The organism is Curtobacterium sp. MCSS17_007 (genome assembly GCF_003234175.2).
Classification (GTDB): Bacteria; Actinomycetota; Actinomycetes; order Actinomycetales; family Microbacteriaceae; genus Curtobacterium.
Genome location: NZ_CP126257.1, coordinates 449463 through 506964, shown reverse-complemented (window position 1 = coordinate 506964; position 57502 = coordinate 449463). Strand labels below are relative to the sequence as shown.

Sequence of the window (57502 nt, the reverse complement as noted above, 5' to 3'; positions counted from 1 at the left end):
ATGAGACGCTCTTCGCCCTCGTCCGCGCTCCAGAGCCGCAGGCGGTCCTCCCCCGCTGCCGTCGTCAACGCGGCGACGAACCGCTTCGCGTCGAAGCCACCGCTCGAGACCTTCTCGAAGACCGAGCTCGCGGCCGACGCGAAGAAGGCGTCCTGCACGGCGGGGTCCGGGTACCGGGCGTAGACGTCGCTCAGCAGCAGCCGCACCGCGTTGTCCGACGTGAGCGTGTCACCGGTCGGCAGTGACACCGGCCCGGTCGCCTGCAACAGGTAGCCCAGGGTCACCGGGTCCATCGCGAGGACGCCGTCGACTTCGGTACCCGTCTCGCGCTTCCACATCTCGCGGGCCAGTTCGGCGGACACGTCGAAGCGCGGCGTGAGCGTGACGTCCTGCATGTACCGGCCGGTGATGTCGCCGTAGAGGCCCTTGGTGCCGTCGTCGAGTGGCAGGACCGACTCCGGGTACGGGCCGAACGAACCACCTGACCGTTGCTCCTGCAGGGAGATCCCACCGTCCTGCACGTTCAGCAGCGCCACGGCACCGGGGATCCCACCGCCGGCGCGGAGCTCGGCGTTGTTCTGGAACAGCAGCAGGTAGCGGCGGTCGCCGTCCGCTCCGAGCATCGCCGGGGCGAGCTGGACGACACGGTTCGCCACGTCGACCTGTCCCTCGACCGACTGCAGCGCGTTCCGCAGCTGGTTGACCGCCGAGGTCACCGGCGAGAGCGTGCCGCTGACGTCGATCGCGTCGGCGTCCTTCGACGCCTTGTCGATCGTCGTCGCCGCCTGCTGCACCGGCCCCTGCGCCTTGACGAGCGGACCGAGATCGACCTTGCCGTCCTTCGGCGCGAAGGAGTCCGAACCGAGTTCACCGACGACGCCGGAGACCGGCGCGACCGCCCCGGTCGCGACGTCGTCCACGATCGCGGCGACCTGCCGCACGGCACGCAGGTTCGTCCCGAAGAACGGGACGTGCTCGGACGTCGCCCAGACCGGGTCGCCCGTCAGCGACCGGGCTGCCGACGCCTCGTCCTCGAGCTTCGCCGCCGTCGGCTGCGCGCCGGACGTGTCCCCGCTGCCCAACTGCGAGCGAAGGGTACTGACGTCGGAAACCGCTCGCTCGAGGTGGCCCTTGGCCAGAGCGCCGCGGACCCCCACCCACGCGACGGCGAGGATCAGCAGAAGGACGACGGCGAGGACGATCCACAGCACGGTCCGGGCCCTGTTCCCCCGGCGTACAGCAGCGCGTCGCGACTCGGGCTGGTCGGACATGCGGCAATCCTAGGGGTTCCTCATGTCCGACCTCGATCACTGGCGGATCGAGTCGCTGTGCTCGTGGAACCAGTCGATCGTGCTGCGCAACCCGTCCTCGAGCCCGATCTGTGCGCTCCACCCCGCCTCGGCGAGCTTCGACACATCGAGCAGCTTCTGCGGGGTTCCGTCCGGCTTCGACGTGTCCCACACGGTCTCCCCCTCGAATCCGACGACCTTCGCGATGGTCTCCGCGATCTCATGGATGGTCACGTCGGAACCGGTCCCGACGTTGACCTGGCCGGGACCGTCGTAGTGCTCGATGAGGTGGAACACAGCAGCAGCCATGTCGTCGACGTGCAGGAACTCACGCCGAGGCGTCCCCGTTCCCCAGTTCTCGACACGGTCGACGCCGTTCTTCACCGCCTCGTCGTACCGACGGATGCGCGCCGGCAGGACGTGCGAGCCCGTCGGCGAGAATGCGAGTGGATGGTCAGGGCGAGCAGGATGCTGATCGCGCGTAGAACGTCGAGCTGCGGGGGAGCCCTGGTAACCGATACTTCTTGAACGTGGTCATTGCGTGAGCTGGCTCGCGAGGCGAAGTTGCAGCGTGGGCTGGGTCGCGGTGGGCTTCGGCAGGAGCGTGAGCCCGAGAAGCACGGTCAGGAGGAACATCGTCTTCGGTTCCCCGTAAATGGTCGTGTTGTCGGCCATGCCGTGTACGAACACCCAGACGACGCCGCAAAGCGCGTAGACGATCACGCGCCGTTCCTGCAGATCCTCGGTGGCGAAGGTGGAGCGCAATCCTCCAATGACGCAAACGAGGATGACGGCGACGACCGCGGCTGCGCCGAGTATGCCGGTGTTCGACCATCCCGCGATGATGAGGTTGTGCGGCGGGAAGGAGCTGCCCGTATAACGCAGGGCGTACTCCTGGAACCCTTCCCACCCAACGCCGAGAAACGGATGCTCGAGGAACAGCCGCCCGGCCAGGTCCCACAGGCCACCACGTGTCCCGAGGGCGACGTCCCCGCGGGCGGTGAACGACGGGAACAGGGCGGTGACGACCGTTGGTGCGGCGATGGAGGCCGCGGCGACGACAAGCAGGGCGGGGAGGATGAACGATCGGCCGCGGGCGCGCGCGACGTGGATCAATGCCCAGGCGATGAGGGGCATGAGGATCGCGAGGACGATACCGGTTTTGGAGCCGGTCGCGACGACCGCACCGAGGGTGGCGATCGCGAGCAACCCGAGCGCGCGGCTGTGGGTGCGTCGGGCGAGGATCGCTATGAAGAAACAGGCAACGCCGAGGAACATGGATGCGACATTGCCGTTGACAAATAGGCCGCCGGCCTTCGCCGGGTCAAGGACGTTGTTGCGTTCGCCGGCGAAGAGTGCGGGCGCAGCTGGGCCGATGAGAAGTTCCGCGGCTTGAGAGCGCAAGAAGGTGTTTTCGAGCGCAGGCAGCGCGCGGAAGACCACCGTGAGGATGGCTTCAAAGAAAATCCACGGGAGGGTCCATGCCATCGCGATGCTGAGGTGGCGCGGGTTCTGCCGCTCGGCCCAGACGTAGCGGAGCATGCACGCCCAGGTGGCGTAGTAGACGAGGATGTTCGTCGCGCTGCTGGGGTGCGGCGGCACGATCAACGCGACCGCGGTGAGAGCGGCCAGGACGCCGACGGGGATCGTGATGCCGCGGTTCCCGATGCGCAGGTCCCGGTCGAAGAAAGACGCGGCGAGGAGAAACACGGCGTACGCCTGCGCCAGTGGGACCGGGATCCCTGGCACGTAGAACTGAGGGATCGCGAGGAACGCGAGGATGTACAGCCGGCTGTGCCGACGGAGCGTCAGCGTGAAGCCGGCAAGAGTGAGCGCAAGGAGCGCTGCGGCGACGAGCGCGAAATGATCCACCGTGCCCCCTTCAACGTCGTGAGGTTAGCGGACGCTTCCTCATCTCAGCAACGCGGCCCCGCTGACAGTCGGTCGCCGGACCCGGCGCTGAGGCGCTCGCACCAGCCTGTGCAGTCGGAAGTAAGCCGTCCGGCAACGCGGAGTCCGCGAGCGACAGCTTCCGGCACGACCAGTAGGTTTGCCACTCGTCCGCCACTCAGGAATGTCCGCTCGCCCCGTTGGGTGAAGCAGAGCAAGACTAGTGATTTCGGTCGACGGGCACACCCCACCGACCCGCGGCCACTTCACCCCCTGCAGTCCCGAACACGAACGCCACGATCTGGCGCGCAAGAACTGCCATCCCCTCCAGTCCGGCGCTTGCTCCGCGGAAGCGCTCGACCTCCGCCTTCCGCCGACAACCGAACCAGGGTCAGGAGTAGCTGGGCATAAACAGAGGCGCTCGTGAGAACACGTTTTGCGAGGATCGTATCCGAGGCCGCTCCCTGCGACGTCCAAGCGTGTGCGAGGCGCAGGAAAACCGATTATCCACCAGCGCTCATCCTGCGCATTCCACGTGCGGCCAAGACCAAGTAGCACAGCGCGATCAGCGTAGCGACCGACGCAATAACAGCCACGCCGCCAGTGACACCGAAGGTCCTGGACACACCCATGAATACAGGAATACCAGAAAGACTCACTGAAGCCATCACGGCATACGATGTCGCTACCATGCCAGCCGGCACAAGTACCACTTGCTGCAAAAGCTGCCCAAGAAAAAGCATAGCGATCGTAACGCCCACTAGGACACTGGCAGAGAAATCAGGATCGACCTTGCCGCGGTACAGCCCACGAATGAGCTCAGGTCCAATAAGCGCAAAGACGAGACAGCCAATAATGGCAGAGCAACAACCCGTCACGATGACAAGACGAAGTCGATGGAGGAGCGGCGCACCGTTCAGGCGCGACACGAAGCCCACCAGAGCCTGCGGGAACGCGCCAAGACCGTTATTTGCAGCCTTTTGTAGCTGGTCAAGAGCGGTGAAGGCGGACAATGCGGTCGGGTGAGCCAACGCGAAGAGCACGGGCGTGAGGGTGGTAAAAGCGGAGTTTGCAAAACGCGCCGCGGCGCCGGATATCTGCTCGCGCACGGGTTCCCTGGACACCGAGCCTGATGCAGGCCTAAGGGAGCGACCGCCCATGATGGTAAACCAATTCGCCACCAGCATGAGGACTCCGGACGCGACGATTGCAGCCCCGTAAAACCAGAATGGGGCCCCAAGGGAAAGAGCCAGGATGATGAGGAGGTAGTTTCCGCACCGAATCAACGCCTCGTTGCGCACGAGCAGCCACGGGGACCCAGTCCCCGCGAAATACCAGGCCGCCGTGAACCCATTCAGCGAGATCCCCACGGCAACGAGAACCGTGGTCAGCATATACGGACCGCTCGCCGTCAATAGGCCCGCCAAGACCACCACCGGGAGCAGCGCGCAGACAAACACTAGCGCGCGGCTTCGAAGGCTCTGCCAGTAAATGGCTCTGCGATCTCCAGCGTTTGCGCGCGCCACTCGATGAGGTCCGGTGATCGGCCAACTGAGCCCAATGACGACACCTGCATAGGCGCCGATCGCCGTTCCCACAGAGATCGAGGACCAGCCGAGTGGACCAAAGCGGTGAGCGACCAACGGAAGGAGAACGACCGAGGATGCAAGCGAAAGCGCCGGAACCACACCGAACCCGAGGAATCGTCCCCCCGCAGAACGCCATCGCGACGACCTCACCACCGTTCGATCGTCTCTAGCATTTCTCGAGTCCGACCCTCGTAAGTGAATCGTGCTGCGACGCGGACCCGATCACCGAACGAGGCACCTTCTCCTTCGAGAGTTCGTTTGATTGCAGAAACAAAATCGTCAACAGTTCGAGCCACCATGAGCACCTCTGAAAATTGCCGGAGCGCCGGAAGATCTGACGCGACGACGGGCACCCCGGCGGCCAGGTACTCGAAGAATTTCATGGGGAACATGGACTCTGTGTAGCGATTGAGAGGAGCCGGGATCATCGCGACATCAAAATTGGCCATGACCGAAGGCACCTCCTCGAGTGCCACCGACCCCCGCAAATGAACATTGACGGGCAAAGCGAATGACGAGCTGGAAACTCCGGATTCTCCTTCGCCGACCGGACCGTACAACTCGAAAGTGGCATCGGGCAGAGCTAATGCCGCCTCGATGACCCATGATAGATTAAATTTATAGAGACTGATCGCCCCCAGGAAACCGACAGTGCGACCTCGCGGTCGAGCCGCGACGGCCGCCCTAGCCGTCTCGAACCGTGGAAAATCGACAACGTTCGTCTGCTCAAGAACGTTCAGCGCCCCCAGCGCCCGCACGCGCCTGGTGAGTTCTGGAGCAGTGGTGGCGACTCCTCTTGCGATCTCGACCAGCCGCCGCTCCCAGCCATCGATCAGATCTGCCGGCATGTCGGGCTGCGCAGCGATGTCGTCAACGCAATGGTAGATTACCTTGGTTCGGCCATGAGAATCGAGTGCACCCAGCGCGCCGAGAAGTAGCACGCCTGGCGGTGAGTACACCAGCACAAGCTCGGATCGGCCGACTCGAAGTCTCCAGGCCCATGCCTGAATAGCAAGCGCAACCTTATTCACCCGACGGACCCAACGGCGTCGCCAGTCTGGTAGAACCAAGGGAGACGCCACTAGGATATTCGGCTGTACTCGTCGTAGACCCTTGAGGGCGCCGATAAGACGCTTCAGCACGCGGGATCGGTCGCCGTCCACACGAGCAGTGATCGGCCGCAAGGCCAATGATTCTATGTAAAGAACCTGCCAGCCCATCGCTGCAAGAGTCCGCGCCACGTGCTGCTTGTTAGTTTGAATTGGATGATCCCAGTCCGCCGTGGAGATCACCGTCACGCGCGAGGTCTTGCTCATGCTCCTCGCGCCTTGTCGTACACGTTTTCCACAAGGGCCGCTTGTCGACGAACGTCGAATTGCTCTTCCACTTTCCGCCGTCCCCGCTCTGCAAGCTCGCCGATGCCGTCTCCATCGAGCGCATGCACCAGCGCTTCCGCAAGGGCACCGGCCGATCGTTCTGGAACCAGAAGACCGTCTTTTCCATTCGAAATTACCTCTGGTATGCCGCCGGTCTCGGAGGCGACCACTAAGCGACCAAGAGCCATCGCCTCAAGCGAGACCTGCCCGAGTCCCTCGGTACCTCCGTCTTCCACGCTGCGGGAAGGTAAACAAAGCACGCGTGCCCTCTCAATGAAGCCGATCGTTTGGGCATGCGGAAGCGCGCCATGAAATGTCACGACGTGCTGAAGACCGAGAGCTCGGGAGTGCGCCTCAAGGTGGCCTCGGAGTGGCCCGTCACCAACAATGTCCAGTGTCACGCTCGGCAATCGCTTCCGCACGAGGTCGAATGCAGACAACAGGTCCTCCGTGCCCTTGAAGTCCACGAGACGCGCAACGTGGACAATTCTGGGCTCCTCAGGTAAGGCAGTCGGTTTCAGCACCGAAGTGTCGATGCCCGTGGGAATTACCTGCACTCGCGCGGGATCGAGCCCGTGCTCTGCAGCACGCGACGCAAGAAACTTCGATACCGCGATGAATTGCACATCACCGTCGGCGAAGAGTTCCCGACGCCAAATGGAGTAGGCCAGCAAGGCCGGTTTGCCGGACCTGCGTAGTGCGCTATCGCTGAGAAGCACGTCGTAGCCGTGGAGAGTAACTACTAGCGGCAGCCGCCGTGCATGAGCTGCTTTACGCACGAAAGCACCTTCGACACCAAAGTGAGCGTGCAAAACGTCCACCTGTGCGTCCGCGAGGAAACCTCCGACCGCGCCGCGCAAGCCTGCACGGTACGCCAGAGACACGATAGGGTACGACGATCTGAAAGTCCGAATCTGCGACCGCTCCGATTGTACGTCGTCGCGAGACAACAGAACAGGGCGGTACCGCTGGAAGGCAAGCGCCTGTCCCTCGATGAACTGCTCGGAAAGTCGACCGTGCGTATGACGGAATACGCCGACAGAAAGATCGCTCATCAGCGCACCTCCACAACTGCCGCCATCGAATCTAGATACCTGCGAGCCGTATGTTCAATCGTGAATCGCGCCGGCAGGTGGGCGCTTTGAGGTGCTACGTCATGAACTGCACTGCGGAGCGCATCGCTACCACCCGAAAAACTGACCACCCCCTCCGGAAGGTCGGCCCCAAATGACTGTGCAACCGACTCGGACACCGCACACCGCACACCAAGACTTAGTGCTTCGAGGACGACTAATGGCAATCCCTCAATCCGCCTTGACGGCACTACAAGAACATCCAACTGGGCCAATCGGGAAAGTACCTCATCATGCGGGACCTTCCCGACGAAATGCACGTTAGGCCCCGCCAGGCGCCGGAGGTTCGCCTCCTCCGGACCATTCCCCAAAACCTGCAACTTCCAGTTTTGACCCTCCGCTGCCAGGAGCAGTCGATCGAGCCCCTTCTCGTGGTGGAGCCGACCAACGTAGCCGACTCGCAGGGACTGACCAGGAGAGCGAGCCGGGCGTTGTTGGGCCAAACCCCCTGCTACACCGTTCTCGATTACTTCAACACTTTGAACCCGAAGGGCCGTCGGCATGTTATTCATCGAACGAGCCACACGTTCACTCACAGCAATCGAGTGCGCGTACCGGCGATAATTTTGAGCGTCACTCATAAGTCCCAAGAGGTTCTTCGACGCCTTCAACCAGCTGAACGGCCTGCGAGAACGCAGCTTAGTCCGGAACTCATCAAAGGAGGTTCCGTGAGCCTGCAGTACCACGGGCGTAACCGATTGTCTTACGAGACGTCCGTGCGCTGCCCCGCTGACGCTGAGGATGATATCTGGCTCTAGCGCCCCTATAGCCCCGACCAACGATCGCCGCCATCGTCGCGAGTACCGGGCGGACGGGCCACATGTTTCTATCACTCGATAGGGCGCAGGCAAGGATCCGCCGGGTGTTGTCAGGCATACAACCTCATGTCCAGCCTTACTCCACCACACGGAAAGATCATGTGTGAGCTGCTCCATGCCGCCGGACCGGCGGTGCGCCACCGTCGATCGACAGACGACAACGATCCTCAACTTGCGCGGTCCCGGTCCAGCGAAGCCCCTGGGGACGATGGAAAATATGACAAAAGCTTCTCCACGAAGGCCGTTTCGTTGAACTTTCCAGCATGCGCTTTGATAGCGCCCCTGTCCCACTGTTTGGGGAAGTTTCTGATACTGGCAATCATCGTTGGAGCATCGATGCTTGCGAAGAACAAACCGGAGACGCCCTCGTCGAGGGAATCTACGAACCCCCCGCTCCTGACCAGCAGAGCTGGCGTACCGAAAGCGTTCGCTTCCAAAGGGCTCAATCCGAAGTCTTCACGGGCGATGCTCACGAGTGCCTGTGCATGGGCGTACAACCACCTGAGTCCAGCATCGGAAACGTCTCGGACTACTCGAACGTTCCCCGGCAGCGCAGCTGGCATCTCGCCGACAATGACAAGGTTTTGTTCCGGCATTCCCGCAAAGGCCTGGGCAATCTTCTCGATACCCTTATAACCGCGCCTCCTACCGACGGCTAGGAAATAGTTTGTCGGCAAGTCGGGTGCGGGGATCTCCTGAGGTCCCTCCGCATCGATCATCACCGGCGGGAACACTACATCAGCGTGTCGGCCGTAAGCCTCTTCGATACGTTTCTGCACCGATGTTGAATTGGCGAGGTAGGTATCGACGCCTCGGGCAGCATGCTGATCCCATAGGCGAAGAAGCGGTGCGACCGTTGCGAGTACCCAGCGGATCGGCAGCTTTCTGCCCAACAGATAGTCCTCGGTCTGATACAGCCATCGCGGGGGATTGTGACAGTAAACGACCTTCTTGGTCCCTCGCGCCACTCGGATCCCATGGGCCCACCCCGAGGAACTGATCAACACTCCTTCTGAGCGGACTTCGCGCCGAAGCATCCATGCGAACGGCAATGCGACAAGGGCGGCCTGAGGGTTCTTCCGAAAGATTGGTAGCCGGTTGAGGAAGGAGCTCCGCACATCCGCGCCGGCGAAATCAGGGAATGTCCCGTTTATGTTGAACAGGGCTGTGACGATGGGTGATTCCGGCATTGCCCGATGGAGTGCGAGCACAACACGCTCCGCTCCACCGCGTTGCGTTATGTAATCATGAGCGAGGGTGATAACCGACCTGTTCAATATGCTCCTCCACCACCTACGACAGCTCGTAGCGTCTTCCACAAGATGACGAGATCCGCCACAAGGGACCAATTTTCGACATAGAACAGATCCAAGCGAACTGAGTCCTCCCACGACAAATTGGAGCGCCCACTCACCTGCCATAGTCCGGTCATTCCCGGCTTCACCAGGAACCGACGGTGCACATGCTGGTCGTACCGCTCGACCTCGCGCGCGAGCGGCGGACGCGGCCCAACGAGGGACATGGTGCCGAGCAGCACGTTGAACAGCTGCGGCACCTCGTCCAGGCTGTACCGCCGCATGAACGCGCCGATGCGGGTGACGCGGGGGTCGTCCTTCATCTTGAACAGGACGGTGTTGCCCTCGGCCCGGTCGAGTGTGCTGAGCTCCTGCAGACGGGCCTCAGCATCGACGACCATGGAGCGGAACTTGATCATGTGGAAGGTCGAGCCGTTCAGGCCCACACGTTCCTGGCGGAAGAAGACCGGCCCGGTCGAGCCGGCCTTCACCAGGATCGCGAGCAGGATCAGCAGCGGCGACAGCACGACGATCAGCAGCGCCGATCCGACCAGGTCGAAGGCGCGCTTCGTGTAGAGCTTCCGACCGGAGTAGGTCGGCGTCTCAACGTGGATGAGTGGCAGGCCCTGAACCGGTCTGGTGTGGATGCGCGGGCCACCGATGTCGGTCAGGCTCGGCGCGACGACCAGGTGCTGCCGACCCGGTTCGAGCGACCAGCTCAGCTGTCGAACGCGCTCGGGCGGCAGGTCGTCCGAGCTGGTGATGACGACCGTGTCGGCCCCCGTGGTGCGCAGGGCGTCCGCGACGTCGTCGATGCCGCCGTAGCTCTCGATGGTCGAGCCGGGCAGCACGCCCCTCGTACCGCCCGACACCGCCGCGCCGACCACCCGGTACCCGGCTTCCGGCGACCGTGCCAGCTCGCGGCCGATGTGCAGCACGCTCGCGGTCGAACCCACGAGCAGCACCCGTGCGGAGTACCCGCCGTGCCTGCGCTCCGCGACGAGCCACTGGCGCCACATCCAGCGGGACAGCAGCAGGACGAGGATCCCGACCGGGAACGCGATGAGGACGTACCCGCGGGCCAGGTCGACCCGGAGCAGGTAGGCCGCGATGGCGATGAGCCCGAAGACGCGGACGCTGGAGTCCGCGACCAGCCGGTACTCCGTGCTGCCGACACCGATGACGCGCGGGCCCCGGGTGTCGTACACGGCCAGACCGATCATCCACACGGCGATGACGACCACGGAGATCGCGAAGTAGCTCAACCGCAGGTCGGCGGTGTTGGTCGCCAGGTCGGAACTGAAACCGAGCCAGGCGATCTGCACGCCGAAGACGACCCAGATCAACGCGAGCAGGTCGGTGAGCAGCACACGGCGCGAGTACCGGCGGCTCCACTCCAGCGTGCTCGCCGGAGTGGTCGCGGCGCGCTCGCCCTGCACGGTCACCAGGGCCTCCGGCTCACCACGTCTTGCCGCCGTCCGTGGAGACCACGACCGCGTCGCCCGCCCACATCCACACGGCCTGGCCGGCGCGGTCGATCGCGATCTGCCCCTCGGCCTGCACGTCGCTGCACCCGAGCGGCGTGGTCGGCGTCGCCGGCGTCACGTCGATCGCCGTCATGGTCTCGAACTGCACGCCCTCGCACTCCGGGCTCCCGACGCGGGCGAGCGTGTACGAGCTGCCGTCGACCGCGACACCGCGGACACCGCCGAGCGGCACGTCCACCCACGACCCCGTCCCGGTCCGCCACTCCACCTGGCCGTCACAGACGACGACGGCGGTGCTGCTCCCCTGGAACGCGTCGAGCGGCTGCGGGCACGGGTTCGCGACGGTGGTGCTGCCGAGGCGCACGCCGTCCGGCGTGATGCCGGCACCGGACGCGCCGGCGGCAGCGGCCTTCCACGTCGCTCCGTCATCGGTGGTCGTGCGCTCCGTCGGCTCGCAGGCGTCCCCGACGGCCTCGAGCAGCGACAGTCCGTCCGTGGTCGCGCGCATGCCCCACAGTGCCCGCACGTCGTCACCCAGGGTGACGGGCGTCCACGTCGCTCCCCCGTCGACGGTGTGTTCCAGCACCACCTGCGCGGCGGAACAGGCCGCACTGGAGGCGCGCCACGCCTCCAGACCGCTCACTGCGGACAGCAGGCGGCGGCTCTCCCCGTCTGCCTCGCCCTGTGCAGTGGCGCTCGGCGAGGGGGTTGCGGTCGCCGGCGGCGTCCCTTCGGGAGACGCCCCGAAGGTGGGGACCGGACGGGGTGTGCCGACGGCTTCCGGCGCGGTGCGGGCGAGCGCCATCGCGACGAGCACGACGTCGACGGCGACGAGGAGCACCACCACGACGGCGACGCCGACCAGGGTGTTCCGTTTCACGTTGTTGCCGAGGCCTCGGGCCCCCCGCCCTGCACGCATGTCGTCCCCCGGTCTCAGCGGTCGGCTCGGCGCAGCGTGCCGAGCTTGCCCCGCGCCTTCTTCGGCGCCTTGGTGGTCGGCTGGGTCGGCTCTGCCTCGTCCAGGCCGTACCCGTAGCCGTACCCGTAGCGGCCGTAGCCGTACGCGCCCGGGCCCTTGACCGGCATCATCGTGATGACGAAACCGGCGATCGGGGCGCCGACGTTCTCGAGCGACGCGACGGCGGCGGCGAGCTGGCCCTTGTGGGTCTTGCCCGACGCGACGGCGAGGATGGCGCCGGACGCCTTCTTCGACAGGATCGCGGCGTCGGTGACGGGCAGCAGCGGCGGGGCGTCGAACAGGACGTAGTCGAACTGCTGCTCGAGTGCGGTGATCAGGTCCTGCATGGCCTTCGAACCGAGGAGCTCCGACGGGTTCGGCGGGATCTGGCCGGCGGGCAGGACCACCAGGTTGCCGCGGCCCCAGGGCTGTGCGACGTCCTCGAGCGTGGCGCGGCCGATGAGCACGTCGGTCAGGCCGGCAGCGCTGTCGACCTCCATGTACTCGCCGACACGGGGGCGGCGGAGGTCGGCGTCGATGAGGATGACCTTGAATCCGGCGCTGTCGAGCGCGATGGCCAGGTTGGCGACGGTGGTGCTCTTGCCCTCGGACTGCATCGACGACGTCATCACGAAGGTGCGCGAGCCGGTGCCGAGGTCGAGGAACTGCAGGTTCGTCCGGAGGGTGCGGAACGACTCGGCGCGCGGGCTGCGCGGGTCGGCCTGCACGATGAGCGGCCGCTCCGAGGCCTTGCTGTCGAAGGCGATGCCGCCGACGACCGGCTTCTCACTGATCTTCTCGACGTCCTGCTCGGTCCGGACGCGGTTGTCGAGCGTCTCGCGCAGGACCGCGATGCCGACGCCGAGCGCCAGACCGACGAGCAGGCCGAGGGCGATGTTCACGGGGACGTTGGGGCTGACCGGCTTCAGCGGCACGTCGGCCTGCTTCACGCGGGTGAGCTTGACGGTGCTCGTGCCGTTCGCGTCGGTCGCCTCGATGTCCTGCACCACGTTCGTCAGGCTCTGCGAGGTGGCGTTGGCGATCTCGGTGGCCTGCACCGGGTCCGTGCCCTGCACGGTGATCGAGATGAGCGTGGTGCTCGTCGGTGCCGTCGCCGAGACCATCGTCGCGAGCTGGTCGGCGTTCATGTCGAGCCCGAGCGACGAGATGACCGGCAGGAGCACGATCGGCGTCTGCACCAGGTTCGAGTACGTCAGCACCCGCTGCTGCGTGAAGGTGTTGCCCTGCGCCAGGTCGCTCGCGCTGCCCGACGTCTCGGTCGAGACGAACACCTGTGCCGAGGCGGAGTAGACCGGCTTCTTCAGCAGGGAGAACCCTGCAGCCGCCGCGACGCCGACCAGGGCGAGCACGACGATGAGGACCCACCCCTTCCGCAGCACTGTGATGTAGTCGCGCAGTTCCACGCGGCCCGCCTTCCCCGATCCTGGCCGTTCCTGTGGTCCCGACACAGGTTCCGCAGGGGTTGTCCCAGCAGACGGCATTCAAATAGTGCCACACGGATGAGTCCTGCTCGGCTGTTTCCCCGATCCGCGCACCGGTTCCTCTACGCTCGGCCCATGACCTCCGAGCCGGAAGCGGCCCCCACCGAGCCCTCGACCGCCCGGCAACGCGACCTCGTCGCCCTGCTGATCGCCCTCGTCGTGGCGGTGGTGCTGGCTCGGATCGTGAGCACGCTGACGCTGCGCGGAGCCGTCCCCGGGCCGGTGCTGCAGGTGCTCGTCGGCAACGTCGCGGTGTGGGTGCCGCTCGTGTTCGGGATCACCTGGGTCGTCCGCCGCACGGGTCGTGACCTGTTCGGCCGGTTCCGCATCGAGCTCGGCGACCTGGTGTTCGCGCTCGGGATCGTCATCCTGACCCGGGTGTTCGACGCCGTGCTGGCGCTGTCGTTCACGGGGACGAGCGGCCTGCAGCCCGCACCGTCGCTCGGCGCCCCGGACGTCGGGCTGCTGCTCGTCTCGGCGGTCGGCATCGTGCTCGTCAGCCCCGTGCTCGAGGAGCTGTTCTTCCGCGGCCTGTTCCAGCGCCTGCTCGCCGCCGAGCTCACGCCGCGAACCCGTTGGCTCGCGGTGCTCGTGACCGCGTTCCTGTTCGCCCTGTCGCACCTGTTCCTGGGCTCGGCGACGACCTCGCTCGGAGGCGTGCAGGTGTTCCTGACGACGTTCGTGCTCGGGCTGCTGACCGGCACGCTGGTCGCTATGACGAACCGCATCGGGGGCGCGATCGTGGCGCACGTGCTGTTCAACGCGGTGGCGGTCGTCGCGACCTGGCCGCGCTGACCCGGGTCAGGTGATCGCCGGGCGGCCACGCCTCGATACGCGTAGGGCCACCGCGCCGACGACGCCGATGACGGCGGCGACGAGCAGCGGCACCAGGGTCGCGCCAGCCGGACCCATCGCCATCACGAAGACCGTCGCCCCGGCCGACACCATCTCCAGCGGGTACGGCAGGTACACGCGCGATCCCAGCGCGTACGACACCGCCGTGACGAGTGCCGCACCCGACCAGAGCACCGCGAGCGCGACCACCGCGGCGACGCACTGACCGATCGTGCGGAGCCCGGTCCACGCGATCGCCGCTCCGACCGCCACGGCCGGCAGCCAGCGCAGGACCGCGAGGACCGCGCCCGCGGCGTCACCGGCGGAGGAGACCGGCGGGACGACGAGCGCATCCGCCCAACCGCCGAGGGCGACGGCGCCGACGGCGAGCGCCGCGAGTGCGCCGGCGGGCGCGGCACGGGCGACGACCGCGGCCAGCACTGCTGCTGCCCCGACGCAGACGAGCGACCCGACGGTGAGCGCGACGACGTACAGCTGCGCGGCGCTGACGTCCGCTCCGGTGCCAGGGGTCCCGTCCATCCGCATGCCGGCACCCGTGACGACCGCGGTCTCCACGACCGCCAGGACCTGGAGCCCGATCAGCGCGCCGAGGGCGGCGAGCGATCCACTGCGGCCGATCACCGCTCGGGCCCGGAGCACCCGGACGACGATGCCGGCGACGACTCCCCCGACGAGCAGCAGTGACGCGATGCTCGTCACGGCGTACTGGCTGAAGGGCAGCAGCGCGATCGGCATGTCCGACGGGTCCGTGGTCGGGGTCGCCCACAGGTTCTGCAGCGGGAGGCGCATCCCGGTCACGATCCACGGGAGCAGGCCGACGACGGCGGCACCGACCCCCACCGCGAGTCCGACGGTGACCTGCTGAGCGCTGTGTCGTTCTCCCTGGTGCACCACGGCACCGTACCGATCGCGGAGCGCCGCACTCGCGCTCGTCGTCGCCAGTGGGTCCAGGGACACATCGATGGCCGAGACTCGGGACGCGCCGGGGTGCGGCGACGGTCTCGCGCCCGGCCGTGGTGAGGTGAACCCATGACCAGCGACCTCGTGCCGTGGTTGGTCGCCGGGGGGCTCGCGGTCGCCGTGGTCGTCCTGGTGATCGTCCTGCGGCGGACCCAGTCCTCCAGCCGTGCCGCCCTCTCCGACGCCGAGGTCCGGCTCGACCATCGCATCGGCACCCTCGAGCGGGAACACCGCGAGCAGACCGCAGCTGCCGAGGCCGAGCACGGCCGTCAGCTCGAAGGCGCTGAAGACGCCCGTCAGCAGGCCCTCGCCGAGGCCGAGGCCGGTCGCGCCCTCGCCCGGACGGGCATGCGGTGGGAGGAGGCCTCGCAACGCACGATCCTCGAGGTCTGCAAGGCTGCCGGCATCAACGGCGCGCTGCTGACCAACGTCGTGTTCGTGCCGGTGGCCCAGGGCGAGCGGGACCGTGACCGCAGCTACGCCGCCCAGCTCGACCACGTGCTCGTGTTCGAGTCCGGGCACGTGCTGGTCATCGAGAACAAGCGCTGGAACGGCATCGTCTTCGACGGCCGCAAGCCGAGCGCGGTGCACCACGCGTTCCGCAACCTGCTCGACGAGTCGTCGCTGACCGGGTCCTTCGCGATCCAGGTGCGCAGCCGCCGCGTGCTCGACTCCGCCGACGACGTCGAGCACTGGTGGCAGGTCCGTGTGCAGTCCGGCGGGAACGCCCCGACGCGGCAGGTCCGGCAGCAGGCCCGTCGCCTGCAGCGGTTCCTGGCGGACGAGGACGGCAACGGCCCGCAGTGGGTCGACTCGTGCGTGTTCTACTCCGGCGATGCCGCCGCGTACGTCAACGCCGAGGACCGCAGCACGAGCACGACCCCGACCGGGCGTTCGGCGACGACCGCCGTCGTGACGAACGACAACGAGCTGCGCGGTCTCGTCACGGACCTCGCACGCAAGCACGCCGTGCCGAACCGGGCCCGCACCGACGCCGTCGTGCGGCGGCTGGCCGGTCAGGGCGCGCACACGATCACCGTCGGGACCTACCGCCTGCCGGAGGCCTGAACCACCAGCGACTGCAGGCAGACGCGAGACGACGCCGCGACCACCCGTCAGGTGGCCGCGGCGTCGTCGTCCGGGCTCAGCGCAGTGTGCGCAGGGCGTCCGGGCTCAGCGCAGTGCGCGCAGGGCGTCCGCGATCGGCGTGAGGGCCGCAGCGATCTCGTCCGCGACCCGGACGTGCGTGTCCTCGGACCGGCGGTAGGGGTCGTCCACGTCGTCATCGGCCGGGTCGGCGGGCGGCGGCACGGTCCCCCGCAGTCGTGCGACCCGGTCGACCAGGTCCTGCGCGGTCTCGATGCCAGCCAGGTCACCGGGCTCGAGCCCGTCGAGCACCCGCGCGAACTGCTTGATCGTGAACGCCCGCTTGGCCGCCCGCGGTGCGAGCGACACCACGGCCGCACGGTGCGAGCGTTCCGCGGTGAGCACGAGGTCGGCCGACGCGGCGATCTGCTCGGTCAGGTAGCGAGAGCGGTGGGTCGAGGGCTCCCCGCCCAGGCGGGACGACTGCGCGGCAGCCGTCCCGTCCATCAGGGCGCCGTCGTCGGCGATGGTGCCGGCCGACTCGACCGTGAACGCCGGGGCGTCCGGGCCGAGCCGGGCTTCGAGCACCTGAGCGCCGAGGGGCGAGCGGCAGATGTTGCCGCTGCAGACGAACAGGATCCGCATCGTCAGGACGCCGCGCCGAGCAGGTCGTGGCGGACGACGATCGCGTCACGGCCCGGGCCGACACCGATCGCCGAGATCCGTGCACCGGACATCGCCTCGATCGCGAGCACGTAGTCCTGCGCGGTCTTCGGCAGGTCCTCGAACGAGCGGGCGCCGGTGATGTCCTCGGTCCAGCCGGGGAACTCCTCGTAGATCGGCTTCGCGTGGTGGAAGTCCGACTGGTTCACGGGGACCTCGTCCACACGCTCACCGTCGACCTCGTACGCCACGCAGACCGGGATGGTCTCGAGGCCGGTCAGCACGTCGAGCTTCGTCAGCACGAAGTCGGTCACGCCGTTGATGCGCGCCGTGTAGCGGGCGATCGGGGCGTCGTACCAGCCGCAACGACGCGGGCGGCCGGTCGTGGTGCCGAACTCGAAGCCGTTCGCACGGAGGAACTCCCCCGACTCGTCGAACAGCTCGGTCGGGAACGGGCCAGCACCGACGCGGGTCGTGTACGCCTTGACGATGCCGATGATGCGCTCGAGCTTGCCCGGGCCGATGCCCGAACCGGTCGCGGCGCCACCGGCGGTCGCCGACGACGAGGTCACGAACGGGTAGGTGCCGTGGTCGACGTCGAGCATGGTGGCCTGGCCGGCCTCGAACAGGACCGTGTCGCCACGCTCGAGTGCCCGGTGGATCTCGAGCGCGGTGTCGGCGACCATCGGGCGCAGGCGCTCGGCGAAGGACAGCAGCGACTCGACGACCTCGTCCGCGTCGATCGCGCGGCGGTTGAAGACCTTGACGAGCAGGTGGTTCTTCTGGTCGAGGGCGGCTTCGACCTTCTGCCGCAGGATGTTCTCGTCGAAGATGTCCTGGATGCGGATGCCGACGCGGTTGATCTTGTCGGCGTAGGTCGGGCCGATGCCGCGACCGGTGGTGCCGATCTGGCGCTTGCCGAGGAACCGCTCGGTCACCTTGTCGATGGTGCGGTGGTAGTGCGTGATGACGTGCGCGTTCGCGGACACCAGGAGCTTCGAGACGTCGACACCGCGGGCGCGGAGCGCGTCGAGCTCCTGGAACAGGACCTCGAGGTCGACGACGACGCCGTTGCCGATGATCGGGGTGACGCCGGGCGTGAGGATGCCGGACGGCAGCAGGTGCAGCGCGTACTTCTCGCCGCCGACGACGACGGTGTGACCGGCGTTGTTGCCGCCGTTGAACTTCACGACGTAGTCGATGCGGGACCCGAGGAGGTCGGTTGCCTTCCCCTTGCCCTCGTCACCCCACTGGGCACCGATGATGACTGCTGCGGGCATGGAGGTTCTCCTCACGTTGGCGGAGGACCGCACCGGCGGGCTGGGCCGGTGGTCCACCCGAGTCTATCGAGTGGACACCTCCACGCCACCTCCCTGTGGACGAGAGCGACCGGAACGGCGGACCTGGGAGCGCGTCCGGCACGGTCGGCGCACCGTCGTCGGTGTCAGATCCGACGAGCAAGGGAGCACCACATGAGTGACCTCGGTGACAAGGCCAAGGACTTCGCGGACAGCGACAAGGGCGAGCAGGCGACCGACGCCGGGCTCGGCAAGGCCGCGGATGCGGCCGACAAGGCGACCGGCGGTGGCCACGGCGACCAGGTCGACAAGGCCGAGCAGGCCGCCGACGACAAGATCGGGCAGTAGCCCGGACCACGAACGCGACGGGAGGCGCGGTGCCAGCCGGCACCGCGCCTCCCGTCCGTCTGTCGGTGACGTTCCGCGCTCAGGCGCGGAAGAAGTCCTGGTACGACGGGTCGCCGACCGGCTGGGCGTGACCCGGCTGCGCGAGTCGTTCCTCGACCATGGCCTGGAGTGCGTCGGGCGGGGTCAGCCCACGGCGCCGCCACTCCATCGGGTTGGCCCGGAGCTGCATCAGGGAGGTGTGGGATCGCATGCGACAACTCTTGCACCGATTGCCTAGTTCGCCTAACTACATGTCCTTTTGCCGCACTCGGCGCCGTACTGTCCACGGCCAGGGACGACGAACGCCCCGCCACGATCGGTGGCGGGGCGTTCGTGCGCGAGCTGCTAGCGGCGGGGTGCCACCTTCGCGGTCTCGGCGGAGGTCGCCGTCCCGTCCTGGTAGCCCGTCGCCTTCGCCGTCACCCGGACGGAGAAGCGGTGCCCCGCGTCCGTCGTCCCGAGCGTGTAGCGCTGGTCGGTCGCACCCTGCACCGCGACGCCGTCACGGAGCCACTGGTACGAGTACGACACCTTCTTGCCGTCCCACGAGCCGGGCTTCGCCTTGAGGGTCTTCCCGACCTTCGGAGTGCCCGAGATCGTGACGGCGCTGCCCTCGCGGAGGGTGAGCGTCGGCGCGGTCTGGGCCGCCTGGAGCACGTCCGCCTGGTCGCCCACCGCGTTGCCGAGGTAGAGCAGCAGGACACGGGGGTTGGTGGCGTCAGGCTGCCGCGTGACCTGCAGCGAGCCCTCGTCCGCGAAGAGCACACCGGTGGTGGTGCCCTGCGCGAAGGCGAGCGCCGGCTTCGCCGGGTCGTACGTGGCCGATTCGGTCTCGTCCACGACGTACGAGCCGCTGGTGGCGAGGGCCGGGGCGTACGCCGACTCGGTCAGGACCGAGTAGTCGAACGGACCGGTCGCACCGATGGTCGACGCCGACACCGTCAGCACCTTGACGGCGCTGTCGAACGTGTTGACGTCCTGCCCCGCGGTGCCGCCGTTGAGCGGCTGCGTGTCGACCGTCTCGCCCGTCGCCAGGTCCACCGTGGTGGCGAGCGTCGCGTCGATCGTGGCCGACTTGGCGTCGTAGACCAGGTAGTCCGGCTCACCGTCGTGGTTCGTGTCGATGAGGACCTCGACGTTGGTCACTGCGCCGGGGTTCGCGTCGGCACCGGCGGTCTGGACGCCGAAGGCGAGCGTGTCCGAGGCCGTGTCGTAGTTCGCGCCGTAGGCCCGGACGTCGGCTGCCTGCAGGGACTGCTGCGCCGAACCGGCGGGCAGGGGCTCCTGCGGGTCGGTCCCGCCGAGCACGAACGGTGCGACGACCGAGTGGTACCCGGTGACCGCGTCGCCCTGGTCGACCGAGCGGCCGGTGAGCGCGAGCTCCGCGGTCGTGGTCGAGCCCGAGAACGCGATGTCCTTGCCGTGCACGGCGCTGACCGGCTTCGGCGCGACGTACGCGCCGAGGCGCATCGGGTTCAGCTGCTTGTCGGTCGGCGTGAAGGACACGACGCCCGACTCGGCGGCGACGAACTCGCGCTGGTAGCCGGACTGCACCGACTCCTGCGTGGGGTCGATGACGCGACGCAGCTGCGTCGGGTCGGCGATCGTGAACGTCAGCTTGACGGTCGCGGTGCCGTGCGCCGGAGCGGTGACCCGCTTCGTGCTCAGCGAGAACGCGACGCCCGGCTGGTCCACCTGGGCCTGGTACGCCACGTCGTACGTGTGCGGGCGGCCGTCGGTGTTCTGGATCTGCAGGGTGCGCGACTCGCTGGTCTTGCCGCTGACCTCGACGACACCGTACGAGGCGGTGACGAGCTGGTCGTTCTCGATGCTGCGCACCGTGGTGCCGGCGGTGACCGCCTGCAGCGCGTCGACGCGGCCGGTGCCCTGGCGGAGCAGCGTGGCGTCCCGGTCACCCTGACGCACGTCGTGCGTCGCGGTGTTCATCACGGCGGCCTTCACCTGCGGGGCCGTCCACGACGGGTGCGACTGGAAGGTCAGCGCGACGATGCCGGCCACGTGCGGGGTCGCCATCGAGGTGCCGCTCATCGACATGCGGCCGTCACCGGTGCCGTTGGCCGCGGAGATCACGTTGACCCCGGGGCCGGCGACGTCCGGCTTGACGATGTCGTCGAACGAGCCGTGCACGCCACGGCTGGTGAACGGCGCGAGCGTGTTCACGTTCGCCTGGTCGGTCGCCAGCTGGAAGCCCTTGAGCTCCTGTGCGAACTGCACGTGCAGCGTCCCGGCCTGCGCGGCGGCCTGGAGGCTCGTCACACTGTCCGAGGTCAGCTCGGCACCCGGGATGGTCGCGTTCCCCCCGATGCCGGAGTCGAAGCTCGTCACGGTGCCGGCGAGCAGGACGCCGACACCGCCGGCGGCCTGGACGTTGGTGAAGCGCACGCCGGAGCCGCACTCGAGCGCCCCGTCCGTCCACTTCAGCCAGACGACCTTGCCCTTCACCTTGGCGGCCTCGTCGGCACTGAACGCCTGGCAGCCGTCGATGTTCGTGGTCGGCACGACGACGTCGCCCTCGACCGGCAGCGTGCCCTGGTAGTTCTGCGAGTACTGGGCGCGGTAGGTGCCCGCGACGTCGGACGGCGCGGTGGCCTTGACGCCGTCGAACAGCGACTGGCCGGTGGCGCTCGCGGCGACGGTCAGGGCGCCTTCGGCGTTGCCCGGCGAGCCACCGATGTCGGTGAAGTCGTCGGCGTTGCCCGAGGCGATGACGGGCAGGACACCGCGGGCGGTGAGTGCGTCGATCTTCGCGTTGTCGGGGTCGTCCGGTGCGCCGTAGTCGGAGCCGAGCGACAGGTTGAGGACGTTGATGTCCTTGCCCTCGGTCAGCGCCTGGCCGACCCAGTCGAGCGCGGCACCGGTCAGGTCGGTCGACCCGCCGCCGTCACCGAACACCTTGAGGGCGTAGAGGCCGGCCTCGGGCGCGGTGCCGGGGCCGATCCACATGTCCTGGACGGACTGGTTGGTGAGCTTCGTGTAGTCGCCGCGGAACGTCTGCTTGTCCGCGGTCAGGCCGTAGCCCGCGGCGGTGCCGGCGACGTGCGTGCCGTGGTCGCCGCCCTTGCCGTCGATCGGGTTCGCGTCCGGCTTCGGGGTCGGGTCGTAGCCCGCGCTCGAGGAGTCCGCGTTGTAGGTGGGGCCGGCGAAGTCGTAGCCACCGAGGTACTTCTTCGCGTCGAACCAGCTGGGGTCCGGCGCGCTCGTGCTCGCCAGGGCCTGCTGGTAGGCCGCGGTGGTGCCCGGACCGCCGAAGTCGGCCTGCGTGTAGTCGAGGCCGGTGTCGAGGACGGCGACGTTCACACCCTTGCCCGTGCGCCCGGTCTGCTGCCACGCGTCGAGCGAGCGCGTGTAGATGTCGCTCGCCGCGTTCTTGGGGCTGACGCCGTCCGCGCCCGGCTGCACCAGGTCGGGGTCGACGCCGCTCGGGGCCTTCGACGCGTCGCCCGGGGTCGGGTCGACGATCTTCTTCGGGGTGAGCGGGATGATGCTCTCGACGTCCGAACGGCTCGCGATGTCGCGCAGCGCGTCGACGTCGGCGACGACCGCGACACCGGGCACGGTGTACTCGGTCGAGTACAGCTCCGTGGCCTTCGCGTCGGAGCGCTTGACGGCGGAGCGGACGGCGTCGACGGTCGAGGTGATCGCCTGCACGCGCTCCTTGGCGGCGGACGACGGGGTCTTCGACTTCGTCAGGTCGCCGCCCTTCGCCTTCGCGTCGACCTCGAGTGCGCCCTGGCCGGTCGTGCGCACGAACGCGGCGACCGTCTTCTGGGGCTTGGCGTCGCGGAGCGGTGCCGCGAGCTTGAGGTCGGCGGCGGAGAGGCCGCTCGGTGCAGCGTTCGCTGCCCCACCCACGGCGAGACCGCCGCACGACAGGGCGACGGCCGCGATGCCCGCGGTCAGGATGCGCGCGACGCGTGACCGCGTGGTGCGTTCCGGGATGGGTGGTTGCTCGGGTACTGCACGGTTCGGTGTTGCACGTGTCACAGGGCGCACTCCTCGGGCTCTGTCCGTGGTGGGAATTCTTGTGAAGTTATGCGTTCGTTCACAGGTGGAACAGTCCGCACTTCGGGGGACTGGCCCTCGTCCGGGGGTACGGCACCTATTAAGTTGCACAGGGGTGTGCACGTTATTACGATGGGCACCGTGACCAGCACCGACCAGCCCGGACGCGCACCCCGGCGGGACGCGACGGAGAACCGCGCTGCCCTGATCGAGGCGGCCCGGAGCGTCCTGCAGCAGGACCCCGACGCCTCGCTCGAGACCATCGCGTCCGCCGCAGGCCTGTCCCGCCGTGCGGTCTACGGACACTTCCCCTCCCGCGACGACCTGGTGCGCGAGGTCGTGACCGGCGGCGCCGCCCGCATCGCCGGCGCGATGCCGTCGTCGTCCGAGCTCGCCGACCTGCCCCCGGCCGCACGGCTCGCGGCGATCGCGGTGACGCTCTGGTCCGAGGTCTCGCACGTGCGCTCGATGGCCCGGGTCGCCCTGCGCAGCCCGTTCGCCGAGTCCGTGGCCGAGGTCTTCGCGCCGCTGCGGGCCCAGGTCCGGACCGCGTGCGCGCTCGGCATCGACGAGGGCTCCATGCGCGACGACGTCGGCGCCGACACACTCGCCCGCCTGGTCGAGGCAGCGTGCATCGCCGTCCTCGACGAGGCGACCCGTTCCGGGACGAGCGACGAGGCCGGACGGCGCATGGTGGTGCTGTCGGCCCTCGGCACCGCCGGCATCGACTGGCGCACCGCGCTGCTGTCCGAACCCGCCGCACCCACCCCGCAGACCGAGCAGGAGACCCGCGCATGACGCTCGAACTCGACCACGTCGGCATCGGCGACGAGCCCGGCGCCGCGCTGCCCGTCGTCTCCGCGGTCGCCGCTCCCGGTCACCCCGGGGTCGTCGCCGTCGAGACCGAGCAGGCGCCGGTGCTCGCGTCCCTCGTCGCCGGCGGACGGATGCGGCCCGAGACCGGACGAGTGCTGCTCGACGGGCACGAGGACGCCGACGCCGTGCGCCGCACCTTCGCGCTCGTGGACACCCCCGGGGTCGCCGAGCCGTTCCCCGTCATGACGCTCCGGAAGATCGTGCGCGAGGAGCTCGCGTTCGCCGGGCAGCGGCCCTCGCGCGACCACGTCGACACCGTGCTCGACGAGCTCGGGATGCGGGACTACGCCGACACGCACGTGCAGCGGGTCCCGACCGACGTGCGGGTGCGGCTGCTCGTGGAACTCGCGCTGCTGCGGGACGGCGTCACGGGCATCGTGCTCACCACGCCCGAGCGACACGGGGGCGCCGTGGCCGACTGGTTCGCGGTGGTGCGCGACGTCGCCCGCCGCGGCGTGACCGTCGTCCTCGTGACCTCGAAGGCGGCCGCGACCACCGTCGAGCAGCTGCTCGACACCATCCACACCGAGGGTCCCGACGACGCGACCCGGACCGGACGAGGCGACCAGGTCCTCCCGTCCGACCCCGAATCTCCCGCAACCGTCCCGACGGAGGCACCCGCGTGACCATCCCCTCGCTCATCCGCGCCGAACTGGCGCGCCTCACCGCCACGCCGCTCGCCCGGCTGGCGTTCGTCGCCCTCATGGTGGTGCCGCTGCTCTACGGTGGCGCGTACCTCTGGGCGAACCGCGACCCCTACGCCAAGCTCGACCAGATCCCGGCCGCGATCGTCGACCAGGACGCCGGCGCGACGCTCGACGGCGACCGGGTCGACTACGGCAAGGACGTCACGAAGGAGGCGATCGACGGCGCCGACTTCAAGTGGACCGAGACGACCGCGGCCGACGCGCGCTCCGGCGTGCGGAACGGCACGTACGACTTCGTCGTGACCATCCCGCACGACTTCTCCGAGTCCCTGGTGTCGGCGCAGGGGGACGACCCGAAGCGGGCCGAGCTCGTGATGACCACGGCGGACACCAACTCGTACCTGGCCTCCACCATCGCGGAGCAGGCGGGCAAGACCATGCGCACGGCCGTCGCCGAGCGGGTCGGCAAGCAGGCCGCGAAGACGCTGCTCGTCGGGCTCGCCGACGTGCGGGACAGCCTCGGCGACGCCGTCGACGGTGCCGGGCAGCTCGCGTCGGGGGCGACCCAGGCAGCCGACGGGGCGTCCTCGCTCGCCTCCGGCACCTCGGAACTGTCGGCCGGCGCCTCGCAGCTCGCGTCCGGCACCGCCGCGCTGCCGTCGCAGACCGCGCAGCTCGACAGCGGCGCGCAGCAGGTCGCGTCCGGGGCCTCGACCCTGGCGTCGGGGCTGCAGTCCGCACAGCAGCAGACCGCGTCGCTGCCGGCCCAGACCGCGCAGCTGAACGACGGCGCGCAGCAGGTGGCGGCGGGGAACGCCGCGCTCGCCGACGAGGTCGACTCGTACAGCGACGACGTCGACGCGGTCCAGCCGATCGACGCCGCCACGGTGCTCGCCCAGATCACCGCGAACCTGCCCGAGGGCGCGACGCTCACGCAGGAGCAGCGGGACGCCATCACGAAGGCCGTCGGCGACGTGAACGGTGCCGGCGCCTCGGCCAAGCAGACCTACGCGGCGACGAAGTCGGCCGTCGACCAGCTCCGTGACGGCTCCGCGCAGGTCGCTGCCGGGACCTCCGCGCTCGCCTCGGCGTCCCCGCAGCTGGCCGACGGCATCGCGTCGGCGTCGAGCGGTGCGTCGCAGCTGGCGTCGGGCTCGTCGCAGGTCGCCGCGGGCACGTCGAAGCTCGCTGCTGCCGCACCCACCCTGTCGTCCGGCGCGGCGTCGCTCGCGGACGGTGCGGCGTCGGCGGCGTCGGGTGCCGCGCAGCTCTCGTCCGGGGTGGACCAGCTCGAGGACGGCTCGAAGGAGCTCGCCGCGAAGCTCGACCAGGGCCGCACGAAGATCCCGGCCTCCACGGCGGCACAGCGGAACGACCAGGCGTCGGTCATCTCCGACCCGGTGAAGGTCGGCGACGACAACGTGGCCGCGGCGTCGAACTACGGCGCCGGACTCGCACCGTTCTTCATCTCGCTCGCGGCGTGGATCGGCATGTACGCGCTGTTCCTCATCCTCAAGCCGATCTCGAAGCGGGCCATCACCGCGGTGCGGAAGCCGCTGTCGGTGGTGCTCGGCGGCTGGCTGACGCCGGCGCTGCTCGGGGTCGTGCAGATGGCGGCGCTGTTCCTGATCGTGCGGTTCGCGCTCGACCTCGACGTCGTGCACGCCGGAGCGACGGTCGGTGTCATGGTCCTCGCGTCGGCCACCTTCGCGGCGATCATCATGGCGCTCAACGTGCTGCTCGGGTCCGTCGGGCAGTTCCTCGGCCTGGTGCTCATGCTCGTGCAGCTCGTCACCGCCGGCGGGACCTTCCCGTGGCAGACGCTGCCGGGGCCGTTGGCCGCGCTGCACTTCGCGCTGCCGATGACGTACTCGGTCGACGCGCTGCGGCAGACGATGTACGGCGGCTCGTTCGGGGCGGTGTGGTCGGACGCGGGGGTGCTCGCGTGCTGGCTGCTCGGCGCGCTGCTCGTGTCGACCGTCGTCACCGCGCGGCAGACCCGCTCGCGGACGCTGCGCGACCTGCGGCCGAGCCTGATCGGGTAGCCCGCGCGACGCTCGGCGCCGGCGTGGGCGCGCGGCGTGCGGCGTGGGCGTGGGCGTGGGCGTGGGCGTCACGAGGCGTTCATGGAGCAGAAGACGTCGGGTCGCGAGCACGCAACCGACGTCTTCTGCTCCATCGATGCGCCCCGGACGAGAGCGCAGGCGCGTCAGGCCGACCGCTGGCCGAGCGGGGCGTCGGCGAGCGCACCCCCGAGGAAGCGCATGTCCTCGTCGGGCAGCGCCGATCGTTCGTCCTCGTCGAGTACGGTCGCGGCATCGTCGACCGGCACGAAGCCGATGGCCTCCCCGGCACCCAGGTCGGCGGGGCTCCCCTGGTTGCACGACAGCGCCCAGACGACGTGGTGTCCGGGCTCGCGCAACCCCACCGTCACCTCGACCAGGCGTGCGAGGTCGTCGCCGGACGTCCACATCAGCAGTGCCCGACGGCTCGTCGGCCGCTCGCCGAACGCCCCGATCCGAGCGGACACGATCGACATGCCGAAGCGGTCGGCGAACAGGCTCCCGAGCAGCTCCATCGCGGCCTTCGTCACGCCGTAGTAGGTGTCTGGGCGGGGCAGGAGATCCCCCGGGATGCTCCCCGGCGCCTGCTCCGGTTCCGTCACACGGCCGACGGCGTGGATCGAGCTCGCCTGCAGCACGCGCAGCACGCCGGCGGCGGCCGCACGCTCCAGCACGTTCTTCGTCCCGGTCAGGTTCGCCGCTACCAGGGCGTCCCAGTCGTCCTCAGTCGGGATGCCCGCGAGGTGCACCACCGTGTCCACGCCGTCCAGGGCGTCGTCGAGCGCACGGCTGTCGGCCACGGAGCCGATGACGAGCCGCTCGCCCGCAGCGACGGGGTCCGCGGGTTCCCGTTCGTCGATCAGCACCAGTTCGTGTCCGGCCGCACGGAGTCTCGGCCGCAGCGCGGTCCCGATCCGGCCAGCAGCACCCGTCAGCAGCAGCGTCGCCATGCGGCGGACGCTACGCCCGGCGTCGCAGCAACCCTGCCAGCTCCTCGAGCGCTGCCGCCCGCTGGGTCGTCACGTCGCTCCGGCTCCATCGCAGCACCACCCAGCCGAGTCGCGCGAAGGCACGGTAGCGCCGCAGGTCGGACTCCCACTGAGCGGGGTCGGTCCGGTGGTGGTCGCCCTCGTACTCGATGATGACGCGCTCGCGTCGGTACGCGAAGTCCGCACGACCGACGAACCGCCCCTGTTCGTCTCGGATCTCGACCTGCAGCTCGGGCTCGGCGATCCCGGCACGGACGATGCCCAAGCGAGCCCGGGTCTCCTGCGGCGATCCGCTCCCCCGCCGGACCAGTCCGAGCGCGACCCGGAGGTTCCGCGCGCCAGGGCAGCGCCCCCGGAGGGCGAGCGCGGACGCGAGCGCGGCGACCGTCGTCGCACACGCCCGGCTCGAGAGCATCGCATCGCCCAGGACGACGAGGTCATCGAGACCGAGCAGCGACCCGCACTCCACCCAGGTGGTCGCCGGCGCACTCGTCCGTATCCCCCATCGGGTCAGGACCACGGCACGGTCCTCCGTCGTCCGGTGCCCGACGACCCCCTCGCGCCGCATCTGCGCGGACGGCCGGACGCTCGTCACGTGGACCGGATCGTCGCCAGGGTGGTCGCGTGGCAGCGGGAGGCCCCACAGCACCGCCGCGGAGACATGGCTGATGAACTGCCTGGGACCGAGCACGGGCCGGAAGGCACGGATGCGATCGATCCCGGTCGGCAGACGATCCCGGTGCCAGCGGATCGACCGCGTGGGTCGGACCAGGTCGGACCGACGGAGACGCTCGCGGTGCACGGCTTGACGGTCTGCAGCGCGGACGTCGAAGCTCCGGGCGGACAAGCTCTTCGGCAGTGGTCGTGGTCGCATGCTCCGAGGATTCGTGAGTCGCGCTGGTCCGGCGAAGCAGCGGCCCGATCCTGTGCGCAACACCGCGTTCGAGCTCCCCTGTGCAGGACTCGTGCCGCCTTCCATGGAGCAGGAAACGTCGAGTGAGGCCGTCGTACTCGATTTCTGCTCCATCGACGGAAAGCGCAACGCGAGCGCCCGGCACCACACGCCGCCTCTCCGCCCCCACCCCACCATGTCCTGACAACCACGCGCGACGCGCCCGCTACGATCGAGGGACACCACGACCGGTCGAGGGAGATCATGGGAGACGGCAGGTCCGCCACCGCAGACGGCAAACCGGCGACCATCTACGACGTCGCCGCGCGCGCAGGCGTCTCGAAGTCCCTCGTCTCGCTCGTGCTCCAGCGGTCGCCGAAGGTCAGCGAGCAGCGCCGCGAGGCCGTCCTGCAGGCCATCCAGGAACTCGACTACCGCCCGTCCACCGCGGCCGTCTCGCTCGCCGGCACCCGGAGCCGCACGATCGGCGTCGTGCTCGACGACTTCCGGAACCAGTGGTTCGTCGACCTGCTCACCGGCCTGCGCGAGGCGCTGCAGGACCAGGGCCACCGCCTCGTCGTCGCGGACCGGTTCCTCAACACCGGCCTCGACGTCTCCCCCGTCGAGGGATTCCTGTCCATGCGCGTCGAGGGCATCGTCATCGCCGGCGAGCCGGACACCGACCTCGCGATCCCGGCGAGCATGCCCGTCGTGGTCGCCGGCGGACGCGCGGCGCTGCCCCGTGCCGACACCGTCGCGAACGACGACCGCGCCGGTGGCCGGATGGCGGCCGAGCACCTGCTGGCCCTCGGCCACACGCGCATCGGCTTCGTCGGCGGTCGGTCGGCCGCCTCTGCGGAACGCCTCGCCGGCCTGGAGGCACGGGTCGCCTCCGCCCCGTCACCCGCCTCGCTCGTCTCCCACGTCATGCCCGTGGAGCCCACCGAGGAGGCCGGCGCCGAGGCCGTCGGGCACCTGCTCGACGCCCACCCGGACGTCACGGCGGTGTTCGCGGCGAACGACGTCATGGCGCTCGGCGCGATGTCCGGACTGGCCGCCCGGGGCCTGCGCGTCCCCGAGGACGTGTCGGTCATGGGCTACGACGACACCCCGCTCGCGGCGACGGCGTACGTCGGGCTGACGAGCATCGACGACCGCAGCGTGGAGATCGGCCGCGGCGCCGGCGAGCGCCTGCTGGCCCGCATCGCCGATCCGACCGCACCCGCGCAGGAGACCCTGGTCGAGCCGCGGCTCGTCGCCCGCCGCACGACCGCCGCCCGCTGACGCCCCGCCGGACGCCCGCGGGTCAGTCGGTGGGCAGCTCCGCGTGCTGGACGACCCATGCGTGCATGACGATCGCGGCGGCGGCGGAGGCGTTGATGCTCCGCGTCGACCCGAACTGCGTGATCTCGAGGTGGGCGTCGGCGCCCGTGACGGCCTCGTCGGTGAGCCCGGGCCCCTCCTGCCCGAACAGGAACACGCAGCGCTCCGGGATCGCCGCCGTCTCGATGCGCTCGGCACCGGGGGTGTTGTCGATCGCGACGACCGGGCGGCCCTCCTCCCGCATCGCGGCGAGGAACGCGGCGACGTCCGGGTGGTACCGCACGTGCTGGTAGCGGTCGGTCACCATCGCGCCGCGCTTGTTCCACCGGCGCCGACCGATGATGTGCACGGTGCCGGCGAGGAACGCGTTCGCGCTCCGGACGATGGACCCGATGTTCAGGTCGTGCTGCCAGTTCTCGATCGCCACGTCGAAGGCGTGCCGGCGGGTGTCGAGCTCGGCCACGATCGCGTCCATCGACCAGTACCGGAACCGGTCGACCACGTTGCGGGTGTCCCCCGCCGCGAGGAGCTCCGGGTCGAGCCGCGGGTCGTCCGGCCAGGGCTCGGGGTGGGGTCCGACGCCGTTCGTGGTGGCCTCGTGCGTCGGCGGCAGCTCGGCGGCCGGGCCACCGGGCCGGGCCGGGCCCGTCGACGGGACCACGGGGTCGGACGGGAGGCGCTCGGTCACGTGACCAGCGTAGGGTGCGTGCCCCGTGCCTCCCGTCCGGCGATCACCGACGGCCGACGACCGGGTGGGGTCAGTACGACGTCGGGTACGTGACCGACGGCTCGGACATCGCGACCGCGACGAGCGCGATGAAGAGCACGGCGTAGAAGACCGTGATGACCCCGCCGACGATGACCGCGGCGAGCGCCAGACCGCGCCCACCCTCGCCACGCTTCTTCGTCTGGGACATCGCGACGAAGCCGAGGACGAACCCGACGATCGGCGCGACGAACGCCGCCACGAGCGCGATGATCGCGAGGGTGTTCGTGCGCTGCGGGGCGGCCGGTGCCGCTGCGTACGGCTGGTACTGGTCCTGCGGGGGCTGAGCGTTCTGTTCTGACACGGCTGACGAGCCTAGGACCGCTCCGTTTTCGTGGAGAAGTGCCAAACTTCGTCCGGTCTCAGGTCGTGCCGGGGCGCAGGTAGTCCTCCGGCTCGTCACCCCTGCCGGTGGTCGTGAAGATGCGCTTCCGGTCGTCGGGGCGGGCCGGGTCGTAGAGCACGGTGACCGTCCCGCCGAGCACCGGTGCGGTGCCGTGGGTGAAGCCCTCGGTGCGCTCCACCCAGCGCCGGACACCGTGCAGGTCCACGAAGGAGCACGTCCAGCGCAGCAGGGTGCGCGAGGCGTCCGGGGTGGTGCCGCCGCTGACCGCGGTGACCTCGCCCGTCGTGCGTCGGCCGTTCGCCATGACGTCCGCGAGCCGGGCGCGACGGTTCCCGCGGCCGACCCGCGTCGCACCGCCGGCCACGAGCGTGAGGGCGGTCACGACGGTGAGGAGCCCCGGCAGCCACCACACGGAGGTGTACCAGATCCAGGTGCCGATCCCCCACGTCTCGTCGTGCCCGAACGTCGGGTCGACGGCCACGCCGACGCGGTCCGGGGCGGGCCACTGCGTGGTCGTGGCCCACCAGGTGCACGCGGTGGCGCCGACGAACCAGAGCGGCAGCGGCCCGAGTCCGACCAGGTCGGTGGTGCGCCCGGACCAGCGGTGGTTCCACGTCGTGTACACACCGACGGCCACCAGGGTGCCGACGACCGCACCGGGGACCGCCCACCAGTGCGTCTCCGGGTCGGGGCTGTCCGAGAACACGCTGTTGACCATCATCATCCGGAAGCGCAGGACGAACTCCGACACCGCGAGTCCACCGACGGCCCCCGCGGCGACGACGAGCAGCGCGCCGACGACGGTCATCGTCAGTGCGGAGGTCGAGCCGCGGTACCGGGCCTCGCGTTCGCGGCGCGCCTGCTGCGGGTCGACCGTGCTCACGACGTCGCGGTGCCGTGCGTGCGGACGCGGGCCTCGATGCCGGCGGTGATGATGTCGAGACCGAGGGTGAAGCGGTCGTCGTACGAGTGCTCGCCGAGGATCTCGCCGACCACGCGGTGCCGCTCCGGGCGCCCGGCCTCGGAGTCGCCGCGGCCGACCTGCACGCCCGCGTGCCCGACGACGAAGTCGTAGACCACGAAGAACGCGTACATGGCCTCGCGCTGCGGCAGCCCGGCCTGCTGCAGGGCACCGACGACCTTCGCCACGACGGCGTCCGACTCGGTCGAGGCGAGCGGGGCGCGCTGGCTGTGGGACTCGAGCACCAGGGGGTGGGTGCGCATGAGGTCGCGGAAGGTGCAGGCGAACACCCGGACGATCGACCGCCAGTCGTCCGGCCAGACGAAGGTCGCGGTGAACTCGTCGACCGTGCGGCGGACGAGTTCGGCGTGCAGGTCGTCGAGGCCGCCGATCGTGCGGTGGACGGTCATCGGCGCGACGCCGAGGCGGGCGCCGAGGGCGCGGAAGGACAGGCGGTCGAGGCCCTCCTCGTTCGCGATGGTCGTCGCGGCGTCGACCACCTGCTCGCGACTGAGCACGTTGGGGCGGCCCCGGCGGCGGGGCGCCGTGGCGGGCGTCGGTGCCGACTCGGCGCCGGTCTGCGACCGCGTGTCCGGGGTGGGGTCGGCGGTGGTCCGCGGCTGGGCGTGCGGGGAGCCGGGGTCGACGAGCACGGGGGGCCTCCTTGATCCGGTACGTGTCCCGAAAATCGTAGCCCAAAGCCGAACGGCGTTCGGTGTCCGGTCGGCCACAATCCGGTGTCCGGTCGGCCACCCGGTTCGCCGGACGCGCACCCCAGTACGCTGTGGGCCATGGCGACCCGCGACGAAGTCGAGTGCTGGCTGACCGACATGGACGGCGTGCTCGTCCACGAGAACCAGGCGCTGCCGGGAGCTCCCGAGCTCATCCAGCAGTGGCTCGACGAGGGCACGGAGTTCCTCGTCCTGACCAACAACTCGATCTTCACGCCGCGTGACCTGAGCGCCCGGCTCCGCTGGTCCGGCCTCGAGGTCCCCGAGGAGCGCATCTGGACGAGCGCGCTCGCGACCGCGGACTTCTGCCGGTCGCAGATGCCCGGCGGCTCCGCGTTCGTCATCGGCGAGGCCGGCATGACGACGGCCCTGCACGAGGCCGGCTTCATCATGACGGAGACCGCACCCGACTACGTCGTCGTCGGCGAGACGCGGAACTACTCGTTCGAGGCCATCACGAAGGCGGTCCGGCTGATCCGCGACGGTGCCCGGTTCATCGTCACGAACCCCGACGCGACCGGTCCGTCGGCCGAGGGGGTCCTGCCCGCGACCGGGGCGATCGCCGCGATGATCGAGAAGGCGACGGGCAAGCAGCCCTACGTCGTCGGCAAGCCGAACCCGATGATGTTCCGGTCGGCGATGAACCGCATCGGCGCGCACTCCGAGAACACCGGCATGATCGGCGACCGCATGGACACCGACGTGCAGGCCGGCATCGAGGCCGGGCTCCACACCGTCCTCGTGATGACCGGCATCAGCGACCAGGCCGAGATCGACCGGTACCCGTTCCGTCCGAGCGAGGTCATCGCGGGCGTGCACGAGCTCGTCCGCGCCGAGCCGATCGAGGTCGAGCTCTAGCGACGGGCGCGGCTGGGCTCGGGGCGGGTCCGACCGGAGCTCGGGCCGGGTCCGCCCCGAGCGCGCGCTCAGGCCGGGTTCGACCGGAGCAACCGCGTCGTCGCGATCATCGCACCGCCGACGACCGCCGGGACCCCGCCACCGGGGTGCACCGACGCGCCCACCCGCCACAGCCAGGGCCGCCAGCGGTCGTTGTACGAGGGCCGGTGGAACGGCCCGCTCTGCCACGGCGGACGCGCGGCACCGTAGAGCGCCCCGTGCGGCTCGCCGCCGGTGCCGTAGTACGCCGGGTCGAGGACCACGTGGTCCTCGAGCAGGTCGGTGATCGGACCGTCGAGGCCCAGTGCTGCCGAGACGCGGTCGACCTCGCGCCGCACGAAGGGGTGGTCGATCGTGTAGTGCCCGCCGTCCGCCGGTGCGGTGAGCAGGACGCCCACGGTGCCGTGCGGGTTCGGGGAGAGCTCCCCGGCGCGGTAGTGGTTGACGAACACCATCGTGTCCGCCGGCTCGTCCCCCGCCTCGAGGCTCCGGTGGAGCGCGTCGGGCTTCGTCGGCAGCACCACGCTGTGCGTCGCGAGACCGTCCGGCAGCTCCTCACGCAGCACGCCGTACAGCGCGACGGCGGAGCAGGACAGGGCGCGGGGCCGTGCGCGCGGTCGCGGCAGCGTCGGGGTCCGGGACGGTCCGGTCAGCGCGGCGAGCCGGTCGGCGTCGAGGGCGCTGACGACGAGGTCGGCGGGGTGGTGCGCCGTCTCGGTGGTGACCCCGCCGCGCGCGATGCGGGTGACGGCCTCGCCGGTCCGGACGTCGACGCCGGCCGCCTCGGCCAGTCGCTGCAGCGCGAGCACGACCTCGTACACGCCACCTCGGGGCACCCACGCGCCGGTCTCCGCCATGATCGCCGGCATGCTCGCGTAGAGCGCCGGGGTGCGCGCCGGCGAGACCCCCGCGTTGAGGGTGTGGATCGCGATGATCTCGCGCAGCCCGTCCGGTAGCCACGGCAGGCCGTCGAGGTACGCACGCGTGGTGAGCCGCGAGCCGTAGACCGACAGCAGCCGACGCACCGCGGGGAGCGCTGCGCGGTCGAGGGGGTCGGCGAGCAGGAGGTCGGTGACGTCGTCGGCGAGCGGCGCGTGCAGGTCGGCGAACCGACGCCACGCCGGGTACCAGGGGTGGTCGGGCGCGACCGGCAGCGCGGTTTCCTCGCCCTGGTGGAAGTACCGCCCGACCTCGGGCATGCGCACCAGGTCGAGCTGCCCGTCCTCGCCGACGCGGTCGCCGAGTCGCCGCAGCAGCTCGTCCCACACCGCCGGGAAGGTGACGAGCGACGGCCCGGTGTCGATGCGGTCCGCCCCGAGCTGGATGCGGAGGCTCTTGCCGCCGAGCCGGTCCGAGGCCTCGAGCAGGGTCACCCGGTGCCCGGCGTGGGCGAGCAGCGCAGCGGCGGTGAGCCCACCGATCCCTCCGCCGACGACGACGATGCGGCTCACGCGTGACCTCCCAGGACGATCGCGACCAGGAGCAGCACCCCGGCGAAGGACCCCGCGATGTACGGGAAGGCGACCGACAGGCGGTACAGGCGGTGCCCGGTCTCCGGCGTCGGGTCGCGCAGCAGGCTGACCACCAGGACGCCGGCGATCAGGAGGTTGACGGCGGCGACGGGGATGCTCACCACGGCGAACAGCACCGTCGACACCGTCCACCAGGCGCCGCTCCACAGCGCCGCCCCCCGGGCTCCGAGCCGGACCGCCGTGGTCGTGATGCCCGCGTCCCGGTCCTCGACGATGTCCTGCACGGCGTCGAAGGCGTGCTTGGCGACGCTCCAGGCCATGAGCCCGACCGCAGCCGGCCACACGGGCTCCTCCTCGAGGGCGAACGGCACGATGACCAGCGGCAGCGCGTACGCCGCGTTGCTCAGCGAGTCGAGGTACGGCCGCGCCTTGAACCGCAGCGGCGGGGCGGAGTAGCAGACGAAGACGGCGGCGTAGAGCAGGACCGCGGCGTTCGCGAGCGGCGGCAGTGTCAGCAGGAACGCGACGAGGAACGGCACGTTGACCACGGCGACGGCCCAGACGATGAGCCGCACCTCGGACTGGCGGATCCTGGCGCCCTCGATGGACCCCTTGCGGGGGTTGGTCGCGTCGGTGTCCTGGTCGAAGACGTCGTTGACGCCGTAGATGAGCAGGTTGAACGGCAGGGTCAGCCAGACGAGGATCGGCAGCGCCCGCAGGTCGAACAGCGCGCCGGTGAGCCACACGGCGACGAGCCCCGAGCCGATCGTGTTGATCCAGAGCACCGGCCGCGAGATGTGCACCAGTCGGCGCACGGTCGCAGCGACCCCGGACGGCACGAGGCGGGGCATCCGTTCGGTCCCGTCGGTCACCGGCCCGAGCGTACCCGGCGGCCCCGACCGCGGGCCGGGGTGGGCACGGGCACCGGCACGGGGCCGCGGCCGCGGCGCAAGCTCGACACCGGGCCGCAGCACCGCACCCGCACCGGCACCGGCACCGGCACCGGGTCCGGCGCTACTCGACCGTGACGAGCGTCCCGAGCGGGAGGGCGTCCAGCGCCGCGACGCCCTCGGCGGAGAGCCGGACGCACCCGTGCGACACCGCGCCCGAGGCTGCCGCGTTCCAGTGCAGCCCGATGAGCCCGCCGTCCGACCCGCCGTACGGCTCGTCCGCGGCGCTCGAGTGCAGCGACGTCAGCTGGATCGGGTGGTCGCCGGTGCCCTGCGCGGGGTCGACGTACCGCTGCTCCAGGTACCCCGTCACCCCGGTCGGCGTCGGGGTGTCGGACGTGCCGACCCCCGCTGCGAAGCGCTGGGCGACCCGTCCGGACGACGACACGATCGACACGGTCTGGTCGGCCGTGGAGATGACCACGTGCGACGTCGGCGTCGGCTGCTGCACCAGGGACCCCGCCGGCACCCACGCGGCGGTCTGGGCAGCGGCGTGCCCGTCGGCCCGTGACGGGAGCTCCTGTCGGGCCGGGGTGAGGACGAGCTCCCACCCGCCCTCGTGGCGCAGCCCGACGACGGTGCTCGGCTGCCCGAGGAAGTCGGTGGCGGCGAAGCGCGCGACGGGGCGCTGCCGGTCGGTCCCGAACAGCGGTGCGTCGGCCCGGAGGTGGAACACCTCGGCGGACGACACCGGCCGGTCGACGGGCACCAGACCGTCGATGACCGCCGAGTAGCGCGCCTCCGGGAGCGCGGCGAGCGCCGCTGCGTCGACGTCGGGCACGTCCGGCGCCGTGCTCGCGGTGGCCGACGGGCTGCGGGTCGCAGCAGCGGGCGCGGCGTCGCCGCTGGTCGCGCCGGTCAGCACGGGGACGGCGATCGCGGCGGCGACCACGACGGCGGCGATGCCGACGGTGGTCCAGGTCTTGGCGTGCTGCACGGGAGCCTCCGGTGGTGCGAGCGGTCGGGTGACGGACGGGAGGCGCGGGGTGGGCCGGTGACGCGCCTCCCGTCCGACGGGTGTGGGACGGGAGGCGCGGTGCGGGCCGGTGACACGCCTCCCGTCCGGCGAGGGGACGGGATCAGCCGCTGACGACCGGCAGGTGCACGCCGGCGGGGACGGTGGCCGTCCCGCCGGTGCCGGTACCGGACCCACCGGTCGAGGGCGCTGCGGTCACGGTGATCGCGAGCGGCGACACGAGCGCCGAGGCACCCGACGCGTCGACCAGGTCGAGCGTGTGCGCACCCACGACGGTGCCCGCGGGGATGGTCACGGAGCCGGTGGCGGTGCCGTCGGCACCGACCGTGAGCGTGCCGACCACGACCGGGTCGGAGTGCAGCACGACCTGCAGCGTGGCGCCGGCGGGCAGTCCGGTGCCGGCGAGGGCGATGGTCCCACCGGCCTGGACGGAGGTGCCGTCGGGGGCGGTCAGCACGCCGGAGACGACGCGGGCCCGACCACCGGTCGAGAGGACCTTCGCGGTGCCGTCCGCGGCGACGGCGACGGTCGCACTCGTGGCCGCCGCGAGGTCGAGGCGCTCCCACGAGCCGTTCGCGGTGCCGGACTGGTCGAGCGGGTAGCCCGAGGCGATCTCGGTCTGCGCGAGCACCTGCGTGCGCTGCGCGTCGGTCAGGGTCGGGAAGGTCGACAGGAGCAGGTTCGACGCACCGGTCGGGACGGACGGGGCGAGCCCGGCGGTGCCGGTCTTCGCGAAGCCGTAGGTCATGCGCTCGCGGTAGACCTGCACGGCCGAGGCGCGGTCGGTGACGACCTGCGCCGTGCCGCCGGGCATCGCCTGGCCGCCGTAGGGGTCGTCGGTGTAGGGCTGCTCCGCCGCGATGCAGTCCGCGAGGGTGCCGCCGCACTTCGCCTCGAGGTACTTCGTCAGCTCGGCGCGGGCCGGCTCGAGGACCTCGGTGCGGTACTGCGTGTCGGACCAGCGGGCGGCCAGGGCGGCCTCGCCGTCGATGCGGCCACCCATGATGTCGAGCGGGTAGTGGACGCCGAGGACGATGCGGTCGTTGCCGGCCTCGGACGCGCGGGCGAGGATCTCCGGCGCGAGCTCCGGCACGAGCGTGGCGAGGGTGATGCCCGCCTGGTACGCCGTGGTGGTGTGCCCGGACGGGTACGATCCGCCGGTGCAGATGCCCTTCTGGCCGTAGCCGGCGTCGAGCACGACGTCGTTCGGCGAGAACTCGTGGGTGGTGTCCGTCGTGGCCGGGACGCGGGTGATCGTGAGGTTGCCCTTCGCGTCCGCCCAGGCCTTGCCGGTGCGGGTCCCGGCGAGCGACGACGCGTTCACCGTCGCCGGGTCGCAGCTGGCCGTGTCGTCGCCGGCGGGCAGCGTCGCCGCGCTGTCGGTCGGCAGGTAGGGCCGCGGGTAGCTGTAGTGCGCCTTCGCCGCACCGGTGCCGACGTAGGCGCCGCTCGTGCCGTTCGACGAGTTGATGAGGGCGTCCACGAGCGGCAGGTCACCGTCGTTGCGCCCCTGCACGAACAGCTTGCCCAGCACGTCACCGAGGCCCTGCGACACCGTGAAGGACTGGTCGTAGGCGGTACCGGACGCGTTGTCGTACTCGGCGTCCTGCAGCGCCCGGAACTGCTGGGCCTTCGTGGCGTGCTGGTTGATCCACGACGTCAGCTGGTCGTTCTTCGCCAGGGTCGTCGGATCGTTGACGGTGCCGTGCAGGTCGTTCTTCCCGGTCGACGTCCAGTACTGGTCGTAGCCGTTCAGCAGCGACACGAGGTCGGGCTTCGTGGAGTCGCTCGGGTACGTCGCGGCCTGTGCGGCGAGCGGCGACCCGATCACGAGTGCGGTCGCGACGGTGGCGACGGTCACTCCGCGGAGGGCGGATCTGCGCATGTGGTGGTGGTCGCCCGGGGGCGACGCCCCTTCCTGTAGTACCGGTGTGGAAACACGGTGAACCTAGGGAGGGGTGGTTGCCAGTGCGCGAACGATCCCCCACACGGGGGTGAACCGGGCCGTTGGCTGTGCGCATTCGCAGCGGGCGCGGGCGCGGCGGCGGGCGCGGGCGCGGGCGCGGCGGCGGGCGCGGGCGCGGGCGAGTTGTCCGCGAAAGCGACAGAACGCGCGCAACTGTTCGCGGCAGCCTGTCGCCCTCGCGGAAGACACCGGCCCGCGGGCGGCTGCCGGGTCAGACGGGGGACGGGAGGCGCGGCTCGTCCACCTGCACCGCGAGCGCCACCATGGGCGGTACCGTCCGCCACCGGCGCCGCAGGCGGTGGGCCCGGTCGTCCCGCCACGCCACCACGCCGCCGGCGACCACCCCGAGGGCGAGCACCGCGAAGGCGAACAGCCCGATGAGCCCGGCCGGCACCATCCGCGCCAGGTCCCCGGTCGGCACGGTCGCCGACACCGCGATCGACCCGAAGTCCCAGAACGCGTGCAGCAGCACCGGGGCGAGCAGGTTCCCGGTGAGCCGCCGGGTCAGGTACAGCGTCGACCCGAACGACGCCGCGAAGACGACCTGCACGACGGTGGCCCCGACGCCCGCTCCCGCCAGGACGTTGAGGAAGTGCAGCAACCCGAACAGCACGCACGACGCGATCCACACGCCGAGCTCGGGCAGCCGACGCCGGAGCCCGACGAGCAGCACCCCGCGGGTGAGCAGCTCCTCGAACACCCCCACGAAGAGCACCCCGACCGCGAGCAGCAGGAAGTACCGGAGCGGCTGCGCTCCCCACTCGACGAGCGGCAGCCGGGCGGCGCACACGAGCGCGATGAGGGCCGGGGCCGTGAGCGTCCAGCGCAGTGTCGCCCGACGGCGGTCGACGGTCGCGATCGGCCACCAGCCCAGTGCGGTGACGTAGGCGCAGAGCACGAGCACCGCGATGCCCTCGGGGAGCACGAGCGCACCGACCACGCTCTCGACCGTCTGCCCGAGGGTGCCGTAGTCGTCGCTCGGCCGCGAACGCCAGGCACTCACGGCGGCGAAGGCGACGAGCGGCGCCAGGCCGAGCAGGAGCGACGGGGGCACCGGCCAGCGGCTGCGCCGGACGGATGCGGTGGAGGTCACCCGCCGTTTGTACCATTGACGCATGCGCCTGCCCTCCCTGTCCGTGATGGCCCGGAGTGGACACTGCACTACGGCGGTGCTGTGATGCGCCTGCCCTCCCTGTCCGTGATGGCAGAGGACTACGTGAAGCTCGTGTGGAAGTCGACCGAGCGCGGCGGCGAGGGGCTCGCGACGCGGGACATCGCATCGGCCCTCGGGGTCTCGGCGTCGACGGTGTCGGGCAACCTCCGGAAGCTCGACCGCGACGGTCTCATCGAGCACACCCCGTACTACGGCGTCGTGCTCACCCCGCTCGGGCAGCAGGTGGCGGTGGCGATGGTCCGGCGACACCGGCTCATCGAGACGTTCCTGGTGCAGCGCCTCGGGTACTCGTGGGACGAGGTCCACACCGAGGCCGAGGCGCTCGAGCACGCGGTGTCAGAGACGTTCCTCGACCGGGTCGACGCCGACCTGGGCCACCCGACGCACGATCCCCACGGCGACCCGATCCCGGCGGCCGACGGCACGGTGCCCGCGTCCCCGGGGACCCTGCTCGGGACGATCGAGCCCGGCGCGTGCGGCGTCGTCGACCGCGTGTCCGACGACGACCCGGCACTGCTGCGCTACTTCGACGAGCTCGGTGTCGGGCTCGGCACGCACCTCCGTGTGGAACGGGTCCGCGACTACGCCGGGGTGATCGCCGTGGCCCGCCGCTCCGCCGACGGCGAGGAGTCCCTCGTCGACCTCCCGGCCGCCGCGGCCTCGTCGATCTGGCTCGCCCCCGACGCCGACTGACCCCGAGCCCAGCCCCGGTACCGCCCCCGCCGTCCCCCGCGCTCGTCCGGTCGGGGTCGCACGACTTGCCGCTCACCTCCGACGCCGACGGCACGTCCTGCGACCAGAACGACCGCCGACGGCACGTCCTGCGACCGGAACCCCCAGCGCCGCCCGCGCATCCACCGGACGGGAGGCCCGGTGCCGACCCGCCCCGTGCCTCCAGACCCGGGTCCTCGTCGCACGACATGCCGCTCACTTCCGCCACCGGCGGCATGTCCTGCGATCAGAACCGACCGCCGGCGGCAGGTCGCGCGATCAGAACCGGCCGCCGCGGCAGCCGCGGCAGCCGCGGCAGCCGCAGCTAGCCGCGCTGGGCGGGCGGAGTGCCAGCCCCGCCGCCCCGCCGGAACGGTGCCCGCAGGGTCGGCACGATGTCCTTCCGGTTGATCCACAGCACCACGAGCGCCGCGGCCACGTGCGCCCCGCTCAGCACCCACCGTCCGCTCGTGTCCGTCACGACGAACTGCACCGCGAACAGCGCGACGAGCGCGATCGCCGACCACCGGTGGAAGCGCAGCGCGATGATGATCGCCACGCCCAGCACGGTCTGCGACGCCGTGAGCACGAACTCCTCGACCTGCCGACCGTCGAGCGGCAGCCCGCCCGAGGTCCCGCCGCCGAGCACGTGTGCGATCGGCAGCGACCCGACGAGCAGCGACCACTGGTTGACCTTCGAGGCGATGAGCGTGCCGATCGCCGCACCGCCCATGCCCCGCAGTGCGAAGAGCGCGGCGACGATGAACTCGGGCGCCTCGGTGGCGAGCGGCGCGAGCCACTGCACGAGGAAGTAGCTGTCGATGCCGAGCGCGCTGCCGGAGGCGACGAGCGCCTCGGCGAACGACTCCGCCGACGACAGGATGACCGCGGCGGCCACGACGAACAGCGCGAGGATCGTCCACCGACGCGCCCGCTGCGGCATCGAGGCGATGTTCCCCGCCATGCCGACCATCTCCTCGTCGTCGCCGTCGTCCGGCACCTGCGACGCACGCCACAGGTACGCCACGAAGGCGGCGAGCAGCACGAACCCGAACCACAGCGGGATCGACCCCATCAGCGGGATGAGGAAGGCGACGACCGCCAGGAGCGCCAGGAACCCGATGTCGAGCCGCGAGGACTGCTCGAGCCGCAGCACCTTCGTCGCCGATGCCGGCAGGACCCCGACCCGGGCGTACCGGCGGGCGACGAGCAGTGAGACGATCACGACGAGCGGCCAACCGAAGCCGAGGAGCAGCCGGTTCGAGCCGGTCATGTTCGCGGCGGCGAACTGCTCGTACGAGGGGTCGTACCCGGACCGGAACGCGTAGTACAGGTCGACGGCGTACTCGGGCAGGACGGCGATGAGCGCCAGGATCGCGATCGCGAGGGCGCCGGAGATGTCCTTCTGCGCGGCCTCGGCGGCCCATGCGAGCAGGAACGAGGCGGCGACGACCGCACCGCCGAAGACGAGCAGGTCGACGACGGGGTTCGGCGCGAACCCGCCGATCCGGAAGACGACGGCGGGCAGGGCGATCACGATGCAGATCGCGATGCGCCCCCAGGCGCTGCGGCCCATCGTCGAGGTGTGCGCGTCGCCGGCGAGGACGCGCGTGGGCGCGGTGTCGATCACGGGGTGGTCCCTTGGTCGGGGCCGCGCCGATCGCGCAGGGGGGAGCGCTTCGGCACGGCAGAACGGCCGAAGGTCTCGCTCGCCCGCCGGGTGGGGCCGGCAGGTGGTGCACCGGGCCGATCGTCGTGATGGCCAGTGTGTCGATGCACGCGCTGGGAGCTACTCCCCTTCGTCGACCATGCTGCCGTGCTCCGATCCGCACGTGCAAGCCGATCGCGCCTGTTCGTCGGCCCGAATCCCGGTCTTCCGCAGCCCGCCCCGGAACCCCGGGGACCGCGGACGAGCGTCCCTCGTTCGTCGGTGGAGCAGACGACGTCGGGTCACGTGCCCGCACCCGACGGTTCCTGCTCCACCGATCGTCGGACGAGGACGAGCGGAGGCGATCGCGAGCCGGACGGGAGGCCCGTGGCGGCGCCGCCACGGGCCTCCCGACCGTCAGGTGGTCAGCCGGAGGCGCGCTTGCCGCGGCCCAGCGCCATCTCGCGTCGGGCGCGTTCGAGCGCGAGCGCGGACCCGGCGTCCGGGTCGCGCAGGATCCGCTCGGTCTCGGCGACGTGCTCGCGGACCGCCTCGCCACGTCGCTCGGCGGCGTCCTCGAGCACGGGGACGACGACCTCCTCGCCGAGTGTCGCGAGCGCGCGGCTCAGTGCGAGCCGGGTCTCCCGGTCCCCCTGCCCGAGCTCGCGGGCGAGCCGCCGTGCGAGGGCCGGTGTCTCGTCCGCCGGAGCGAGCAGGACGGCCGCACGCCAGGCCGTCCGACGCACGCCGGGGTCGTCGTCGCCGAGCCGCTCGGCGACCTCGGGGTACACGGACCCGTCACGGATCTTCGACAGGGTGTGGAGCGCCTGCGAGCGTGCCTGGGCCTCCGGTCGGTGCAGCTCCTCGACCAGGCGCGGGACGACGGTCTCCGCCGGCAGTCGGACGAGCGACCAGGTCAGCGCCTCGCGCACCTGCAGGTCCGGCTCGACGGCGCAGCGTTCGACGAGGACCTCGAGGTCCTCGACCCGCGCCTCGGTGCCGGCGGCCATGACCGCTCGGAGTCGGACGGACGAGCGGGGGTCGGTGACGTCATCGGCGAGCGTGGTCATCCCCTCATGCAACACCGGGTACCCGCTGGTCACGTGCACGAAACCGAGGCATAGCGTGGACGAGATCCGTACCGCACCGAAAGGAATCGCCATGCCCCGCATCGGAACCAGTGACCTGCACGTGTTCCCCCTCGCCCTCGGCGGCAACGTCTTCGGCTGGACCGCCGACGAGCAGACCTCGCACCGGGTGCTCGACGCCTACACGGCGGCCGGCGGCGACTTCGTCGACACCGCGGACGTGTACTCGGCATGGGCGCCGGGCAACGAGGGCGGCGAGTCCGAGCAGGTCATCGGATCGTGGCTCCGCGCGTCGGGGAAGCGCGACGACGTCGTGATCGCGACGAAGGTCTCGCAGCACCCGCGGTACAGCGGCCTGTCGGCGTCCACCGTCGCCGCGGCCGCGCGCGCCAGCCTCGAGCGCCTCGGCACCGACCGGATCGACCTGTACTACGCGCACTTCGACGACCAGGACACACCGCTCGAGGAGACCGTCCGCGCGTTCGACCAGCTCGTGCAGGAGGGGCTCGTCCGGTACACCGCGATCTCGAACTACTCCCGCTCGCGCGCCGAGGAATGGATCCGCATCGCGAAGGAGAACGGCCTGGCGCTGCCGGTCGCGATCCAGCCGCACTACAACCTGGTGACCCGCGAGCCGTACGAGTCGGACATCGCCCCGCTCGCGGCAGCCGAGGGGCTCGGCGTGGTGCCGTACTTCGCGCTGGCCGCCGGGTTCCTGACCGGCAAGTACCGGACGAAGGACGACTTCGCCGGCAAGGACCGCGAGGGACAGGTGTCCGGGTACTTCTCGGACGAGGGGCTGGCGGTCGTCGGTGCCCTCGACGAGATCGCGCAGGGGCACGGGGTCGACATCGCCTCGGTCGCCCTGGCCTGGCTGCAGGCGCAGCCCGACGTGGTCGCACCGATCGCGAGCGCGCGGAACACCGAGCAGCTGCCGGCGCTCCTGGCGTCCGCGGACCTCGAGCTCAGCGCCGAGGAGCTCCGCACCCTGGACGAGGCGTCCGCGAAGGTCCCCGCCGCGTCCTGACCCGCCTCACCCCGCCCCTTCCGCGGACCGCGGTGGGGGCGGGTGTCAGGCGCCGTCCGGGGCGAGCGAGCCGGTCAGGGGCTGACCCGAGGATCGTGTGGCGAAGCACGAGATGAAGGTGTTGCCGCGGTCCCAGGTCTCCTGGTCGGGTGCGTACGACCCCTGCACCTGCACGTCGCCGTAGGACGCGGCAGCTGCGGTGTCGATCGCTTGCGAGGTCTGGCACACCTCGGCGGCCTGCGCCCGGAGGTCGTCCGGCCCGGGCCACGCCCCCGCCTCGACCTGCACGCGAGCCGTGAGCTGCGCGGCGTGCGGTGCGGAGCAGGCGACGACCGTGAAGGTCTGGGCCCACGCGTCGTCGAACGGCGAGAGGCACTCTCCGCCGGCCAGGTCCGTCCACGCGTGCTGCCCGGGAGCCGCCGGGGTCGTGGCGAACTGCAGCGGCTGCGCCGGCGCCGCCGGGGCGGCCGCCTCGGTCGACGGTGCCGTGGAGGGCGACGCGTCGCCGGACGCTGCCGAGGTCGCGCTCGCACTCGAGGCCGGTGCGGTCTCCTCGCTGATGGAGCCGCCGAGGATCCAGCGGGTCAGGCCGAAGACCGCCAGGAGCAGCACGACGATGAGCACGACGGCGCCGACGACGAGCAGCTGCTTCCCCCGCTTGCCCTCGCCTGCGAGCCGTCCGAAGCCCTCGTTGATGAAGTTGTCGCGTTCGGAGTCCTTGCCCGCGACGTCGCCGGCGACGCCCCGGGCGCCGTCCGGACCGGGTGCGGCGGCAGCACGTGCCGGTGCGCCGGCCGAGTCCGTCGGGGCGGTCGAGCCAGGTGCGCCGGTTGCGCCGACCGCGGGCATCATCCGGGTACCGGAGTCGTCCGGGTCGTACCCGCTGTCGCCGAGCTGCCCCACGGCTGCCGTGCCGAACAGGTCCTTGATGACACCGGTGTCGCTCGTCTCGCGGCCGTCCCACTCGGACTGGTCGAGGTCCTCCGGCGCGGCGGCGGGCAGGCGCTCGGCGGGGCGGGCGTCGTCCGCGTCCTGCGCCCCGGGTCCGCCGGGCTGCTCGCGCTCGTCGTGTCCGCGGCGTGCTGCGGCGAGACCGCCGAGGTCCTGCCCGACCGACGGCGGCAGGTGTGCCGGGTAGGCGGTGGTGTCGGTCTGCGGGTCCGGCTCGACCAGCGGCGGGGCCGCCGTCGGGGGTACGGTCGCGACGGGCTCGGCCCACCAGGGCGTGGCTGCGGCGGCGCCGGGCGCGGAGGTCTCCGTGCCCGGCGCGTCCTCGTCGTCGTGGCCGGCGGTCGGGTCCTCGACCCCCGAGCCGTCGTGCGCCACCGCGGGCAGGGCCGTCGTCGGGGCGTCCTGCGCCGTCGGCGCGTCCTGCTCCCTCGGGGCGTCCTGCGCCGTCGGCGCGTCCTGCTCCGTCGCGGCGGGCGGGGCCGTCGTCGGGGCGTCCTGCGCGGTCCCGGGAGCAGCGGCGGGTGCCGGAACCGGTGCGGGCGCAGCGAGCAGCCCTGCCGGCAGGCCGCCGGCAGGGGTGTCGACCTCGCCCGTCACGACGTCGTCGTCGGCCTCGTCGGCGAGGGACCACGACCCCGCGCCGAGCGCGGTGGTGTCGAACCGGTCGGTGGTCAGGGTCGTGGGGACCTCGCCGGTCTCGTCGTCGCGGATCGCCCAGTCGAACGGCCGCTCCGTCGCGCCCGTCCTCGTGGCGTCCTCGGCGCCCTGCAAGCGCAGCAGCTCGGTGAAGCTCGGCGGCTCGTCGGTCGACACCGCGGGCGTCGGCGGCAGGACGTTCCCCACCCCGATCGGCTGCGCGACCGGCCCCGTGGGCGTCGGCTCCGGCGCCGGGGTGCCCGTCGCGCGGCCGAGCCAGTCGACGTCGCTGCGCCCCTGTCCGAACGGGTCGAGCCGACGGCGCTCGTCGTCGACCGCACGGTTCTCGGCGGCACGCTGCTCGCGGTGCTGCATCGCGGTGGGCAGCGAGATCGAGGACGGGTGCGAGACCGTGCTCGTCGGCGGCACCGGCGCGGCCGGCGGGATCCGCTCCCCCAGCGTCTCGCGCTCGTGCTCGACCACGGCCCGCGGGTTCTCCGACGGCTCGCGGAGCTCGTCGTCCATCCGGATGGCCTGCGTGGCCCCGGCGTCGTCGGGGTCCGGAGCGGTCGGCGCCGGGAACGCGGGCGACGAGCCGGCCGCTGGCGCGTCCGTAGGACCCGCACCGGCGCTGTCCGGCTCGAACGGCTCGGGCAGGGGCGCACCCGTCTCACGGGCCGCCCGCTCCGCTTCGCGCCGCTCACGGCGCGAAGGCCACTCGTCGGCCGCACGCGGGGCACCGAAGATGTCGGCGGCGCTCCGGAGTCCCCGGAACGGAGCGTCCGGGGCGGACGCGCGCTGGGCCTCCGGTCCGTCCGTCCCGTCTGCCGGGCCGGCCGTCCCCTCGGGCTCGCGCGCGTCGTCCGGACGCTCCCCGGTCACGCGCTCAGCCCCAGGTCGGCCAGTCCGATCGCGGCGAAGTAGGGGTAGCCGGCCGCCTCGATGCGCTCCTTGGCGCCGGTGTCGCGGTCCACGACGACGGCGACGGCCGCGATGATCGCACCCTCGCGCTCGAGCGCCTCGGCGGCCTGCAGCGGCGAGCCGCCCGTGGTCGAGGTGTCCTCGAGCACGACGACGCGCTTGCCGCGGACGTCCGGACCCTCGACCTGACGGCCGCGGCCGTGGTCCTTCGGCTCCTTGCGGACGACGAACGCGTCGTACGCCAGCCCACGCGCGGCCGCCTGGTGCAGCACCGCGCTCGCGATCGGGTCGGCACCCATCGTCAGGCCGCCCACCGCGTCGACGTCCGGCACCTGCTGCAGCAGGTCGGTCATGACCTGTCCGATCAGCGGTGCGACGCGGTGGTCGAGGCTCACCTTGCGCAGGTCGATGTAGTACGACGCCTGCTTGCCGCTGGTCAGCGTGAAGTCGCCGTGGAACACCGCATCGTCGGAGATGTGCTTGATCAGCTGGTCGCGCGTGTCGGTCACAGCCCACAAGGGTAGTCGTTCGCCCCCGGAACGCGCCCGTCGGCCGCCGCCCGCCGCCCGCAGGCGACGTCACGGCCCCCTCGGTACGCTCCGGTCATGCCCCCTGTCGCGCCCGGCCCGGGCGACCGCTCCGCGGTCGTCCTCGCGGGGACGGGTCGTCCCGTCCGCCGCCGGTGGGGCGCGGTCGGCCGGGAGGCACTGGGTGCCGCCGTCGCGCTCGCCCTGTCCGTCATCGCCCTCGGTCACGTCATGGCGACCGAGCGGGTCGCCCTGCTCTGGTACGACGGCGACTCGGTGCTGCTGCCGCTCGTCGAGCGGTCGATCCGGCTCGGGCAGCCGTTCGAGTGGGCGATGTCGCCGGCGCTGTTCTTCTTCCCCGAGCTCCCCGTCTACCTGCTCTGCTCGCTCGTCACGGCGACACCGCAGCAGGCCCTCGCGCTGAACGGCGTGCTCGTCCTGCTCGCCGTCTACGCGCTGGTGCGGGCAGCGGCGAACGAGCTGATGCCGGCCGCACGCCGGTCGGCCAGGATCACGGTGTCCGCCACCGCGCTCGGCTTCGTGACCGCGATCGTGCTGACGGAGTACACCGCGACCGCGACCTCGCTCGAGCTCGGCTCACTGCTGCTGACGACGACCTACTACTACGGCGCGCTGCTCGCGATGCTCGGGACAGCGGTGCTGGTGCTCCGGGCGGTCCGGACCGGTCGCGCCTCGGCCACCGTCCTCGTCGTGACCGGTCTCGTCGCTGCGTGCACCACGGCGTCGAACCCGTTGTACGTGCCCTGGTCGGCCGCGCCGGTCGTCGTGACCCTCGTGCTGCTCACCCTCGCCCGTCGGGTCCCGTGGCGCCCGACGGCGTGGATGTCGGGCGCCCTCGTCGCGGGCTCCGTTGCCGGCTACCTGCTCCGGATCCCGCTCGCCCCGTTCGTGTCGCTCGACCCGTCGACGTACGTCCACCCCGAGCAGGCGGGTCGGACGCTCGCCTTCTTCGCCGCCCTGACCGACGACCGTGCCGGGTCGGCCCGGGGTGACGCCGAGCTGTTGCTGCTCTTCGCCGGCGTGGCGCTCGCGGTCGGCGGCACCGTCTGGGCGTGGCGGGTCCGGACGGCGCGGACCGTGCTCGTCGCGACCGTGCTGCCGCTCGTGACGGTCGTGGCCGTGTCCGTCGGGGTGGTCGTCGCCGGGTCGCAGACGCCGCGGTACCTCGAGCCGATCGTGACCGCGCCGCTCCTGGCGCTGGTCGCCGTCGCCGAACTCGTGCGCTCCGCCGTCCGCCGGACCCGGGTGCACCGTCCGCGGCGCGGGGTGCGGCTCGCCGTGGCCGTCGCGACCGCGGTGGTCCTGGTCGCCGGTGTCGTCACGGCACCGGGGACGGTCGGTGCCGTCGCCACGGCCCGGTACGCGCCGGCCGCGTGCCTGGACCGCTGGGCGGACGGACGACGGGTCACGGGCGTCGGGCAGTTCTGGACCGTCCGCCCCCTGGCGGCGTACGCGTCCGACGACGTCGAGCTCCTGCAGGTCCGGGACACCTTCGAGACCTACCCGTGGCTCGTCGACCTCGGCGCCTACCGCGACGCCGAGCCGACCTTCGTGGTGATCGGCGCGAACGACCTCTGGACCACCGCGGTCGAGGACTCGCTCGGGGCCCCCGCGACGATCACGCACTGCACGGGCTTCGACGTCTACGACTACGCGGGCACGGCAGGCGCGGCGATCCTGCAGCGCGACGTCGTGGACAGCGCGGACCGGATCCGCCGCGACCGCGGCTTCTGACCGGAGCGGGAGTTGTCCACAGTCGGCGCGGCGGCGTGCCGTACCGCCTGAACGGATGTATAGGCTCATCCCCGTGACTCGTCCCACAAGCCACCGCGTCCCGCGTCCCACCGTCCGACTGCGCCTCCTCGCCACCGGTCTGGCCCTCGCGGGTCTGCTCGCGACGGTGCTCGTCGACGCGCCGAGCGCGAGCGCCGCGAAGTACCCCTCGTGGGACGAGGTCCTGGCGGCCCGGGGCCAGGAGTCCGCCAAGCAGGAGCAGATCACGCAGATCCGCGGCATCATCTCCGGGCTGTCGGACCAGGTGCAGGCGGCCGAGGCCGAGGCGAAGCGCCTCGGTGACGAGTTCTTCGCAGCGCAGGGCAAGGCGCAGGACGCAGCGGAGACCGAGCAGAAGCTCCGCGCCGAGGCCGACGAGCACGCCGAGATCGCCGAGCGCAGCGCGTCGCAGGCGGGGCAGTTCGCTGCACAGATGGCGCGTCACGGCGGCGCCGACGTCACGGCGTCGGTCCTGTCCGAGGGCGAGGACGCCCGCGACCTGCTGTACGACCTCGGGGCCCTGAGCAAGCTGTCGGAGCAGGCCGAGCGGGTCGAGGCTGCCGCGAGCACCGACGCGGCGGTCGCCCGCTCGCTCACGGCGCAGGCCGACCGGGCCTCGAAGGCACTCGACGAGCTCGCCGCCGCGGCAGAGCAGAAGATGCAGGCGGCCCAGACCGCCGCCGACAAGGTCCAGGCGGCGTACGACGAGCAGCAGGAGAACAAGGCCCGGCTCGACGCCCAGCTCGCGACGCTGACCTCCGGTCGTGTCCGGACCGAGGCGGAGTTCGCCGAGGGCGAGAAGGTGCGCAAGGCAGCGGAGGAGAAGGCTCGGCAGGAGGCCGAGGCTGCACGGCAGCGCGAGATCCAGCGCCAGGCTGCGGCCGCAGCTGCCAACAGCGGCGGCGGGGGCGGTGCGCCCGCTCCGGCTGCCGGTGGCGGTGGCGGTGGCGGCGGGGTCGGTTCCGGCTCCGGCACCGGTTGGGTCCGCCCGGGTGGCGGTTACGTGATCAGCCCGTACGGCTACCGCGTCCACCCGATCACCGGTCGCGTCACGAAGCACGACGGACTCGACCTGACGAGCGGCTGCTCGACGGCGATCGTCGCAGCGTCGGCGGGCACGGTCGAGTACGTCGGCTGGTACGGCGGGTACGGCAACTACGTCCGGATCAACCACGGTGGCGGCGTCGCGACCGCGTACGGCCACATCGTGAACGGCGGCTTCCGGGTCTCCCCGGGCCAGCGGGTCTCCGCCGGGCAGCTCATCGCCCTGGTCGGCTCGACGGGCAACTCGACCGGGTGCCACCTGCACTACGAGGTGCACATCAACGGCGCCACGACCGATCCGGCGCCGTTCATGGCGGCGCGGGGCGTCCGCTTCTAGTCCGGGCGGCTCCGAGCGGCCGCTCGCCGGACCCGCGCGACGCCTGGTGTCGTCCGGACGAGCGAGCGGCATGCCAGCGGTCACCGGTAGGTTCGATCCCATGCGCGTGGCGACCTGGAACGTGAACTCCGTCCGCACCCGAGTGGGTCGGATCGTCGACTGGCTGGTGCGCGAGGACGTCGACGTCCTCGGCATGCAGGAGATCAAGTGCAAGCCCGAGCAGTTCCCGGTCGAGGCGTTCGAGGCCGCCGGGTACCAGGTCGAAGCGCACGGCCTGAACCAGTGGAACGGCGTCGCCTTCGCAAGCCGGCTGCCGATGGAGGACGTCACCCGTGACTTCCCCGGGCAGCCCGGGTTCCTCAAGGGCCAGGAGGGCCCGGACCTGCCGGTCGAGGCCCGCGCGATCGGCGTCACCGTCGACGGCGTCCGGCTCTGGAGCCTCTACGTGCCGAACGGCCGCGAGCTCGGCGACCCGCACTACACGTACAAGCTCGACTGGCTCGCCCAGCTGGCCGACCGCACCAGCGAGTGGCTCGACGCGGAGCCGGACACACCGCTGGCGCTCATGGGCGACTGGAACGTCGCGCCGCTCGACCAGGACGTCTGGGACGTCCGGGTGTTCGAGGGTTCCACGCACGTCAGCGAGCCGGAGCGCGCCGCCTTCCGTGAGTTCGAGGAGCGCGGGCTGCAGGACGTCGTCCGGCCGCTCGTGCCCGAGGGCTACACGTACTGGGACTACAAGCAGCTGCGGTTCCCCCGCAACGAGGGCATGCGGATCGACTTCGTGCTCGGCTCGCAGGCCTTCGCGGACGTCACGGTCGGCGCGACCATCCACCGCGACGAGCGGAAGGGCGACGCCCCGAGCGACCACGTCCCCGTGTCGGTCGACCTCGACCTCGAGACCTCGCTCGACGACGACCGCCCGATGATCTTCTAGGGCCCCGACCGCGCGGCCCCGCTACGGGTGCAGGAGCGCGGCGACCACGACCAGGACCGGCACGGAGCCGATGGTCGAGAGGAGCACCACGTCCCGCGCCACCGGGACGGCTGCCCGGTACCGCTGCGCGTAGTTGAAGACGTTCTGCGCGGCCGGCAGGGCGCCGAGGGTGGTCAGCACGAACACGTCCTGGTCGCCGAGCCCGAACACGAACCGGGCGACGACGAACGCGACCACGGGCATGAGGAAGAGCTTGAGCGCGGTCGCGACGAGCACGTCCGGTCGGGTCGCGCGATCACGCAGCGGCGTCGCGCCGTGCAGGCTCATCCCGAAGGACAGCAGCACGACGGGCACCGCCGCTGCTCCGACCAGCGAGAACGGTTCGAGCACCGGCGCGGGCAGTTCGATGCGGAGCGCGGAGCAGACGAGTCCGGCGAGCGAGGCGATGATGATCGGGTTCCGGAACGGTCCGGCAGCCCGCGAGCGCCAGCTCCCCCCGCCCGCCGTCGCCGCGTCGAGCACGGTCAGGGCGAGCGGTGCCAGCACGACGAGCTGCAGCAGGATCACCGGGACCACCGCGGTGGCCTGCCCGAGGACGTAGACCGCGACCGGCAGGCCGATGTTGTTGGCGTTGACGTAGCCGGAGGCCAGCGCTCCGACCGTGGTCGTCGCCACCGATCGCCGGAGCACCAGGCGGAACAGCACGACGGCGACGAGTGCGACCGTGACGGCACTCACGAGCGACACCCACAGCATCGGGGACAGCAGCGACTCGATGTGCGCCGTGGCGATGGTGTGGAAGAGCAGGCAGGGCATGAGCACGAAGAACGCGAGGCGGCTCATCACGAACTGCGCGTGCGGGCCGAGCAGGCGGACGCGACCGACCACGTACCCGGCGGCGATGATCGCGCCGATGATCGCGAACCCCGTCAACACGCCACCCATCGGGACCATCCTCGCAGCCCGACGGGGCCGACGGCGACCCGGACGGCGACACATGCAGCCGAGCACCGACAGCCGTGCGCACATGTGACGTCACTCAGCCGGGAAATGCGTACGCATCGACTACCGTTGCAGCCACCATGACCTCGACGCCCGCCACGCTCTCCCGTTCGACCGACTCCAGCCAGCCGCTCGTGCCGCTGCTCGAGGAGCGATGGAGCCCTCGCTCCTACGACGACACCGCGACCATGACCGACGCACAGCTCGACGCCGTGCTCGAGGCCGCCCGCTGGGCCGCGTCCGCGATGAACCACCAGCCGCGCCGCTTCATCGCCGGCCGCCGTGGCACCGACACCTTCGCGAAGATCAACGACAACCTGCTCGGGTTCAACGCGGCCTGGGCGTTCCGCGCCAGCGCCCTGGTCGTCGGCATCCTCGAGACCACCACCGAGGACGGCGAGGAGCGCCCGTTCGCCCAGTACGACCTCGGCCAGTCCCTCACCGCGCTGACGGTGCAGGCGCACGCCGAGGGCCTCCACGTGCACCAGATGGCCGGCATCGACGCCGCGGGCCTGCGCGCCGCGTTCGACCTGCCCGAGCGGTTCCTCCCCTACACGGTGACGGCGATCGGCACCGTGGCGGACCCGTCGCAGCTCGACGAGAAGGCCGCCGAGCGCGAGGTCGCCCCGCGCACCCGTCTGCCCCTCGACGAGGTCGTCCTCGTCAAGGAGTAGCGACGACGTGCAGCAGGGCCGACGGCCGGATCCCCGACGGGACCCGGCCGTCGTACCATGTAGTGACATGGACCAGCAGCAGCACCGACCAGACCAGCACGACCCGCAGCACCCCGGCGGCCCCGCGCCCGAGATGAACTTCTACACGCGCAAGTGGGTCCGTCCCGAGGACCTCAACGCGAACGGCACGCTCTTCGGCGGGAGCCTCCTCCGCTGGATCGACGAAGAGGCGGCGGTGTACGCGATCATCCAGCTCGGCAACGGCAAGGTCGTCACGAAGTACATGTCCGAGATCGTCTTCGTGTCGTCCGCGCGCGAGGGCGACATCGTCGAGATCGGCCTCGTCGCGACGCGCTTCGGCCGGACGTCGCTGACGATGCGCGCCGAGGCCCGGAACCTCTTCACGCACCGCAGCATCCTGACCATCGACGAGGTCGTCTTCGTGAACCTCGACGAGGACGGCAATCCGGCTCCGCACGGCTACACCGACATCACGTACGCCCGCGACCGCGTCCCCGCCGCCCACCGCTCCTGACGACGGCGCGCACCCGGACCGGACCCGGGTGCGCCGTACGACGGCGCACGACCAGCGGTCCTCGACGGGCACCTGACAGAATCGGTGTCATGCCCACGCCCCGCCTCGTCGCCTTCGACCTCGACGACACGCTCGCGCCGTCGAAGTCCCCGCTCGATCCGCGCATGCTCGAGACGTTCGCGTCCCTGCTCGCCGCCGTGCCCGTCGCGGTCATCTCGGGCGGGAACTTCCAGCAGTTCGAGCAGCAGCTCGTGCGCCCGCTCCGCGAGCGCGAGGGGCTCGTCCTCGACGACCTGCACCTGCTCCCGACCTGCGGCACGGCCTACTACCGCTGGTCCGGGTCCGACTGGGCCCTGCAGTACGCCGAGGACCTCACCGACGACGAGAAGGCCCGTGCCCTCGCCGCGGTCGAGGCGCAGGCCAAGGCCGCCGGCTACTGGGCGTCCGAGACCTGGGGCGAGATCCTCGAGGACCGTGGCTCGCAGATCACCTTCTCGGCGCTCGGGCAGTCCGCACCGGTCGACGTGAAGAAGCGCTGGGACCCGACCGGTGAGAAGAAGGACCACCTGCGTCGGCTCGTCCAGGCGGAGCTTCCCGACCTCGAGGTCCGTTCCGGTGGCTCGACCAGCGTCGACATCACCAGCAAGGGCATCGACAAGGCGTACGGCATGCGTCGCCTCGCCGAGCTGACGGGGATCCCGCTCGACGACATGCTCTTCGTCGGCGACCGCCTCGACCCCGAGGGCAACGACTACCCGGTGAAGGCCCTCGGCGTCCCCTGCCACGCGGTGGCGGGGTGGGAGGACACCGACGCGTTCCTCACGGACCTGATCCCCACCCTGCGCTGACGCGCGCGACGACGACGGACGGGAGGCCCGGTGCCAGCTGGCACCGGGCCTCCCGTCCGTCATGCGGTCACGTCAGGGGATGCTGCGGACCGCCTCGACGAACGCGCGGATGCGTGCGGCGTCCTTGACACCGCGCTCCGACTCGACGCCGCTCGACACGTCGACGCCGTCGGGGTCGAGCGCCTGCACCGCTGCGACGACGTTGGCGGGGGTCAGACCGCCAGCGAGGATCCAGGCCTCGTCGACCCGGCCCGCGAGCGTCGCCGGGTCGACCAGTGTCCCGCTGCCCGGCACCGCGGCGTCGAGCAGCAGCAGGTCGTGGTCGAACTCCGCGCGCTGCTCGGCGGTCTCGCGCAGGTAGTCGTCGGCGGCCACTGCGCGGATGGTGAAGAAGCCGGCGTCACGGGCGCGGGCGAAGTCGCTGACCGACTCGCGGCCGTGCAGCTGCAGGGTGGTGAGCCCGACCTCGGACGCGATGCCGACGACCTCGTCGATCGGCTGGTCACGGAAGACCCCGACCGCGTCGATGCCCTCGGGCAGCCGCTCGACGAGCTCCTTCGCCCGGTCGGCGGTCACGGTCCGGGGGCTGCCCGCCGCGAAGACGAACCCGACCGCGTCAGCACCGGCCTCGACGGCGGCGTCCACGGTCTCGGGCGTCGACAGGCCGCAGATCTTGATCCAGCGCTGCTCGCTCATGCACCCCATCCTGCCAGGGACGACGGCCGTCCGGACCCGCGCCCACGGTGACCGCGCAGCGCGACCGGCGGTCGACGGCGGTCGGTGCGACCGGTCGTCAGTGCAGGGTGCCCGCGACGTACGCGGCCATGCAGGCCGCCAGCACGCCGAACGTGGCGAACGACCCGACCAGCAGGTTCCGGCGGCGCCAGCGTCGGACCGCGCTGAAGGTGCCGCGCTTGGCGTGGCGGTGTGCAGCGCGGTGCAGCTTGTGGTCGCGCTTGTGCTTCGTGCGCTCCGGCCCGAGCGGCACCGGACCCGTGATCTGCGTCGACCCGCCGCGGAGCGCACTCGCCACCGCCACCGCCGTCGGACGCTTCGCGGGGTCGCGGTGCGTCATCTTGGTGAGCAGGTCCTTCCAGTCCGGACCGACTTCGTCGGGGACACGGGGATCGTTCCGGAGCCGTGCGAGCGCCGCCTCGATGAGCGTGCCCGAGTACTCCTGCTTGCCGGTGAGGGACTCGAGCAGCACCAGGCCGAGCGAGTAGACGTCGGTCGCGAAGCCGATCGGCTCACCGGCGACCTGCTCCGGGCTCAGGTACGCCGCGGTGCCGATGATCGTGCCGTCGTTCGTCAGGCGGGAGCCGTCGACGAAGTGCGCGACACCGAAGTCGGTCAGCTTGACGGAGCGAGCGAACCCGGAAGCACCCTCGTCGTTGATGAGGATGTTCGCCGGCTTGACGTCGCGGTGCACGATGCCGCGTGAGTGGACGTACGCCAGGGCGTCGGCGAGCTGCGCGCCGAGGTCGGCGACCTCGTAGTTGTGGAGTGCCCCGCCCGCGAGCCGTCGGAGGAGGGTCGTGTCGGCGATGAGCTCCATCACGATGAAGCGGTGCGGGCCGTCCTCGAACTCGTGGGTACCGGCGTCGTAGAGCGGCACGAGGCCCGGGTGCGACAGCATGCTGAGCAGGCGGATCTCGCGCTCCTGGCGGACCCGGTCGGCCGTCGTCATCGAGTCCGGTGTCGCGAAGAGCTTCACCGCGACGGCGCGGTAGGTGTGCTCGTCACGGGCTTCGTAGACCGATCCCATGCCCCCGGTGCCGATGAGCTTGACGAGGCGGTAGCGCGACGCGAGGACCGTGTCCGCTCGTGCGCTGTCGACCAGGGTCATGGTGCTCGTCAATCGTCGGGAGCCATCGGGACCGCGGCAGACGCCGACGAGTTGACTCCCCACCAACGGTACGCGTCCCACTTCGTTCCCGCTCGGGCGTTACGACATCGTGATGGGGGACAGATCCCCGTGTTTGCGCGGAAGCACGGGGGTAGCGTCCGGGGTCACGCAACCGCACGGACTACGCAAGGAGGACAGGATGGCGCTGTCGAAGGGCGACGAGGTGCACTGGAACACCTCGCAGGGCACGACCACCGGCAAGCTCGTCGAGCGGAAGACGAAGGACTTCACGTTCGACGGTCAGGACTTCAAGCCGACGGACGATGACCCGTACTGGATCGTCGAGTCGGAGAAGTCCGGCAAGAAGGCCGCGCACAAGGAGTCGGCCCTCACGAAGAAGTGACCCGTCAGTCGTTCGCGGGCGTCGCACGGCGGCGTCCGCGGGCGGCTCCGGCCCTGGCGCCGTCCTGCGTCGCCGCCCGCTGCTCCGCCCGGTCTGCGCGCACCCGGCGGATGCGCCGGACCACGAACGTGACGACCACGACCGCGATCGCGACGTAGAGCACCCGGTCGATCCACTCGGTGTACTGCTCGACCTTGTCGTACTGCGTGCCGAAGGCCGCGCCGAGCAGGACGAGTGCGCTGTTCCAGATGCCGCTGGCGATGATCGTGAAGACCGAGAACGGCACCAGGTGCATGCGGTCGGCTCCGGCGGGCAGCGAGATCAGGCTGCGCACGATGGGCACGAAGCGACCGAAGAACACGGCGCTCTTGCCGTGCCGGTGGAACCAGTCGGCGGCCTTGCGGAAGTCGTCCTCGTCGACGAGCGGCAGCCGACCCAGCAGCTTCACGGTCCGCTCGAACCCGATCACGGCACCGAGCCAGTAGAGCACGAGGGCTCCGAGGTAGGAGCCGAGCGTCGCGAGCAGCAGCACGAGCACGAGGTTCATCTGCCCCGCTCCGGCCAGGAAGCCCGCGAGCGGCAGGATGACCTCGGACGGGATCGGCGGGAAGACCGTCTCGACGAAGAGCATGAGCGCGACGCCCCACTCCCCCAGGGCGTCGATGAGCTGCAGCACGAAGCCCGACAGCCCGCCGAGGTCCTCGGTGCCCTCGGGTCGGGACCCCGCTGCGGTGGTGATCGCGGGCGGGGTCGGCGGCAGCGTGAGGGCGGTCGTCATGCCGCCAGTGTCCCTGAGCGTCCTGACAGATCGCGGTGCGCGCTGAGACGTGGGCGTCGCACGGCCCGACGGAGCGCAGGACCGCCCGGCACGACGACGGACGGGAGGCCCGTGGCGGATCCGCCACGAGCCTCCCGTCCGTCAGGTGGTGCCGACA

51 protein-coding genes and 1 pseudogene (1 of these 52 running past the window's edge) are annotated in these 57502 nt (G+C 70.9%); 17 read left to right on the top strand and 35 right to left on the bottom strand.

The window, feature by feature from the left end; all coding sequences use genetic code 11:
* The 11 genes and pseudogenes from DEJ22_RS02465 to DEJ22_RS02420 form a co-directional block, all read right to left on the bottom strand.
* Positions 1–1271 carry the 5' portion of a DUF4012 domain-containing protein gene (locus DEJ22_RS02465; protein ID WP_146241721.1) on the bottom strand. It extends 550 nt beyond the left edge of the window, so the window shows 1271 of its 1821 coding nt (coding positions 1–1271); its start codon is at positions 1269–1271; the stop codon falls past the left edge of the window.
* A gap of 36 nt (positions 1272–1307) precedes the next feature.
* Positions 1308–1730: pseudogene (locus DEJ22_RS02460) on the bottom strand (NAD-dependent epimerase/dehydratase family protein); the annotation flags it as partial.
* Between the two features lie 93 nt (positions 1731–1823).
* Positions 1824–3161, bottom strand: a complete 1338-nt coding sequence (locus tag DEJ22_RS02455) for an O-antigen ligase family protein (protein ID WP_111226736.1) — start codon at positions 3159–3161, stop codon at positions 1824–1826.
* A 521-nt stretch (positions 3162–3682) separates the two neighbouring features.
* Complete coding sequence (locus DEJ22_RS02450) at positions 3683–4549, bottom strand: hypothetical protein (RefSeq protein WP_284174774.1); 867 nt, start codon at positions 4547–4549, stop codon at positions 3683–3685.
* 365 nt (positions 4550–4914) lie between these two features.
* Entirely contained in the window at positions 4915–6084 is a 1170-nt protein-coding gene (locus DEJ22_RS02445; protein ID WP_111226738.1) for a glycosyltransferase, read from the bottom strand.
* Entirely contained in the window at positions 6081–7199 is a 1119-nt protein-coding gene (locus DEJ22_RS02440; RefSeq protein ID WP_111226739.1) for a glycosyltransferase, read from the bottom strand. The genes DEJ22_RS02445 and DEJ22_RS02440 overlap by 4 nt, the downstream gene beginning before the upstream one ends.
* Positions 7199–8212: a glycosyltransferase family 4 protein gene (locus DEJ22_RS15815; protein WP_146241723.1), complete on the bottom strand. Its 1014-nt coding sequence runs from the start codon at positions 8210–8212 to the stop codon at positions 7199–7201. Before DEJ22_RS15815 ends, DEJ22_RS02440 begins: the two co-directional genes overlap by 1 nt.
* Positions 8213–8262: 50 nt before the next feature.
* Positions 8263–9414 carry a glycosyltransferase gene (locus DEJ22_RS02435; RefSeq protein ID WP_284174773.1) on the bottom strand — a complete coding sequence of 384 codons (1152 nt, stop codon included), beginning with the start codon at positions 9412–9414 and terminating at the stop codon, positions 8263–8265.
* Positions 9369–10835 (bottom strand): sugar transferase, encoded by a 1467-nt coding sequence (locus tag DEJ22_RS02430; protein WP_258379590.1) that lies wholly within the window; start codon positions 10833–10835, stop codon positions 9369–9371. The genes DEJ22_RS02435 and DEJ22_RS02430 overlap by 46 nt, the downstream gene beginning before the upstream one ends.
* A 13-nt stretch (positions 10836–10848) precedes the next feature.
* Complete coding sequence (locus tag DEJ22_RS02425) at positions 10849–11757, bottom strand: beta propeller repeat protein (RefSeq protein ID WP_111226743.1); 909 nt, start codon at positions 11755–11757, stop codon at positions 10849–10851.
* Positions 11758–11810: 53 nt separating this feature from the next.
* Positions 11811–13259: a tyrosine-protein kinase domain-containing protein gene (locus tag DEJ22_RS02420; RefSeq protein WP_111226744.1), complete on the bottom strand. Its 1449-nt coding sequence runs from the start codon at positions 13257–13259 to the stop codon at positions 11811–11813.
* A gap of 153 nt (positions 13260–13412) precedes the next feature.
* Here DEJ22_RS02420 and DEJ22_RS02415 point away from each other — a divergent pair, with 153 nt between their 5' ends.
* Positions 13413–14132, top strand: coding sequence for a CPBP family intramembrane glutamic endopeptidase (locus DEJ22_RS02415; protein WP_181430725.1), 720 nt, complete (start codon positions 13413–13415; stop codon positions 14130–14132).
* Between the two features lie 6 nt (positions 14133–14138).
* Here DEJ22_RS02415 and DEJ22_RS02410 read toward each other — a convergent pair whose 3' ends face one another.
* Positions 14139–15083: a hypothetical protein gene (locus tag DEJ22_RS02410; RefSeq protein ID WP_181430726.1), complete on the bottom strand. Its 945-nt coding sequence runs from the start codon at positions 15081–15083 to the stop codon at positions 14139–14141.
* A gap of 138 nt (positions 15084–15221) precedes the next feature.
* Between DEJ22_RS02410 and DEJ22_RS02405 the strand changes: the two genes are divergently transcribed.
* Entirely contained in the window at positions 15222–16220 is a 999-nt protein-coding gene (locus DEJ22_RS02405; RefSeq protein ID WP_111226746.1) for a nuclease-related domain-containing protein, read from the top strand.
* A 105-nt stretch (positions 16221–16325) separates the two neighbouring features.
* Here DEJ22_RS02405 and DEJ22_RS02400 read toward each other — a convergent pair whose 3' ends face one another.
* A complete protein-coding gene (locus DEJ22_RS02400; RefSeq protein ID WP_111226747.1) occupies positions 16326–16883 on the bottom strand; it encodes an arsenate reductase/protein-tyrosine-phosphatase family protein in 558 nt (185 codons plus the stop codon).
* A 2-nt stretch (positions 16884–16885) separates the two neighbouring features.
* Positions 16886–18181 carry an adenylosuccinate synthase gene (locus DEJ22_RS02395; protein WP_058729829.1) on the bottom strand — a complete coding sequence of 432 codons (1296 nt, stop codon included), beginning with the start codon at positions 18179–18181 and terminating at the stop codon, positions 16886–16888.
* A gap of 192 nt (positions 18182–18373) precedes the next feature.
* On the opposite strand from DEJ22_RS02395, the gene DEJ22_RS02390 reads away from it, so the two are divergent.
* On the top strand, positions 18374–18547 hold the full coding sequence (locus DEJ22_RS02390) for an Rv0909 family putative TA system antitoxin (RefSeq protein WP_111226748.1): 174 nt from the start codon (positions 18374–18376) through the stop codon (positions 18545–18547).
* Positions 18548–18626: 79 nt separating this feature from the next.
* On the opposite strand, the gene DEJ22_RS02385 is transcribed toward DEJ22_RS02390, so the two are convergent.
* Together DEJ22_RS02385 and DEJ22_RS02380 are read right to left on the bottom strand one after the other, a co-directional pair.
* Positions 18627–18797 (bottom strand): hypothetical protein, encoded by a 171-nt coding sequence (locus DEJ22_RS02385; protein ID WP_153257418.1) that lies wholly within the window; start codon positions 18795–18797, stop codon positions 18627–18629.
* Between the two features lie 134 nt (positions 18798–18931).
* A complete protein-coding gene (locus tag DEJ22_RS02380; protein WP_181430727.1) occupies positions 18932–22591 on the bottom strand; it encodes a S8 family peptidase in 3660 nt (1219 codons plus the stop codon).
* A gap of 159 nt (positions 22592–22750) precedes the next feature.
* On the opposite strand from DEJ22_RS02380, the gene DEJ22_RS02375 reads away from it, so the two are divergent.
* The 3 genes from DEJ22_RS02375 to DEJ22_RS02365 are packed head-to-tail and all read left to right on the top strand — an operon-like array spanning position 22751 to position 26177.
* A complete protein-coding gene (locus tag DEJ22_RS02375; RefSeq protein ID WP_111226947.1) occupies positions 22751–23407 on the top strand; it encodes a TetR/AcrR family transcriptional regulator in 657 nt (218 codons plus the stop codon).
* The gene (locus DEJ22_RS02370) at positions 23404–24111 is read left to right on the top strand and encodes a hypothetical protein (protein WP_111226750.1); all 708 of its coding nucleotides are present in this window, start codon (positions 23404–23406) and stop codon (positions 24109–24111) included. The genes DEJ22_RS02375 and DEJ22_RS02370 overlap by 4 nt, the downstream gene beginning before the upstream one ends.
* Complete coding sequence (locus DEJ22_RS02365; RefSeq protein WP_111226751.1) at positions 24108–26177, top strand: YhgE/Pip domain-containing protein; 2070 nt, start codon at positions 24108–24110, stop codon at positions 26175–26177. The genes DEJ22_RS02370 and DEJ22_RS02365 overlap by 4 nt, the downstream gene beginning before the upstream one ends.
* A gap of 164 nt (positions 26178–26341) precedes the next feature.
* Here DEJ22_RS02365 and DEJ22_RS02360 read toward each other — a convergent pair whose 3' ends face one another.
* Both DEJ22_RS02360 and DEJ22_RS02355 read right to left on the bottom strand, forming a co-directional pair.
* Positions 26342–27145 (bottom strand): NAD-dependent epimerase/dehydratase family protein, encoded by an 804-nt coding sequence (locus DEJ22_RS02360; protein WP_111226752.1) that lies wholly within the window; start codon positions 27143–27145, stop codon positions 26342–26344.
* Between the two features lie 10 nt (positions 27146–27155).
* Positions 27156–27779, bottom strand: a complete 624-nt coding sequence (locus DEJ22_RS02355; protein WP_181430728.1) for an endonuclease domain-containing protein — start codon at positions 27777–27779, stop codon at positions 27156–27158.
* Between the two features lie 561 nt (positions 27780–28340).
* Between DEJ22_RS02355 and DEJ22_RS02350 the strand changes: the two genes are divergently transcribed.
* Entirely contained in the window at positions 28341–29360 is a 1020-nt protein-coding gene (locus tag DEJ22_RS02350) for a LacI family DNA-binding transcriptional regulator (RefSeq protein WP_111226754.1), read from the top strand.
* Between the two features lie 22 nt (positions 29361–29382).
* On the opposite strand, the gene DEJ22_RS02345 is transcribed toward DEJ22_RS02350, so the two are convergent.
* From DEJ22_RS02345 to DEJ22_RS02330, 4 genes are all read right to left on the bottom strand, one after another.
* Positions 29383–30060 (bottom strand): TrmH family RNA methyltransferase, encoded by a 678-nt coding sequence (locus tag DEJ22_RS02345; RefSeq protein WP_502862563.1) that lies wholly within the window; start codon positions 30058–30060, stop codon positions 29383–29385.
* Between the two features lie 97 nt (positions 30061–30157).
* Positions 30158–30469, bottom strand: coding sequence for a DUF4190 domain-containing protein (locus tag DEJ22_RS02340; protein ID WP_111226755.1), 312 nt, complete (start codon positions 30467–30469; stop codon positions 30158–30160).
* 58 nt (positions 30470–30527) lie between these two features.
* A complete protein-coding gene (locus DEJ22_RS02335; protein WP_111226756.1) occupies positions 30528–31394 on the bottom strand; it encodes a DUF3592 domain-containing protein in 867 nt (288 codons plus the stop codon).
* Positions 31391–32125, bottom strand: a complete 735-nt coding sequence (locus DEJ22_RS02330; RefSeq protein WP_111226757.1) for a TetR/AcrR family transcriptional regulator — start codon at positions 32123–32125, stop codon at positions 31391–31393. Before DEJ22_RS02330 ends, DEJ22_RS02335 begins: the two co-directional genes overlap by 4 nt.
* 138 nt (positions 32126–32263) lie before the next feature.
* On the opposite strand from DEJ22_RS02330, the gene DEJ22_RS02325 reads away from it, so the two are divergent.
* Complete coding sequence (locus tag DEJ22_RS02325; RefSeq protein ID WP_058730132.1) at positions 32264–33061, top strand: HAD-IIA family hydrolase; 798 nt, start codon at positions 32264–32266, stop codon at positions 33059–33061.
* Between the two features lie 68 nt (positions 33062–33129).
* On the opposite strand, the gene DEJ22_RS02320 is transcribed toward DEJ22_RS02325, so the two are convergent.
* The 5 genes from DEJ22_RS02320 to DEJ22_RS02300 all read right to left on the bottom strand — a co-directional run bounded on the left by DEJ22_RS02320 (position 33130) and on the right by DEJ22_RS02300 (position 39557).
* On the bottom strand, positions 33130–34551 hold the full coding sequence (locus DEJ22_RS02320) for a phytoene desaturase family protein (protein ID WP_111226758.1): 1422 nt from the start codon (positions 34549–34551) through the stop codon (positions 33130–33132).
* Positions 34548–35444, bottom strand: coding sequence for a UbiA family prenyltransferase (locus DEJ22_RS02315; protein ID WP_258379591.1), 897 nt, complete (start codon positions 35442–35444; stop codon positions 34548–34550). The genes DEJ22_RS02320 and DEJ22_RS02315 overlap by 4 nt, the downstream gene beginning before the upstream one ends.
* 142 nt (positions 35445–35586) lie before the next feature.
* On the bottom strand, positions 35587–36459 hold the full coding sequence (locus tag DEJ22_RS02310; RefSeq protein ID WP_181430729.1) for a L,D-transpeptidase: 873 nt from the start codon (positions 36457–36459) through the stop codon (positions 35587–35589).
* Between the two features lie 142 nt (positions 36460–36601).
* Positions 36602–38383: a phosphatase PAP2 family protein gene (locus DEJ22_RS02305; protein WP_111226760.1), complete on the bottom strand. Its 1782-nt coding sequence runs from the start codon at positions 38381–38383 to the stop codon at positions 36602–36604.
* Between the two features lie 292 nt (positions 38384–38675).
* Positions 38676–39557, bottom strand: coding sequence for a CPBP family intramembrane glutamic endopeptidase (locus DEJ22_RS02300; RefSeq protein WP_181430730.1), 882 nt, complete (start codon positions 39555–39557; stop codon positions 38676–38678).
* 84 nt (positions 39558–39641) lie between these two features.
* On the opposite strand from DEJ22_RS02300, the gene DEJ22_RS02295 reads away from it, so the two are divergent.
* Positions 39642–40331 carry a metal-dependent transcriptional regulator gene (locus tag DEJ22_RS02295; protein WP_284174820.1) on the top strand — a complete coding sequence of 230 codons (690 nt, stop codon included), beginning with the start codon at positions 39642–39644 and terminating at the stop codon, positions 40329–40331.
* Between the two features lie 343 nt (positions 40332–40674).
* On the opposite strand, the gene DEJ22_RS02290 is transcribed toward DEJ22_RS02295, so the two are convergent.
* Both DEJ22_RS02290 and DEJ22_RS02285 read right to left on the bottom strand, forming a co-directional pair.
* Positions 40675–41979, bottom strand: coding sequence for a calcium:cation antiporter family protein (locus DEJ22_RS02290; protein ID WP_258379592.1), 1305 nt, complete (start codon positions 41977–41979; stop codon positions 40675–40677).
* 443 nt (positions 41980–42422) lie between these two features.
* Positions 42423–43067 carry a HEAT repeat domain-containing protein gene (locus DEJ22_RS02285; protein ID WP_111226762.1) on the bottom strand — a complete coding sequence of 215 codons (645 nt, stop codon included), beginning with the start codon at positions 43065–43067 and terminating at the stop codon, positions 42423–42425.
* Positions 43068–43158: 91 nt separating this feature from the next.
* Between DEJ22_RS02285 and DEJ22_RS02280 the strand changes: the two genes are divergently transcribed.
* On the top strand, positions 43159–44112 hold the full coding sequence (locus DEJ22_RS02280) for an aldo/keto reductase (RefSeq protein ID WP_111226763.1): 954 nt from the start codon (positions 43159–43161) through the stop codon (positions 44110–44112).
* 45 nt (positions 44113–44157) lie between these two features.
* On the opposite strand, the gene DEJ22_RS02275 is transcribed toward DEJ22_RS02280, so the two are convergent.
* Complete coding sequence (locus DEJ22_RS02275) at positions 44158–46581, bottom strand: septum formation family protein (protein ID WP_111226764.1); 2424 nt, start codon at positions 46579–46581, stop codon at positions 44158–44160.
* A complete protein-coding gene (gene pyrE / locus DEJ22_RS02270; RefSeq protein WP_111226765.1) occupies positions 46578–47129 on the bottom strand; it encodes an orotate phosphoribosyltransferase in 552 nt (183 codons plus the stop codon). Before pyrE ends, DEJ22_RS02275 begins: the two co-directional genes overlap by 4 nt.
* Before the next feature lie 96 nt (positions 47130–47225).
* Here pyrE and DEJ22_RS02265 point away from each other — a divergent pair, with 96 nt between their 5' ends.
* From DEJ22_RS02265 to DEJ22_RS02255, 3 genes are all read left to right on the top strand, one after another.
* On the top strand, positions 47226–48902 hold the full coding sequence (locus tag DEJ22_RS02265) for a hypothetical protein (RefSeq protein WP_111226766.1): 1677 nt from the start codon (positions 47226–47228) through the stop codon (positions 48900–48902).
* 73 nt (positions 48903–48975) lie between these two features.
* Positions 48976–50322 carry a M23 family metallopeptidase gene (locus DEJ22_RS02260; protein ID WP_111226767.1) on the top strand — a complete coding sequence of 449 codons (1347 nt, stop codon included), beginning with the start codon at positions 48976–48978 and terminating at the stop codon, positions 50320–50322.
* 100 nt (positions 50323–50422) lie between these two features.
* Positions 50423–51259 carry an exodeoxyribonuclease III gene (locus DEJ22_RS02255; RefSeq protein WP_111226768.1) on the top strand — a complete coding sequence of 279 codons (837 nt, stop codon included), beginning with the start codon at positions 50423–50425 and terminating at the stop codon, positions 51257–51259.
* Positions 51260–51280: 21 nt separating this feature from the next.
* On the opposite strand, the gene DEJ22_RS02250 is transcribed toward DEJ22_RS02255, so the two are convergent.
* On the bottom strand, positions 51281–52204 hold the full coding sequence (locus DEJ22_RS02250) for an AEC family transporter (RefSeq protein ID WP_111226769.1): 924 nt from the start codon (positions 52202–52204) through the stop codon (positions 51281–51283).
* A 137-nt stretch (positions 52205–52341) separates the two neighbouring features.
* Here DEJ22_RS02250 and DEJ22_RS02245 point away from each other — a divergent pair, with 137 nt between their 5' ends.
* The 3 genes from DEJ22_RS02245 (at position 52342) to DEJ22_RS02235 (ending at position 54318) form a co-directional block, all read left to right on the top strand.
* A complete protein-coding gene (locus tag DEJ22_RS02245; RefSeq protein WP_111226770.1) occupies positions 52342–52935 on the top strand; it encodes a nitroreductase family protein in 594 nt (197 codons plus the stop codon).
* A gap of 133 nt (positions 52936–53068) precedes the next feature.
* Positions 53069–53470, top strand: a complete 402-nt coding sequence (locus tag DEJ22_RS02240) for an acyl-CoA thioesterase (protein WP_111226951.1) — start codon at positions 53069–53071, stop codon at positions 53468–53470.
* An 89-nt stretch (positions 53471–53559) separates the two neighbouring features.
* Positions 53560–54318, top strand: a complete 759-nt coding sequence (locus DEJ22_RS02235; protein ID WP_111226771.1) for an HAD-IIB family hydrolase — start codon at positions 53560–53562, stop codon at positions 54316–54318.
* Positions 54319–54390: 72 nt separating this feature from the next.
* Here the strand turns inward: DEJ22_RS02235 and DEJ22_RS02230 are convergent, their stop codons facing one another.
* Together DEJ22_RS02230 and DEJ22_RS02225 are read right to left on the bottom strand one after the other, a co-directional pair.
* Positions 54391–55014 (bottom strand): phosphoribosylanthranilate isomerase, encoded by a 624-nt coding sequence (locus tag DEJ22_RS02230; protein WP_111226772.1) that lies wholly within the window; start codon positions 55012–55014, stop codon positions 54391–54393.
* A 97-nt stretch (positions 55015–55111) separates the two neighbouring features.
* Positions 55112–56164 carry a serine/threonine-protein kinase gene (locus DEJ22_RS02225; RefSeq protein WP_111226773.1) on the bottom strand — a complete coding sequence of 351 codons (1053 nt, stop codon included), beginning with the start codon at positions 56162–56164 and terminating at the stop codon, positions 55112–55114.
* Between the two features lie 199 nt (positions 56165–56363).
* Here DEJ22_RS02225 and DEJ22_RS02220 point away from each other — a divergent pair, with 199 nt between their 5' ends.
* Positions 56364–56567, top strand: a complete 204-nt coding sequence (locus tag DEJ22_RS02220) for a hypervirulence associated TUDOR domain-containing protein (protein ID WP_111226774.1) — start codon at positions 56364–56366, stop codon at positions 56565–56567.
* Positions 56568–56571: 4 nt separating this feature from the next.
* On the opposite strand, the gene DEJ22_RS02215 is transcribed toward DEJ22_RS02220, so the two are convergent.
* Entirely contained in the window at positions 56572–57345 is a 774-nt protein-coding gene (locus DEJ22_RS02215) for a DedA family protein (RefSeq protein ID WP_258379594.1), read from the bottom strand.
* Positions 57346–57502: the final 157 nt, after the last annotated feature.

Excerpts from the sequence above, each read along its gene's own strand:
- DEJ22_RS02285 (WP_111226762.1), bottom strand. The coding sequence starts at position 43,067 with ATGACCACGCTCGCCGATGACGTCACCGACCCCCGCTCGTCCGTCCGA.
- DEJ22_RS02400 (WP_111226747.1), bottom strand. The coding sequence starts at position 16,883 with ATGCGGATCCTGTTCGTCTGCAGCGGCAACATCTGCCGCTCGCCCCTC.
- DEJ22_RS02325 (WP_058730132.1), top strand. The coding sequence starts at position 32,264 with ATGGCGACCCGCGACGAAGTCGAGTGCTGGCTGACCGACATGGACGGC.
- DEJ22_RS02240 (WP_111226951.1), top strand. The coding sequence starts at position 53,069 with ATGAACTTCTACACGCGCAAGTGGGTCCGTCCCGAGGACCTCAACGCG.
- DEJ22_RS02415 (WP_181430725.1), top strand. The coding sequence starts at position 13,413 with ATGACCTCCGAGCCGGAAGCGGCCCCCACCGAGCCCTCGACCGCCCGG.
- DEJ22_RS02370 (WP_111226750.1), top strand. The coding sequence starts at position 23,404 with ATGACGCTCGAACTCGACCACGTCGGCATCGGCGACGAGCCCGGCGCC.
- DEJ22_RS02445 (WP_111226738.1), bottom strand. The coding sequence starts at position 6,084 with ATGAGCAAGACCTCGCGCGTGACGGTGATCTCCACGGCGGACTGGGAT.
- DEJ22_RS02230 (WP_111226772.1), bottom strand. The coding sequence starts at position 55,014 with ATGAGCGAGCAGCGCTGGATCAAGATCTGCGGCCTGTCGACGCCCGAG.
- DEJ22_RS02405 (WP_111226746.1), top strand. The coding sequence starts at position 15,222 with ATGACCAGCGACCTCGTGCCGTGGTTGGTCGCCGGGGGGCTCGCGGTC.
- DEJ22_RS02295 (WP_284174820.1), top strand. The coding sequence starts at position 39,642 with ATGCGCCTGCCCTCCCTGTCCGTGATGGCAGAGGACTACGTGAAGCTC.
- DEJ22_RS02245 (WP_111226770.1), top strand. The coding sequence starts at position 52,342 with ATGACCTCGACGCCCGCCACGCTCTCCCGTTCGACCGACTCCAGCCAG.
- DEJ22_RS02280 (WP_111226763.1), top strand. The coding sequence starts at position 43,159 with ATGCCCCGCATCGGAACCAGTGACCTGCACGTGTTCCCCCTCGCCCTC.
- DEJ22_RS02220 (WP_111226774.1), top strand. The coding sequence starts at position 56,364 with ATGGCGCTGTCGAAGGGCGACGAGGTGCACTGGAACACCTCGCAGGGC.
- DEJ22_RS02395 (WP_058729829.1), bottom strand. The coding sequence starts at position 18,181 with ATGCCCGCAGCAGTCATCATCGGTGCCCAGTGGGGTGACGAGGGCAAG.
- DEJ22_RS02350 (WP_111226754.1), top strand. The coding sequence starts at position 28,341 with ATGGGAGACGGCAGGTCCGCCACCGCAGACGGCAAACCGGCGACCATC.
- DEJ22_RS02385 (WP_153257418.1), bottom strand. The coding sequence starts at position 18,797 with ATGCGATCCCACACCTCCCTGATGCAGCTCCGGGCCAACCCGATGGAG.
- DEJ22_RS02225 (WP_111226773.1), bottom strand. The coding sequence starts at position 56,164 with ATGACCCTGGTCGACAGCGCACGAGCGGACACGGTCCTCGCGTCGCGC.
- DEJ22_RS02235 (WP_111226771.1), top strand. The coding sequence starts at position 53,560 with ATGCCCACGCCCCGCCTCGTCGCCTTCGACCTCGACGACACGCTCGCG.
- DEJ22_RS02265 (WP_111226766.1), top strand. The coding sequence starts at position 47,226 with ATGCCCCCTGTCGCGCCCGGCCCGGGCGACCGCTCCGCGGTCGTCCTC.
- DEJ22_RS02390 (WP_111226748.1), top strand. The coding sequence starts at position 18,374 with ATGAGTGACCTCGGTGACAAGGCCAAGGACTTCGCGGACAGCGACAAG.
- DEJ22_RS02305 (WP_111226760.1), bottom strand. The coding sequence starts at position 38,383 with ATGCGCAGATCCGCCCTCCGCGGAGTGACCGTCGCCACCGTCGCGACC.
- DEJ22_RS02440 (WP_111226739.1), bottom strand. The coding sequence starts at position 7,199 with ATGAGCGATCTTTCTGTCGGCGTATTCCGTCATACGCACGGTCGACTT.
- DEJ22_RS02360 (WP_111226752.1), bottom strand. The coding sequence starts at position 27,145 with ATGGCGACGCTGCTGCTGACGGGTGCTGCTGGCCGGATCGGGACCGCG.
- DEJ22_RS15815 (WP_146241723.1), bottom strand. The coding sequence starts at position 8,212 with ATGGAGCAGCTCACACATGATCTTTCCGTGTGGTGGAGTAAGGCTGGA.
- DEJ22_RS02255 (WP_111226768.1), top strand. The coding sequence starts at position 50,423 with ATGCGCGTGGCGACCTGGAACGTGAACTCCGTCCGCACCCGAGTGGGT.
- DEJ22_RS02250 (WP_111226769.1), bottom strand. The coding sequence starts at position 52,204 with ATGGGTGGCGTGTTGACGGGGTTCGCGATCATCGGCGCGATCATCGCC.
- DEJ22_RS02215 (WP_258379594.1), bottom strand. The coding sequence starts at position 57,345 with ATGACGACCGCCCTCACGCTGCCGCCGACCCCGCCCGCGATCACCACC.